Below are 56,275 nucleotides of genomic sequence, written 5' to 3' on the forward strand. Positions count from 1 at the left end.
GCGAGTCGGCCTGCCGAAGGCCCTTGCGCAGTCCGAAGCCGGCTCTCGCGGACCCCAAACCGTTCGATGGCACTAGTTCCACTCACTCCTTGCTGCGGAACGTGTTCTGCAGACCTTCCTTAGGCGTGGGTTGGAGCAAGCGCGCCGCGACTGCGCTGCGACCTTCACAGTGGTCCTCCAAGCAGTCGAGACCTCTGGCCATGTGTCCGCGCAGGCACTGGCGGCTTGGGAGCAAGCGCGGGCGCGCCGCCAGCGCGTCGACGACGAGATCCAGCGGTACTTGGAGGCGCGGCAGGGCCCCTAAATGCGTTTAGGCACGGCTGATGCCAGCCAAGCGCGTCCTGCTTTGCGACGCCCTGCCATGACCATCAAAGACCGCCGCGCAGCGCTCGAGGAGCCATACCTTCGATGGCGCTGCGAACGCAACCGGCTGCTCGACGCCGCCGCATTCATCGACGACGACACTGCGTATCAGCTGCGGCTGAGCACGTTCCTGAGTGCCATGCGCAACATGCACCTCGCGCTTGAAGAGTTCATGGCGCTCTCCAGGCATGAGCGACGATCCAGCGACGTGCAGTGACGCCGCGTGGGTCTGGGTGAGGAACTTCTGCCGGCACCAGCTCCGATGCGAGAGGCGCTGAGCAGATCGGTAGCCGCAGATATCACGCCCGGTCACCACGGGAATGAACGGCGGGCACGCCTCGCGGCCGCCGAACACATCAAGTGCGACAAGGGGTCTTAACGATGCGGCTTCCTGCATACCGAAGCGCAGGCTCGGGAATGCGCCACCCAGGCGCTGCCGCGCATCACCTGAGTGACGGCAAGCCCGCCGAGAGCGTGAGGTTGGCTGACCCCCGTGACGGACCGCCCCCGTTGCAACGCGGCGCTTGGGCAGAGGATCGACTCGCATCGGTGCCACGCCCGGGCAGGGCACTTAGAACACCTGAGCTTGGGGGCCCGCCGTCGCCGTCTCAGCGCACCCTTGTAACCGGCGCGGTCCTCTGCGGCAATAAATGGCGTGAGACGGATGCGCTGCGAACTCGTTGCTGCGTGCAACGCACTTGCGTTACACTGCCCGGATGAAGACTGCCTTGATCCCGCAGGTTCGAGTGGAGCCCGAACTCCGGGCGGAGCTCGAGTCCGTCCTGAAGGCGGACGAGACGCTCAGCGAGTTCGTCGAGGATGCGGTTCGCGCGGCGGTGGAACGTCGCCGCGTGGACCTTGCGTTCCATTCGCGAGTCGAGGTGGCTTGGCAAGCGTTCCGCGACGGGGCCGCCGCGATCCCAGGGGAGCAGGTTTTCGAGAAACTCCAGAGTCGCCTGGACGCTCGACGTGAGCAGTTGCGAAAGAAATGACGTACGCGGTGAGGTTCACCGCCTCCGCGGAAGCCGATCTGCTGCGTCTGTTCGAGTTTCTGCTGGCACGCGCGAATTCCCTTGAGAACCTCGAACACGCGCAGGATGTGATTGACCGCCTGAGAGAGAGCATCCTGTCGCACCTGGGCCGTTCGCCCTGGAGCTACCGCAAGGCGGGTCATGGCCGGAGTTCCACGCGGCGTGAGCTCATCGTCCCGTCCGCTGCGGCGGGTTACGTCGTCTTATACGAAATCGACAGCGCTTCGAGCGTCCTGATTCTCGCGGTGCGGCATCAGCGGGAAGACGACTACCAGTAAGCGTTCTGCGTCCTCTGCGCGGTTCCGGCCGAGCGTGCTCTTGCCGCGCCATTGCGTTCGGCCTCGCGATGTTTATCACCTAACCGGGCCGCGCCTCGCGCATACGAGCTTCCAGCGTCGTGCCGGCCCGCGTCCACGATGGCGCGTGTTCCGCTGAGGCCAGCCTGATCGTGCAATCCCGGTCCGCAGGCATCGCGACCTCGCCGCGCTGACGGAGCAGGGCGACTCGCCACACGACCACACGACCTCCATACCGAGCGAGTTCGTTCGCCGACCATATGCCACCGGTACTGGTCCGCCGGTCGCGTTTTCCGAGGCGGTATGAATTCAAGGCGGCCCTTCCCGTGCCGGAGGATCGCGGGCTTGGTGTCCGTCGCGGGTACACGACCGACGCCCGCTTGACGACCGGGCCAGCGCGTCGCGCGCAACGCTGCGCATTGCTTCCTCCCGCGCCGGCCAGATCGTCACCTCCGGCACCCGCCACGCCCGCAGCCGGGCCGCCTTCTTGAAGTGCTCGCGCCGGCTCGTCCGCCGCGCCAGTCGCTCTCGCTTGGTGTCACGTCGGCCGCAGAGTCGCCGGCGCTCGGGATCATGGGCGGGCTCCTGCGCGCGGCCGCTCTGCGCCAGGGGACCTGTCACAGCGTCCGCTCCTGCTGCGGGCCCTCTGTGTTGTTCCAGCCGTTCGCGCCGGGCTGACCCACCGCGCTTCCCCAGCTGCGCCCCCGTCCCGTTGTGAGGGGGACTGGTGGGGGATCTTCAATGCGGTGGCCCGGGTAGCCGGCTCATCGCTTCGGCTGCTTCTTAACCCCACCCATCCCCCACCCCTTCCCGTGAGGGACGGGGCCGTGCCCACCCTCCGCCCGCCCGTGGGCGGGAACGAGAGGTTTCCAAGCGAAGGTGGATCGTTTGAAGAGTCGGGCACCGGGTCTGGCTCGCGCCGCCTTCGTTCGAGGAGATCAGCATGGCATTCGTCAGAGTCGAACAGAGAAACGCCCGCCTGGCTTCGGCCATCCGGCTCGAGCAGGTCAATGGCCGCGAGGGCCTCGTGGCCCGGGGCACCGTGACCGTGATCAGCAACGTGCGGCGCGGCAACGAGCCCGAGGAGGCAACCGCCATCCCGTGGACGCTCTGGGGCAAGCAGGCCGAGAACGCGGCCGAGTACCTCGGCAAGGGCTCGCGCGTGAACGTCGTCGGGCGCCTGCGCAACAACAACTACACCGACGCCAGCGGGATCACCGTCTACGGCTACGGCTTTACCTGCGAGGAGATCGACTATCTCGACAGCAAGGCCGAGGCAGAGGCGCGGCGCGCCCGGCAGGCCAAGGCGGCCCCCCAGACGCCAACCGGGCAGGGTACGCCCGCCGGCGACGACGACATCCCCTTCTAACCGCCAAAGCGGGCGAGGGGTCTCGCCCGCTCATCAAGGAGCCTTTCATGAACACCACACCCACGCTCGCGACACGCTTCGCTCGCAGCACCCACGTCGTGCGGAGCGAGCAGCCGCTTCCCGAAGACACCATGCGGCGTGCCGCACCGTCGATCTTCGCTGAGGGTAAGCACTCGAGCCGGTCCGAGCGCTACACGTACATCCCGACAATAGACGTGCTGCGGGGCCTGCGCAAGGAGGGCTTCGAGCCCTTCATGGTTGCGCAGAGTAAGAGCCGGGTCGAGGGCAAGACTGAGTTCACCAAGCACCTGATCCGGATGCGCCACGCCGGGCAGGTCAGCAGCCGGCCGGAGGCGAACGAGGTGATCCTCATCAACAGCCATGACGGCGCGAGTGCGTACCAGATGCTGGCTGGCGCGTTCCGCTTCGTGTGCTGCAACGGGCTGGTGGTCGGCAGCGTTACGAACGACATCCGAATTCCGCACAAGGGGAACATCCAGCACGACGTCATCGAGGGCGCATTCCGTGTGCTCAACGACTTCGAGGCGGTGGACGCCTCGATCGAGGGCATGAAGGCGCTCGAGCTGAGCTCCGAGGAAGAGCGCGCTTATGCCGCCGCGGCGCTGACGCTGCGATTCGGTGAGCGGAGCGAAGGACAGCCGCCCGCGCCGGTGACGCCCGACCAGTTGCTCGAAGCACGGCGGCCCGAGGACGTGGGCCACAGCGTATGGTCGGTGTTCCAGCGCACGCAGGAAAACACGATGCGAGGCGGGCAGACAGGGCGGAGCGCCGCAGGACGACGGCTGCAGACGCGCGCAGTTGGCAGCATCGATCGCAGCGTGAACCTGAACCGGGCGCTGTGGGTGCTGGCTGAGGAAATGCGCAAGCTCAAAGGCTGATCAAGTGGGGTGCCGGACTGCGACTTGAGTGCGGCACCCCCGAAATACAACCGCCGCTCGCCGGCGCTGCCGGCTCGCCCGGCCAGGCGCGCAGCCATCGAGGCTGCGGGGCCTGGCTGCTGTCATTCGGGTGCTCGGCGCGGCGCTCGTCCGAGCCAACATCGGCTCGAGTTACCGGGGATACGGGTCCCCTTGATGGCACCACAGCGCGCGATTCAGGTCCCGGCTCCGCCGGTTCGGCACGCATGCGCGACGAGCGCCCACGTGCTGGCAGAGGCTGCCGCCGCCGTGGCCGCGTGCGTCAGCCAGCGTATCCACGGTCGGGCCGCTTGTTGCTCCAGCCGCAGCAGCGGAGCGGCTGCCTGTCGCAAGGCCGGCTCGAGCTCAGAAAGGAACAGCTCCTTCGCGGCAGCATTCATCGCTTGCACCTGGACTTCGGCTGTGCGCTTTGCGGCTTCGTCGGTGCGCGCCAGGATGTACTTCACGGTCTGGATCTTGGCCTTCTCGGCGAGCGCGATGATGTGGCTGTCGAAGGCGGCAAGTTGTGCGAGGAGGGACGCCTGCGCCGCGGTCATGTTGTCGGTGGACTCGGTGAGCGCCGGTCGCAGCGCCTCGACGCGGTCAAGCAAGCGCGCCACATCACCAACAAGGTCGGCGAGCAGTGCTTCGCGCAGGGTCGCCGGATGGTTCATGGCGTCGCCTGCGCCTGGGTCTGCTTCGTAGAAGGGGCGCCCTGATCCTGTTCGAGCCCAAGCGCGGCGAAGCACGCATCGAGCTCAGGCAGAACTCCGACAGCGAGGCGGCGCGTCGCGAGGCGCTGCGCCAGGGCTAGCCGCTCGGTGCTGTCTGCCGAGGCGGCGATCTGCGCCTTGTAGTCCGTCGGGTCGGCGGCCATTGCCGAGAGATCACTGCTGGACCCAGCGACGCGAGCGTAGATCTCGTTGATGCCGAGCCAGCAGTTGAGGCGTGCCTCTGCCACCGGTCGCGCCTCGACAAAGGACAGCACGGGCTTGAAGGTGCGCTCGATCTCAGCGGGGTCCTCGACCATGTTGAAGACGATCTGAACCTTGCCGGCGGGAACCCCCAGGCGCGCCAGCTCCGCGAGTGTGGCAATGGTGTCTTGCTGCTGCTTGCGCGCGGCCACGGTGGGAACGATGAAGACGTCGAAGTCCTGATGGCTTCCGCGATAGCGACGCATCAGCGCCAGCAGGTCTTCGACGTTGCTGGCGCCCACGTCGACCACGACGTCCGCCGCCACCTGCAGGAACTCCTGCAGCTCCGCGAACTGGCGTCCCCGAATCACGTGGTCCTCGTCGTCGTCGGCGTTGATGCTTTCAATGGAGACGAGCTTGGCCCCGCGCAACCTCGGGAGGAGGAGGTGGCGTGCGATGGTGGTCTTGCCGACATTGCCGGAGAAGCTGATGACTGCAATCTTCATCGGGTGTCCTTTCCTTCAAGCAGGGGATTGCCGATGTGCCTCTTCATGAATGCTTCGGCGATCTCCTTTCCACTGCGCGGGTCGCTGAGGTAGGAGGTGGGAGAGAGCGGTTGATCTGCCACGAGAACGGGAGCGGCCCTCGTCGCAGGGGACGAGGAGCGCGACGCCAATGCATGCTCTCTCTGCGCCGGGGCGCCAGGTGACGTCCGCGCTGCTTCGCGCTTGAGGGTGGTCCGGCTTACCTCGAACCCCGCTCCAAGAAAGGCCAGGCGAATCGCCTCGAAGCTATACCCGGCTGCCCGCAGCCGATGGATCTCGGCGGTGAACGCGAGCGTCTTTCGATTGGCGCGCCCCGGCGGCAGCTTCGGCGTGATGTCAGCCGACAGCGAGTGCGTGGATGGGGGAAGGTCTGTGGGCTCGTTCATGGCTTGCCGCGATCCGGATGTGGTCCGCTTCTGGTCCGCTTGTGGTCCACATCTGGACCGCTTACGGTCCGGATGCGGTCCGGATGCGGTCCGGATGCGGTCCGGATGCGGTCCAGGTGGTCCGGATGTGGTCCGGATATGGTCCGCTTCTGGTCCGCATGCGCTGATTACACGAGGACCGGCGCCCGCACAGACTGCTGAAATCCGAGTGGAATCTGGCGATCTACGAAGCCGACTTGGGCTGAAGATTCATTCAGAGGTGAGTGCAGGATAGGCGCTAGTGGCGCCGGTTGTCGGACACGCTCACGCATGTCGGGAGACTCGGTATGGAACCCTCGTCACGAGACCGGATCACGGTCGATCTTCGTGGGCTCAGGGCCGCGCTTCTGGAGCGCGCCAAGGCCGAAGGTCAGTCGCCATCAGAGGTCGTTCGCCAGGTGATCGCGACTGCCTTGGGGCGCGGAGAGGTGGGCGACGCCGCGGTGCTCGCGCTGCTTGAGGGTCGCGCTGGCGGCGCTCGCGCGCGGGTGTCCCTTCGCATGAGTTGCGAAGAAGCAGCGCTCCTGCGGGCGCGCGCCAGGTGGGCAGGGGTGCCGGCTGGTGAGTACGTGGCAACGCTTATCGCTGAAGTGCCTGCAGCGGGCGCCGCAACAAACCGCAGCGAGCAACGTGCCGCTTTGATGGCTTCCACGGCCGAGCTCGCCACGCTCGGCCGGAGCGCTAGCCAATTCAGCGCCTTGTTCCGGCGCGACAGCGTACCGTCGCTACAGCAGTACAGCGCACTACTCGAGGGACTGCTTGCGGAGGTTCGACGCCATCTGGTGCTCGCGTCAGCCGCGCTTGCCGAGTTGGATCCCCTGCTGAGCAACCGCGCGGCACAGCCGCGAGCCACAAACTGACCTGAAGGAGATCTCATGGCCCAGCCGCCCAACATCGACGGTGTTCTCGTCCAGTGGGGTGACCGGCTCTTCTTTCGCGGGAACAGGACGGTCCGCACACGCCAGGAGCCGCGTCTCAAAGGGGACCCCCGCCAGGGCGCTGCGGCGATCCGCCAGCGTATCGAAGCAACCGCTCTCCGACGCGCGCCTCAGGTGATGGTCAAGGTCACCGGAGGAGGGCGCGGCATGCGGGCCATCGCCGCGCACGTGCGCTACATCAGCAAGAACGGGCGCTTGGAGATGGAGGACGAGCGGGGCGAGGAGATGCGGGGGAAGGGCGCCCTGCGCGAGATCGGCGACGACTGGCGCTTTGGCGGCTCGTACATCCCCGACGTTGCTGAGCGACGCGAGGCCTACAACATCATGCTGTCGATGCCTGGCGGGACCGACCCGCTTAGCGTGCAGTGGGCGGCGCGCGAGTTCGCACGTGTGGAACTGGCCGACCACAAGTACGTGATGGTGCTCCACGACCACCAAGCCAACCCGCACGTCCACATCAGCGTGCGCGCCGAGTCCAAGCACGGCAAGCGCCTGAACCCGCGCAAGGCCGACCTGCACCGCTGGCGCGAGACCTTTGCCGAAAAGCTTCGGGAGCGAGGCATCGATGCGGAGGCGACGCGACAGGCGACGCGAGGGCACAGCCGGAACTATGAGCCGATCTGGCGTGTCAAAGCGGGCGAGGACGGACGCCTGCGAACGCACAAAGCAGCGTCGAAGTCGAGGGGTCCGGCCAAGGACACGCGTGCTGAGGCGCTAAGGGCTTGGATGCAGATCGGGCGGGCGCTGGTGCAGACGAGAGAGCCGCGTAACCTCAGTGTGGCTGCATCGATCAAATCGTTCTTGCAGGACGCACCGGCCTGGTCGACCGGGGAGCACGACGCGCCCACACCGGTGCCTCCTGCAGCAGAGCGCGCGCGTAGCCCGGTGCAGGACGGATCCGTCGAACGAGGTAGACCTTGAGGTGCCCTCGCTCGATCGTTACCGCCCCCGAGTTCGGGGGACTCGTGATTCGCCAGGCGACATGCTTGTCGGGGACTCGGCTCGTGATTTCGGCGTCCCACTACTCCTCGTTGCCTTCCTTGCCGCTATTCCGAGCGCGCCAGTGCAGGTCGGTATCGTGCGACTGCCGCACTTCCAACCCATGTTCTGGTCGGCCCGCGCCACGGCGACAGCCGCGCCCGTTGCGCGATCGTGCTCTACGAGGCCGCCGCTGCGTATGACATGCTTCTAACGAGGCACGGGATACGACCGTGGCCAGCTTCTTGACGGAAGCAAGGCATTCTTGCTGTAGGAGATAGCCTCACGCGCTATCACAGCTGAAATCAAGTGACTTATTCACTCCAGAATGCTTGCACCACAGATCTGATTGGCGGAGTCATGGCCTTGATCGACATGGGTGAATGGATCGACCGCTACGGCGATGCAGTGATCGAAAGCGGATTCGGAGCTGACGATGAGCGAAGGGAGCAGGACTTAGCGGCCCCAAAGCCAGCGCCGCAGTTGGTTCATCCTTTCCTGCCGGCCGGCGCGCCTATCGCCCGGAAGACTCGCTGCCCCCGCCGGGCAGCCGTCTGCAGCAAGGCATGGATCTGGTCGCAAGGTAGAGAGGGCGCCGAGTTCGTGATGGTGACGCATGGTGTTGGGGGCATGACGGCCTTGGCAGCGCGGCGCGGGCGGGCTGTCTCAGCGAGCTGAGCTGTCAGGCCAATTTCTCCGAGTGCTGTCGCATGATCCGAGTGAACGAGCCTCCACCAGACGACTTTCTTCGCTGTCGCAGACGTGCAGTCCGTCCCCTGCGCAGCAGATAGTGCCTGTTGGTGCAGTGGCTAGAGCCACCAGGCGCGGCTTCATCGGTGCTGAAGGTCCATGAGCCTGGCAGGTGGCCCCGATCATCCGCGTTCAAGGTGATCGGCGTTGGGCGCCGATCGCTAACCCTGCACCGCGCGCTCGTCGTCCGACGAAGAAGATCCACGCCGCTTGCGCGCTGCGCGCGCCGTGCTGACGAAAGCGGCCGCGCTACCGGCGAGCGATCACGAGCGGTTGCACATCGGTGCCGTTGGCTGCGTGCTGATTGACGACCACAAAGGTGGGGCGGCGCTGTTCGGAGCGGGCGCTGCAATAGATACCGCGCGGCCTGCTCGCGCTCGCCATGGCGTGTGGCATCGACTACCTGGGCGGTGAAGGGGAATCGGATGCGCGCGTGTCGAGAGCGTGCTCCCAGCATGGAACCGCGAGGCGGCGCGATATCCGAGCCTGCGCGCGATGCACGCGTTCAGCCTTGTCGAATGCGGCGAGGATGAGCGCGCCGAGGAGGCTGCGCTGACCGCGGACGCGCTCGACCCGGACGATGCGCGCGCTCACCACGCGATGGTGCATGTGTTCGGGATGACCGACCGGCCGGAAGCCGGCTTGCGCTGGATGCATGAGCACGAGACGCACTGGAGCGGGTAGACCGTGGTGGCCACCCACTACTGGTGGCACATGGCGCTGTTCCACCTGGCGCGCGGCGAGGCCTCGCTGGCGCTCGACCTGTATGACCTTGCCTCGGTTCCACGTACAGCCGAGTGCGATAACTTAGGCTGACGGAGGACGAAGATGGCAGACGTGACGGACAGGCGGGGGCGTCGGCAGTACGACCAGGTGTTCCAGGTCGAGGCGGTACGGCTGGCTGACTCCGTCGACATCAGCGCGGCGGCCGCTCGGCTGGGCGTTCCCAAGGCAACGTTAGGCAACTGGGCCCGGCGACGGCGAACGCTCGCACAGCCTGCTGGGGCAGAAGTGACCATCAGCCGAACCCCGCTCGTGGCGAGCCAGGTTAAGCGGCCGGCCAGTGAAACTGGAGGCGGAAAGCGCACGCCTTTGACGCGAGCTCGCGAGCCAGAAGCTCGACAACGAGATTCGTCGAAAAGCAGCGGCGTACTTCGCGAGGGAGTCGCGGTGAAGTACGCCTGGATCGAAGAGCACGGCGACTCTTACCCGGTGGCGCGGCTGTGCCGCTTGCTCGGCGTGTCTCGCAGCGGCTATCTGCAGTGGAAGGTACGCCCGCCGAGCGCTCGAGCGCTCGCGAACGCGGAGCTCGACGCGCAGGTCGCCGCCGTGCATGGCGAAAGCAGCCGCACGTACGGTCGGCCACGCATCCAGCGTGCCCTGCAAGCACGCGGTGTTTGCGCCGGACACGAACGGATCCGCCGCAGCCTGCAGCGCCAGGGGCTGCGCTGCGTGTACCGGCGTCCGTACCGGGTGACGACCGACTCGGATCACGCGCATCCGGTGGCCCCCAACATGCTCGAGCGTCGCTTCGATGGCTGGAGACCGGACGCGGCCTGGGTTGCCGATATCACCTACGTTCCCACCGCCGAGGGCTGGCGAACGCAACCGGTTCATCGCGCCCAACTTCGTGGCCGATCGGGTCGAGAAGATGAAAGCGGGCATCCGGGCCGAGGTCGAGCACCCGTTCCGCGTGCTCAAGCGGCAGTTAGGCTTCACCATGGTGCGCTACCGACGCCTCGGGAAGAACACGGCGCAGATCTTTTCGCTGTTCGCGCTGGGGAACCTGTGGATGGCGCGTCGGCAGTTGATGGCCGCGCAAGGATGAGTGCGCCCGCGAAGTCCGCAGCGGGCTTTCACGGCAGCCAGAGCAGTTCCCAAGCGGTCGGGGCGAGCCGGAACGCGGGCCCCGGCGCCGCACTGTCATCGTGGCATCCCAATCTGCACGGCCCGTTCACGTTGTGCAGACCTTCCTTAGCCGCGCGGTGAACGCCGCGGCCCCGCTCATTCCTTAGCACCGCCAGCTCGGCGCCCAGCGGCAGCGACGGCAGGTCTACCAACTGCATCGCTCGGCAGCGGGACCGCATGGCCGTGGTGGTGGCAGGGCTTGGCATCATTCGCGCGAGAGCCAGACAGTGTCTCTATGCGCGTCCTTCGGGTCGAGCGACTCTTGGCGTGAAATCAGCGTGGCTTGGGCCAGCTGCAGCTCGACATCGGACGCAGCGAGCTGTGGCCTCATCTGGGCGTGCGTGGACGACCAGGAACTTAAGGCTACGCTGATCAAGTCCGTGTTCGCGACGACGCATGCATGATCTCGGCATGAAGCAACAGACTCTGGCGATTGCGGCCGATGAGAGCGCTCCGAACGAGCAGTTCCGAAGACCGACCTAGCGCGACACCTTTCTTGCGACGAAGGAGCAGATCGTGCTGTGGGCCGAGCTGTGTGCGGTGATTGAGTTCCACTATCCAAAGGCAGGCAACGGCCGTCCTCCGGTCGGACTGGAGCGCATGTTGCGGATGTACTTCGTGCAGCACTGGTTCAACCTTGCCGACGCCGCCTGCGAGGACGCCTTTTTTGACAGCACAGCCCTGCGCCGCTTCGTCTGCATCGACCTGGGTCTTGCTGGTCGCAAGCGCGTTCGAATAGTCGAACTGCACCGCAGGCCGATGATCCTTCCGTCGCAACGCTTCGCGACGCGCCGGATGCTCGACGAGTCATTCCCGTCGGCCGGCGCCACCCCCATGGTGTGCGTCGAGTCGGATTCGATCGCAGCGATGCTGTCGACGGCTGCTCAATCCGGCTTGGCGACCATCGTGTCTCGGCACGCCGTGCGACCGAAGCGGCCGAGACCATCCTGCGTCTTGCCTGCATGCGCCAGGGCGTTGCGCATGAAGTGCACCCGGCAGCGCTGCAGGTCGCCTTCAGGACTTTGCTGGCCGCCGCCTTAATGCCGTCGTGGGAATCGCTGATAACGAGCTTGACACCGCGCAGGCCGCGCCGGTTCAGGCTCCTTAGGAACTCGGTCCAGAACGGCTCCGCCTCCGAGGCGCCGATCTTGTCCCGAGCACCTCGCGCTGGCCATCGGTGTTCACGCCCACCGCCACTATCACGGCAACGCTCACGATGCGGCCGGCCTCCTTGATAGTAGTGTTAACACGTCTTAGACAAACTCACGCTCTGCGCTTTTGCAGCTGCGTCAAGACCGTCGCTAACTCCCCCGATCGCGTCTGACAAGCGAGCTGCAGCGACCAGCAGACGGTGCACCATCACGGTTACGCGGCGCGAATCGAAGCGGTCCGCCGGCCCCGACAAGACCAAGGCGCCTTCGCAACGTTGCCCGGGACCGAACACGGGCACCGCAAGGCCCGCGCCGTCTTCTTCGATCTCCCGGTGAGCGACGCAGAAGAGACTCTTGCGAATGGCCGCCTCCTGGTTTGCGTCGAACGGAATGCCGTGAAACGTGCAAAGCACCTTTCCGGCAGCCCCGCGCAGTAACGGCCGCACATCCCCCACTCGTAGGTGATCACGAATGTTGCGGGGTGAGTCAACTCTGTAGGCGCATACGCGAACGTCGCCTTCCCTGACGTTAAACGAACTGCTCTCGCCGGTATCGGCGGTGAGTTGGTGCAGGACGGGCTCGATGAGCTCCCGTGCCAGAGCTTGATGCTGGTACAGCGAGGCGAGCGGCAGCACCGCCGGCCCAGGGTAGTAAGCCCCATCCGGTCCACGCCGCACAAATGAGCGACGCTGCAACGTGCCCAAGAGACGGAGCGAAGTGCTCTTGTACATCCCTGTCCTACGTGAGATCTCCGTCAGCGTGAGTGTCGGCGTCGAGACACTGAAGCATTGGAGTACGTCGAGTGCCCGTTCCACCGCTGCAACTGTCGGCTCCTTTCGGGCGACTGGCGGTTCTGAGCTCGTGTGGCGCGGCTGCTTGTTGTCAGAAAGAGAGTTCATGTGTCCTTGTCTCGGGTTAACCCTTGTCTCAGCGTGACCGATTGCGTTAAAAATACGGTACTGCACTATAGAACCCCGGTTCTATCACACAGAACCGGACGGCTTGCGCACAACAACCTAGGGGTTTTATGACTTTGTCCTCTACGCACGACATCGCGACTCAGGTCGTGATCATCGGTGCCGGTCCCGGTGGCTTGGCGCTAGCTGCGGATCTCAGCTCGCGGGGAATCCGCTCGGTCCTCATCGAATCACGCACTGAGCCGACGCTCCACCCCCGCGCTACCTTGCTCGGCGCCCGTTCAATGGAGCTGTATCGCCGCTTCGGGATCGCCAACCAGATCCTCGCTGCCGGGTTGCCCACTGATCAGCGTTACGAGGTGATCTACGCCACCAGGCTCTCTGGCCATGTGCTGGCGGCATACAGCTCGCCGTCGCCCGATGAGTACTTGAAGGCGCACGAGGCAATGACGAGTTCGCTGCGCGATGCCGCTTGGTCGCCGTACTTCAAGGTGCAGATCGGGCAGCACGCCCTCGAACCGATCGTGCGCGATCTGGTCGCCTCGCAGGGCCAATGCACACTGATGTACGGCTGGCAGTTCGATTCATTCGAACAGGACGATGAGGGCGTGCGGTGCGAGATCACTTGCGTTAGCTCGGGCGAAAAGCGCGTCGTCCGGGGCGCCTACCTGGCGGGCTGCGACGGCGGCGGAAGCCGGGTGCGTGCCCAGTTAGGGATACGGTACGTGGGGCGCGGGGCCATGCGGCGCAACGTGAGCTATCTGTTCCGCAGCCCTGACTTTCTAAAACACGCCGCGGTGGGCCGGGCCAACCTGTACTTCATGTTCCTACCGGGCAACTTCGGTGTCTTCACCAACATCGACGGCGGCAACACATGGAACTATCAGCACTACGTTCTGGACCCTAACGAAGACCGTGACGCGATAGATGCGCCTGCCGAGATCAGGCGCGCGATGGGTCACGACTTTCCTTTCGAGATACTGGGCGTCATGCGTTGGCATCACCATCAATCTGTCGCGGAGCGTTACCGCGACGGCCGAGTGTTCCTCTGCGGCGACTCTGCGCACCTGTTTTGCCCGACGGGCGGCGTGGGCATGAACACCGCCATCGGTGACGCCTTCGACCTTGGCTGGAAGCTGACTGCCTCGCTGCAAGGCTGGGGTGGCGACGAGCTCCTGGAAAGCTACGAGTGGGAGCGCCGGCCGATCGGCTGGCGCAATACGGTAGCTGCAGCCAACAACGCGGACCGAATCGACGCCTTGATGAAGGTGACGCCGGACTCCGTGGAGGATGAGAGCGAACTCGGCCAGCGCACCCGCGAGCGCCTTGGCAAGCAGGTGGCGGACTTTTCGCGAGTGATCAGCTCGATGGGCCTTCATCTCGGCTACCGCTACGTGGAGTCGCCGGTGATCATCCACGATGGCTCGGCAGAGCCGCCTGATGACTACCGCGTCGTGGTGCAGTCCACGTGGCCGGGTTGCCGGGCGCCGCACGCCTGGCTTGCACCCCAGATTTCTACGCTCGACTGGTACGACGGCCAGGGTTTCACCCTCGTGTGCAGCGGCCCCGGGATCGATGTGGCGCCACTGCAGGCAGCTGCGAAGGACGCTGGGGTACCGCTGAAGGTCGTTAGTGTCGAGAATCCGTCGGTCGCGGCACTTTATGAACGCCCACTGGTGTTGGTTCGTCCCGATGGACACGTTTGCTGGCGCGGAGCCGCCTTGCCGAGCGACTTGAGTTCGCTCTGGGAAGTCGCCACCGGCCGTCGAACCAAACCGGCAAGCACGCGAGTCGAATCCGCCGCGCACGCTGCGTAACCTGCCCGAGATAACGAAATGGAAGCAATAACGGATCCCAACACGGCTGACGCGCTCGAGGCGCTGTATCCACGGCTCGCAGCTGAGACCTTTACAGCTGGCTGGCACAGCCGGGTCCCCGCCGTCTGGCCTGAGCCACGCACGGAGTTCTCGCCTCGCCTATGGTCGCACGCGCGCGGCAAGGCGCTGCTGGACGAAGCAGGCGAGTTGGTTAGCCCGCAGCAGGCTGAGCGCCGCAACCTGGTGATGTTCAATCCCACGGAAGGCAATGACTACTTCGCCACGCCTACCATGATGGCGGCGTATCAAATGATCAAGGGAGGCGAATACGCGCGCAACCATCGGCACACCCCCAATGCGCTGCGCGTCGTGATCGATGCGATCGACGGCGACGTATTCACGGTGGTTGACGGAGTCGCGCTTCCGATGAACCGGGGTGACATCCTGCTAACCCCCTGCTGGGCGTGGCATTCCCACTTCAACCGCGGCACACAGAAGGCACTGTGGCTCGACGTTCTCGACGTGCCATTGGTGCACCGGTTGCAGCCGATGTTCTTCGAGCGCGGCGATGCCTTCGAACAGGATATCAAGGAGCAGCACAGTAATCACCCCTTCCGCATCGAAACGGCCAAGGTTGCTCAGCAGATAGCCTCGACGAAACCCGGCAACGCGTGGGCTTCGCGGCGCCTCGAGACGCCTTCCATGAAGACGATCACGCTGACACTACATACCAGCGGCAGCGGGGGGCGGAGCGGCTGGATCCAGTCCGTGGAAAATCGCATCTATACCGTCCTCGAGGGCAGCGGGCAGTCTGAATTTGTCAGCGAAACCAGCAGCGAGGTCCTTCAGTGGGCTCGGGGAGATGTCTTCGTCGCGCCGATGTGGTCGCGCCACTCTCATTCGGTCACGGGCACTTCTCAGTTGCTGGAGATTTCGGATCGCGCCACGTACGAGGCACTTGGCTTTTGGCGTGAAGCACAACCACAGTAGGGATTCTCATGGAGACACTCATGCAACTTTCGCTTCGCATCTCTCGCGGCGCTATCCTCGGCCTGCTCGCCATCTGGTCGGCAACGGTTTTCGCTCAGGGGTACCCTGACAAGATCATCAAGTTGGTCGTTCCGTTCCCCGCCGCGGGCGGCACCGACATCGTGGCTAGAACCCTTGCCGGCAGCCTTACCGAGTCACTGGGCCAGACCGTCATCGTAGAGAACAGGGCCGGCGGCAACACCGTGGTCGGTACACAATACGTAGCCTCGGCCGCGGCCGATGGGTACACGTTGCTCTTCACCTCCAGCAGCCACACTGCCAACCCCTCGCTGATGAAGACTCTGCCCTACGACACACTCAAGGATTTTCAGCCAGTGTGCATGGCGGCATTCCACCCGTTCGTCATGTTGGCAGACCCGAACGCCCCTTTTAAGACGGTGCGCGAGCTCATCACCTATGCCAAGACGAATCCCGGAAAGTTGAATTATGCGTCGCCCGGAATCGGCACCTCGCAGCATGTCGCCATGGAGGAGTTCAAGCGCCTGGCGGGCATCGACATGACGCACATCATCTACAAGGGAAGCCAAGACATGGCGACGGACTTGGTGACGGGCCGCGTCAGCGTGATGTTCAACGGTATCTCCCCGACCCTAAGCTTTGTGCGCAGCGGAAAGATGAGAGCGTTGGCAGTCGACAGCATGAAGCGGGTCGCGTTGATGCCTGATGTGCCCACCGTGGATGAAGCGGGAGTGCCGGGCTTTACCAACACCACTTGGTCGGGTCTTCTGGCCCCCGCGCGGACGCCGAAGCCCGTAGTGGACAGGCTCAACGCGGCGTGCAACACCGCGTTGCAGTCATCTGACGTTACTGGCCGCCTCACCAGCATGGGACTACAGCCGGCCGGGGGGCCCTCAGCGAAGTTCCAGGAATTCCTGGTCCAGGACATGAACCGGTGGGCCCAATTGGTTAAGCAGTCCGGCGCGAAGATCGAGTGATCGCGGCAGGCGCGTAGCCGCCTCGCCCGCAATTCGCTGCCGGGCTCGCTAAGAGCACCCACGGCCGGACTCTCGGTCACGAACTATCTTGAGAGAACCTCCAAGATGAAAATCGCTCGCTTCAACGAGGGCCGCATCGGAGTCGTACAAAACGACCAAGTGGTCGACCTTACCGAAACCCTCAAGGTCGACCCGGCTGAATGGCCGCCCGTAGGCATGCTACGCGTCATTCGGGACTTTGATTCTCTGCGCGCTGTAATCGAGGAGCGGCTCCAAGCAGACCGCGGTGTGCCCTTGTCTTCCGTACGGCTGCAGACACCCATTGAGTGGCCCAACAAGCTTCTTGCCTATCCGGTCAACTACCACGACCACGCGACAGAGATGGCCTCAGTCGGATTCGCGAATATCAAAGGGTTTTTCTTGAAGGCGAACTCCTCCCTTGTCGGACCGGCCGATTGCATTGTGCTGCCGGATCTTCCAGACCGCCGCATCGACCATGAGTGCGAGTTGGGGGTCATCATTGGCAAGGGTGGCCGTCAAATTCCTGAGGACAAGGCCATCGAGCATGTCTTTGGCTACAGCTGCCTGATTGACGTGACGGTGCGTGGTCAAGAGGAGCGCGTCATGCGCAAGTCGTTCGACACGTTCACCGTGGTAGGTCCATGGATCGCCACGGTAGACGAGGTGGGCGATGCCCGCGACATCGGTCTCAGGTTGTGGGTCAACGGTGAGCTGCGGCAGGATGCGAGAACTCGCGACCTAATCGTCAACATCCCGCAAATGGTGGCGCTAGCCTCATCAGCGGCAACGTTGCACCCAGGTGACATCATTGCCACCGGCACGCCTGCGGGCGTCGGGCCGATCCTGCCTGGCGATGAGGTGGTCATCGAAGTGGAACGCGTGGGGCGGATGCAGATTCGGGTGATGCGCGGAGCGTACGGGCGCAATTTTGTGTTCGACAAGACGTACAACCCGGTGGTGGATCAACCTGCATGAGCAGGCTGGTCAGCGGCGTCGCGGCATGCCTGCACGGGTGCGAACAACGGCCCGCATCGAATCTTGGAAGAGCATCATGGGCAGGCGCTACCCGGCAGCATTAATCCGGTGGGCACCCGCAAGGCGCTGGTGTTCCATGCGCGCGACCTTCCCTTGGAACGAGCGCAGTGGGACGCCATCTTTCTGGCGGCGGTGGGGAGCGCGAACCGCTTCGGTCTCAATGGCGTGGGTTGGCGGGGTATCGTCGCTGTCAAAGGTCTGCGTGATCGGACCGCCCACAGCTCCGGGGCCGACGTCGACTACACCTTGGCGCGGGTGCAGGTTCAAGATGCGCGCGTCGACTACAGCGGCAACTGCGGCAATATGTCTTCGGCCATAGGCCCTTTCGCGGTCGACGAGGGTCTGGTTCGGACGCCCGGCGACGGCGAAGCGACCGTGCGCATCCACAATACCAACACCTGCAAGATCATCCACTCAACTTTCTCTGTGCGACAGGGAAGGAGCGCTGAGGCGCGCACCCTGGCCATTCCTGGCGTCGACGGCACCGGCGCTCCCGTTCGCCTCGACTTCATCAGCCGGGGGGCGCCTCGACCAGAAACTTGCTGCCCTCGGAAGGCCCACACAGTTGCTGAGGTGCCGGGGCGCAACGCGGTGCAAGCTTCTCTAGTGGACGCCTCCAACGAATATGTATTCGTCTCGGCCACCGACATCGGCCTGGTCGGCACGACTCGCCGGACGTGCTGGGCGAGCGCCTAAAGGTACTGAAGCTAATTAAGGAACTGCGGCTGGCGGGCTCGGTGGCAATGGGCATTGCCTCGACGCTGTTGCGGCAGCAGCCATTCGCATGTTTCTGTTGATTGCCGTCGTCAGCGGCCCGCAGGAGTCCCGCACGCTCGATCGCGAAACCATCTCCCCTCGCGGAGCCGACCTCGTAGTGCGCATGATCTCCAATGGCCAGCCACATCGTGCGCTTCCGCTAACCGGCGCCCTCTATCAGCCGTGGCAATGCAGATCGAAGGCACCGTGGCGTAAGCGTCCGGCGATCCCGTCTTGAACTGGGCTGACGCGGCGGCAAGGATGGTGTCCACCAAGGAGGTTAGGTGGACACCAACGAAGACGCCAAGCCGGTCGTGCGCCGGCGCCATAGCAGGGAGCTGAAGAGCCAAGTCTTGGCCCAGTGTGCGGCGCCCGGTGCGTCGGTGGCGAAGGTGGCGATGGCTCACGGCGTGAACGCCAATCTCGTGCACAAGTGGAGGCGGCAATCTGAGGCCCTCGGCAACTCCGAGGTCGCAGCCTTCGTCCCGGTGGCGGTGGCACCACCCAGCATGGCGAGCGAGGCGCCGCAATTCGTCGATCTCGAGCTGCAGCGAGGTCCGATCAACGTGCGCGTTCGCTGGCCAATGCCCGCTGCACCGTCATGCGCAGCCTGGTTTCGCGAGATCCTGCGTTGATCCGGGTCGACGCTCTGGCTGGCGGTCCAGCCGCTGGACATGCGCGCCGGCACCGAGGCGGCGCTGGCGCGCGTTGTGACGGTGTTCGGGCAGCGCGCCCACACCATGCTTACCTGTTCGCCAACCGTCGCGCTAACCGAATGAAGGTGCTCGTGCACGACGGCATCGGCGTGTGGCTGGCCGCCAGGCGGCTGAACAGTGGCAAGTTCGTCTGGCCCAACGATCTGGGTGGCACGCTGACGCTGAGCCGGGCGCAGTTCGATGCGCTCGTGCTCGGCCTGCCTTGGCAGCGCGTCGGTGAGGCTGGCGTGATCACCGTGCTGTAGCCGCACGTCTATTGCTGCATCTGCCGATGGCGGCGATGTGAAGCCCAGGCACGATCACGATCCGTGATCGCCGACGACCTCGAGACGCTCGATCCGGAGCAACTGCGCCAGGCGCTACGCGCGTCGCGCGCCGAGGCGGCGTTCAAGCAGGGCGTGATCGACAAGCTCACTCACGAGAACGCGCTGCTCAAGAGGCTGAAGTTCGCCGCGAAGTCGGAGGCCTACAACGCCGAGCAGAAGAGCTTGCTCGAGGAGACGCTGGACAGCGACCTCGCCGCGGTGGCTGCCGAGATCGAGGCGATGCAACCAGCCGGCGGCGCCTCGGCTGAGAAGGCGCAGCCCAAGCGCGAGAAGCTGCCTGCCAACCTGCCACGCCACGAGATCCGCCACGAGCCCGAAGACACCCGCTGCGGCTGCGGCGAGCCGATGCAGCGCATCGGCGAGGACGTGGCCGAGAAGCTGGACTACCAGCCCGGCGTGTTCACCGTGGAGCGCCACATCCGTGGCAAGTGGGTATGCAAGTGCTGCGAGACGATAGTCCAGGCGCCGGTGCCTCCGCACGTCATCGACAAGGGCATGCCGACGGCTGGGCTGCTGGCGCGGGTACTGGTCGCCAAGTACCTCGACCCACCTGCCGCTCTATCGGCAGGAGGCGATCTTCGAGCGCGCCGGGCACCTGATCGCTCGCTCGACGCTCGCGCAGTGGGTCGGCGAGTGTGGCGTGCAGCTGCAGCCGCTGGTGGATGCACTGACCCGGGAACTGCTATGCCAGGACGTGCTGCACGCCGACGAAACGCCCGTTGCGATGCTCAAGCCCGGCCACGCAAGACGCACCGCGCCTACCTGTGGAGCTACTGCACCACATCGTTCAACCCGATCAAGGCCGTCGTCTTCGACTTCGCCGACAGCCGCGGTGGCCAGCACGTGCGCAGCTTCCTCGGCCTGCCGGGAAGCGCAGAGAAACCGGGCTGGCGAGGCAAGCTCGTGACCGACGACTTCAGCGGCTACAAGGCATGCTTCGAGCTCGGGGTGACGGAGGTTGGGTGCATGGCGCACGCCCGGCGCAAGTTCCACGAGCTCTGGGCCAACCACGGCAGCCAAGTCGGCGAGCAGGCGCTGAAGTTCTTCGGCGCGCTCTACGACGTCGAGCGCGAGTTGGCCGCGAGCGACCCGCAGCAACGGCAGGCGATCCGACAACGACGATCAAGACCCATGATCGACTCTCTGCACCAGTGGTTGGTCCAGCAGCGGCAGAAGGTGCCCGACGGGTCAGCAACCGCCAAGGCCATCGACTACAGCCTCAACCGCTGGGCTGTGCTGGTGCGCTACGTCGACGACGGCGCACTGCCGATCGACAACAACTGGCGGCGGCAGCACGCTCACCAGCAAGGTCGCGATCGTCTCCAGGTCCGCGCAGCCGGACTGCGATGTCGACTATCTGTTCGCGCAGGTCGGCGTAGGGCAGAAGTCGGTCGACACGCGTCCGAACTGCGGGAACATGCTGTCCGGGGTCGCGCCGTTCGCGATCGAGCAGGGCCTCGTCGCCGCGAAGGACGGCCAGACCACGGTGCGGGTCTTCAACGTCAACACGCGCTCGCGCATCGACGTGACGGTGCTGACGCCGGGTCGCCGCGTGACGTACGACGGGCAGACCGGGATCGACGGCGTCGCCGGCACCGCCGCGCCGATCCGCCTCGACTTCCTCGATGCCTGGGGCTCGGTGACCGGCGCCCTCTTTCCCACCGGTCGCCGCATCGACGTGATCGACGGCATCGAGGTGAGCTGCATCGACGCCGCGATGCCGCTGGTGATCGTGCGGGCGCGCGACCTCGGCCTCACGGGGCGCGAGCTGCCGTCGGACCTCGACGCGAACCGCGCGCTGATGGAGCGCGTCGAGGCGCTGCGCCGCCCCGCCGGGCTCGCGATGGGCCTCGGCGACGTCTCGGAGAGCGTGATCCCGAAGCCGGTGATCGCGAGCGACGGCGACGGCCCCGACAGCATCACCTCGCGCTACTTCACGCCGCGCCGCTGCCATGCGTCGCACGCCGTCACCGGCGCGATCGGTGTCGCGACCGCGTACGCGCTGCCCGGAACCGTCGCAAGCGACGCGCGCTGCGCGAGCGGCGAGCGCCGCATCGCGGTGCTGCACCCGCAAGGCCGCATCGAGGTCGACGTGAGCGTCGCCGGCAGCGACGACGAGGTGCGCATCGAGCGTGCGGCGCTGGTCCGCACGGCGCGCAAGATCATGCAGGGCGACCTGCACATCCCCGAGTACGTCTTTTCCAACCCCGTCTCAGGAGACAAGCCCATGAAGCCCGTGCAGGCCCTCATCGCCGCGGCCTTGACCGCCACCACCCTCGCGGCCGCGCCGCTCGCTCACGCCTATCCCACCAAGGTGATCACGCTGGTGGTGCCGACGGCCGCGGGCGGCGCCAACGACGCGATGGCCCGGACGATCGCGCAGAAGCTCGGGCCGCTGCTTGGTCAGACCATCATCATCGACAACCGCGCCGGCGCGAACGGGTCGATCGCGAGCGAGTTCGTCGCCCGGGCGCAGCCGGACGGCCACACGCTGATGCTCGGCTACATCGCGACGCACGCGATGAACCCGGCGCTGCAGAAGCTGCGCTACGACGCCGTCGCCGACTTCGAGCCGATCGGCCTGGTGGCGACCTCGCCGACGCTGCTGGTGACGAATCCGGGCGTGCCGATCAAGGACGTGAGGGATCTCGTCGCCCAGCTCAAGGCCAAGCCCGACAAGTTCGCCTACGCGTCGGCCGGCAACGGCACCGCGCCGCACTACGCGGCCGAGCTCTTCAAGCTCAGCGCCGGCGTCTCGATGACGGGTGTGCCGTACAAGGGCTCGGCGCCCGCGGTCAGCGACACCATCGGCGGGCAGACGCAGCTGATGTTCCCGAGCCTCTTCACCGCGTTGCCGTACGTGAAGAGCGGCCGGCTCAAGCCGCTGGCCGTCGCCGGCGCCAAGCGCTCGGCGCTGCTGCCGAACGTGCCGACGATGAAGGAGGCCGGCGTCGACGGCGTCGAGGTCGAGCAGTGGTACGGCATCTTCGCACCGGCCAAGACGCCGAAGCCCATCATCGAGCAGCTCAACAAGGCGCTGAACCAGGTGCTGGCCGACAAGGACATCGAGCGGCGCATCGAGGAGCACGGCGCCGACGTGCAGACCAGCACGCCGGCCGAGCTGGGCGCGCTCGTCAAGGCCGAGATCGCCAAGTGGAAGAGCGTCGTGGCGCGTGCCAAGCTGACCGCCGAGTGATCCGGCCATGCGACACAGCACCATAAATGCCCGGGCGCGGCCGCGATCGTGCCGTGCGCTCGCGCTGGCCGCCACCCTGCCGCTCGGGGCGGCGGTCGAGGCCCAGAGCAGCGTCACGATCGGTGGCATCGCCGATGCGGCGGCACGCCACGTCCGCAACACCGGCGGTGGATCGATGAAGTCGCTGGCAAGCGGCAGCAACGGCACCAGCCGCATCATCATCCGCGGCGCCGAGGACCTCGGTGACGGCCTCTCGGCGGGCTTTCACCTCGAGCATGGGCTCCTGCTCGACAGCGGCAGCCAGGCCTCGACCAGTCAGTTCTGGGATCGTCGCTCGACGATCGGCCTTACCGGCAGGACCTGGGGCGAGGTACGCATGGGCCGCGACTTCGTTCCGAGCTACGTCAACTGGAGCCGCTACGACCCGTTCTCGTACGTCGGCGTCGCCGGGTCGAACAACCTCGTGTCGGCAGGGCCGGCCGGGCCGATCCGGTCCGCGTTCTCGACCTCGCCCAACACCACCGTGCGATCGAGCAATGCGGTGCAGTGGCTGCTGCCGTCCGGCTGGGCCGGGCTCGACGGCGGCTTGATGCTGGCGGCCGGCGAGGGCGGTATCGCCGCCAACGGCCTGCACAAGGTGAGCGCGGCGCGGCTGGGTTGGGGAAACCGGCGCTTCGGCGTCTCGGTGGCGATCACGCGCAGCGAGAATAACCTGACGGCGGGCGGCACGTTTCGCGATCGCGTCGTCGGTGGCCAGGCCGACCTCGGCTTCGTGCGCCTGAGCGCGGCATACCGGATCTTCGACGTCGCGGCGGCCGAGCAGCGCAACCTGCTGGTCGGTGCGATCGTGCCGCTCGGCCAGGGCGAGCTGAAGCTGTCATGGAATCGCGCCGACCTCGCCGGCCGCGTCGGCAACGCGTCGATCGCCGCCAACGATGCCGAGCAGTTCGGCATCGGCTACGTGTACTTTCTCAGCAAGCGCACGGCCTTGTACGGCACCGCCGCGCGCATCGACAACAAGGGTGCCGCGACCTTCGTGGTGCCGGCAGGCCCGGCGATCGCCCCGGGCGGCAAGTCGACCGGCGTCGAAGCCGGCATCCGCCACTCGTTCTGACGCACTGGAGACGTTGATGAGCACCAACCTGACCGACTGGATCGGGCGCAGCGAAACGCTGCGCGACGTGATCGCCGCCGCGCCGGTGCGCGGCCTCAATGCCACGCTCGACCATGCGCCGATGGAGGTCGAGCCGGGAACGCCGTTGCCGCCGCTCTGGCACTGGCTGTACTTCCTGCCGCAGCACCGGCAGAGCGAAATCGGACCCGACGGGCACGCCCGGCGCGGCGGCTTCCTGCCACCGGTCGCGCTGCCGCGCCGCATGTGGGCGGGCAGTCAGTTCGAGTTCCGCTCGCCCGTGCGCGTGGGCGACGCGGTGGAGCGCGCCTCGACGATCGCCGACGTGGCGACCAAGCAGGGCCGCACCGGTTCGCTCGTCTTCGTCAAGGTGCGCCACGAGGTGCGTTGCAACGGCGCCGAGGACTGCGCGATCGTCGAGTTCCACGACATCGTCTATCGCGACGCCCGGCAGCCCGGCGACGTCGAGCCGCCGCCGACCGCCGCCGAGCCTGGCGACTGGCAGCGCGAGATCGTGCCCGACGACGTGCTGCTGTTCCGCTACAGCGCGCTCACGTTCAACGGCCATCGCATCCACTACGACCGCAAGTACGTGACCGAGGTCGAGGGCTACCCCGGGCTCGTCGTGCACGGCCCGCTGATCGCGACGCTGCTGATGGACCTCGTGCGTCGCGAGGCCCCTGGCGCCGAGGTCGCATCGTTCCGCTTCAAGGCGGTGCGGCCGACGTTCGATCCGCATCCGTTCAGGGTGCACGGCCGCCGCAGCGGCAACGAGGTGCGCCTCTGGGCCAGCGACCACGACGGCTGGCTGACCATGGACGCCGTCGCAACCCTGAAGGACTGATCCCGATGAGACCGTTGCAAGGCATCACCGTCGTCACCCTCGAGCACGCGATCGCGGCGCCGTTCTGCACCCGACAGCTCGCCGACCTCGGCGCGCGCGTCATCAAGATCGAGCGCCCCGGCGTCGGCGACTTCGCGCGCGGCTACGACCAGCGCGTCAAGGGGCTGGCGTCGCACTTCGTCTGGACCAATCGCAGCAAGGAGAGCCTGAGCCTCGACGTCAAGCACCCGAAGGCGGCCGAGCTCCTGAGGCAGCTGATCGTCGAGAAGGCCGACGTCGTCGTGCAGAACCTCGCCCCGGGCGCGGCGGCGCGGCTCGGCGTGTCGTTCGACGCGCTGAGGGAGCGCCGGCCCGACCTGATCGTCTGCGACATCTCGGGCTACGGCGACGACCCGGCAAACCCGGGCCCTTACCGCGACAAGAAGGCGTACGACCTCCTGATCCAGAGCGAATCGGGGTTCGTCTCGATCACCGGAACGCCCGACGAGCCGTGCAAGGCGGGCCTCTCGATCGCCGACATCGCCGCCGGCATGTACGCCTACACCAACATCCTCGCCGCGCTGCTGCAGCGCGCCATCGACGGCAAGGGCCGCCGCATCGACATCTCGATGCTCGAGGCGATGGGTGAGTGGATGGGCTACGCCATGTACTACGCGTTCGACGGCGCACCGCCGCCGCCCCGAGCCGGCGCCGCCCACGCGACGATCTACCCGTACGGTCCGTTCCCGACCGGCGACGGCAGGACCGTGATGCTGGGCCTGCAAAACGAGCGCGAGTGGCAGCAGTTCTGCGCCAAGGTGCTGCGGCAGCCCGAACTCGCGAACGACGCGCGCTTCACCGGCAACGCGAAGCGCGTCACGCATCGCGATGCGCTGCGCGCGCTGATCGTCGAAGCGTTCGCGCCGCTCTCGGCCGAGCAGGTGCTCGAGCGCATCGACGACGCGCAGATTGCCAACGCGCAGGTCAACGACATGGCCGGACTGTGGGCGCATGCGCAGCTGAAGGCGCGCGAGCGCTGGCGCGAGGTCGACTCGCCGGTCGGGCCGGTGCCGGCGCTGCTGCCGCCCGGATCGTGGGACGACGGCGAGCCGGTGCTCGACCCGGTTCCCGCGCTCGGCCAGCATACGGATCGCATCCTCGCCGAGCTCGGCGTCGATGCGGCCGGCGTCGCCGCCTTGCGCGCCGCCGAGGCGATATGAAGGCACCGCGCAGCTATCTGTTCGTGCCCGGCGATCGGCCCGACCGTTTCGCGAACGCGCTCGCGAGCGCCGCCGATGCGGTGGTCGTCGACCTCGAGGACGCCGTGCCGGCCGCCGCCAAACCGGCGGCTCGCGAGGCGGTCGCCGGCTTGCTCGCCGACGAGCGCAGCCGCGATCGCATCGTCGTTCGCATCAACGACGAAGCGACGCCGTGGTTCGACGCCGACTTGGCGCTCGTTGCAGAGCACGACGCCGGCGTCGTGATGCTGCCGAAGGCGGAACGCGTCGCGACGATCGCGCGCATCCGCTCCAACGCTCCGAGTGCGGTCGTTCTGCCGCTCGTCGAGACCGCGCGCGGCGTGCTCGCCGCCGACGCGCTCGCCGCCGCCGAAGGCGTGCAGCGGCTCGTGTTCGGCACCGTCGACTACGCCCTCGACATGGACCTGCAAGGCGAGCTCGCCGCATCGCTTGGACTCGACTATCCGGCCGCACGGCTGGCGCTCGCGTCGCGCGCGGCCGGATTGCTGCCGCCGGTCGCCGGCGTCACCGTCGCGATCGCCGACGAGGCCCAGCTTCGCGCCGATGTCGAGCGGGCGCGCGCGCACGGCTTCGCCGCCAAGCTCTGCATCCACCCGAAGCAGGTCGCCGCCGTGCACGCGCTCCTCGCGCCGAGTGCCGACGAGCTCGCGTGGGCCGAGCGCGTGCTCGCCGCGGCCGATGCGGCCTTCGGCGCCGCCGTGCAGCTCGACGGCCGCATGGTCGACAAACCCGTCATCGAACGCGCCCGTCGCATCGTGCAGCGCGCGCACTAACCCGAACAACCCCGTCAGCGAAGAGAAACCATGGCCGCTTCCATCATCGACTCAACGATCTTTCAGGGCATCTTCACGACCGACGCGATGCGTCACGTGTGGAGCGACGAGAACCGGACCGCCAAGTACGTCGAGATCGAGCGCGCGCTCGCGATCGTGCAGGCGCGCCTGGGCATCATCCCGCAGGAGGCGGCCGACGAGATCGTCAGCCACTGCCGCATGGAAGAGATCGACATGGCCCGGCTGCGGGAGCAGACCGAGCGCATCGGCTACCCGATCCTGGGCGTGGTCACGCAGCTCAACCAGCTCTGCCGCGACAAGCTCGGCGAGTTCGTCCATTGGGGCGCGACCACGCAGGACATCACCGACACCGCCACCGTGCTGCAGATCCGCGAGGCGCTCGAGCTCGTCGACGGCGAGCTCGCGGCGATCGCCGCAGCGATGGCCAAGCTCGCGAAGGAGCATCGCCTGACGCCGATGATCGGCCGCAGCAACCTGCAGCAGGCGATCCCGGTGACCTTCGGCTACAAGGTGGCGGGCCTGCTGTCGGCGATCCTGCGCCATCGGGAGCGCCTCGCGCAGCTGAAGGAGCGGGTGCTGGTCGGCGAGTTCGCCGGCGCCGCCGGCACGCTCGCATCGCTGGAGAAGGGCGCGATGGAAACGCAGGCGGGTCTGTGCGCCGAGCTCGCCCTCGGGCAGCCCACGATCGCCTGGCACACGATCCGCGACAACATCGCCGAGACCGGCGCGCTGCTCGGACTCATCGGCGGCACGCTCGGCAAGCTCAGCATGGACGTCAAGCTGATGATGCAGACCGAGGTCGGCGAGGTGTTCGAGCCGTACCACCACGGCCGCGGCTCGAGCAGCACGATGCCGCAAAAGCGCAACCCGATCGCGAGCTGCTACATCCACGCGGCGATCAGCGTGGTGCGCCAGCACGCTGCTGCGCTGATGGACGCGATGGTCGCCGACCACGAGCGCTCGACCGGCCCGTGGGAGATCGAGTGGATCGTGCTGCCGGAGGCGTTCTGCCTGATCGCCGGCGCGCTGAAGCAGTCGCGCGCGATCGTCGAGGGGCTCGAGGTCGATGCGGCGGCGATGCGGCGCAACATCGCGCTGACCGGTGGCCTCGTCATGAGCGAGGCGGTGATGATGGGCCTCGGTCCCTACATCGGCCGGGAGTACGCGCACGATCTCGTTTACGACCTCTGCCGCGAGTCGCTGGCGACGAAGCAGCCGCTGATCGACCTCCTCGCCAAGCACCCCGAGATCGAGCCGCACGTGCCGCGCGCCGAGCTCGAGCGCATGCTGGCGCCGGCCAACTACCTCGGCCAGTCGGGCGTGATGGTCGACCGCGTGCTCGACAAGATGGCGCAGGGCGGCCGCGCGTCGGCTTAAGGGCGGCTCGACAACAGTCGCTTCCACCACGGCGGCGGCTCGGGCGGGGCCGCCGCAGCGTGCGCAGCGCCACCGAACGTGGCCGCCGCCTTCTCGTACAAGGGCCGCAACACCTCGGTGGCTTGCGAGGGCGTTCCCGCCTCGGCCGCGCCGCGCGACCACGCATCGAGCGCCGCCAGTGCGCGCGCAGGTGGATGCTCGGTCGCGGTGCCGCGGTCGAAGTCGATCCAGGTGACGAGGCCCGGCACGTCCGCGGGCAGGATCTCGGCCGGGTGGCCGAGCATTTGCAGCGCGTTCGACGCGTTCGCCTCGGCACGCGCCCAGTCCTGCCGCGCCGCGAAGCAGAAGGCGGCGCTCATGCGCACGTACGGCACCCATTGCGGGTCGACCGCGCCGGCCACCATCGTCAGCAGTTCGGTGGCACGCGCGAAGTCGCCGCGGTCGCGCAGCGCGAACGCGAGGTTCACGTCGACCGCCGGGTCGAGCGCGTAGAGCTCGTGGGCGCGTTGCAGCGTCGCGAGCGCGTCATCGGTCAGCCCGAGCCCGGGTCGTCGCTGCGCGGCGAGCCCGGCGACCAAGGCCGAGGCTCGCGCGGCGCGGTCGATCAGCGACGCGAGCTCGGCGATCACCGGCGTTGGCGCGGCCACCTCGTCGAGCGCGCGGCGCGCCTCCTCGGGCTGGCCGCGGCGCAAGGCGGTGTGCACGGCGAGGATGGCGGCGTCCGGCTCGCCCGGAAACGCGTGGCGGAAGTCGGCGAGCACGCTCGCCGCCGCGAGCGCCCGGCCGGCATCGAGCATGCACGTGGCACGCCGCAGCGCGTAGGTGCTGAGGTTGGGCTCGATCGCGACCGCGTGCTCGATGCGGGCGAGCGCCTCCCCGCGCTGGCGGGCGCGCCCGTGCAGTTCGGCCGCGAGCGCCAGCGCGGCCGTGTGATCAGGATGCCTGGCGAGGAAGCCTTCGACTCGCTCGAGCGCCGCGTCGATCTGCCCGGCCTCGGCCACGTCGGCTGCACCGTCCAGCAGCCGGGCATCGGCGTCGGCGAGCCCGAACGCGTGCTCGTGCAGTTCGAGCACGCCGCCGGCGAGGTCGAGCGCGCGCATCGGCGCGACCGGACAGGGTTGGCCGTTGCGGAAAAAGCCCGTGCGCAGCGCGGTGGTTCCGCGCGCCTTCAGGCGGCTCGCAGCGGCCGCCGCATCGGGTTCATGCCGGTAGCTCTGCCGGATCTGCACCAGATGCAGCGCGAGGCCCGACCGCACGTTGCGCAGGGGGTGCATGTAGCCCTGTTCGCCGGCGCGGAACAGCTCGCCGACCACGTAGTCGGCGCCTCCGAGCGTGAGCGTCTTGCCGCTGAAGTGGTCAGGCCGATGCCGCTTCAGGTCGAGTGCTTCCACGCGTGGGTTCCTCGGGCGTATGGACGGGGCTTGGCGCCGGCGCTGCTCGCGACGCTGGTCTTGTCGGACGGGGCGTGCAACTTCCCGCCCGTCGCCGCATCGTGGCGCGCGACCGCCGATCGCAAACGCCAGCCGGGGCGATCTTCGCGGATGCTGCGGCGACTCGATGCAGCTGTCTCGTCAGGACGACGGAGGCGCCGAGGCTGTCCGAGGCGGTTGCGCCGCGAGCCGACAATCGCGGCATGGACGTCGCGCTCGCTTTGCCGCCCGCTCGCGCCGCCGCAGGCGGCGCGGCGCTGCGGTGCGAGGACGCGGAAAGCGCGTCAGTGCCTCGCGACGTGAACGCGGCAGCGGGCCGGTCGGCGCCGCACGAGCGCCGCGGATCCGACGAGGACGCCGTGTCCGGTGAGCCCGCGCCGGCAGCCGCCCCCACGCGCTATACCGTCTCCGTCCGCACCCTCTGTGACTTCACGGCCAAGCGCGGCGATCTCGACCGCCGCTTCAGCCCGTCGGCGACGGCCATCGAAGGCATGAACGGCCAGGCCGCGGTGGTGGCGCGCCGCGGCTCGGGCTACGACAGCGAGATCGTGCTCGAAGCCGAGTGCGGCGAGCTGCGGGTCCGCGGTCGCGCCGACGGCTACGACCGCGTCCGCGGCACGGTCGAGGAGATCAAGACGATCCGCGGCGAGCCGGCGCAGATCCCCGAGAACCGGCGTGCCCTGCACTGGGCGCAGCTCGAGTCCTACGCGGCGATGCTGTGCCGGCGCGAAGGCTACCCGCGCATCGAGCTCGCGCTCGTCTACGTCGATGCGGTGACGCAGCACGAGACGGTGCTGCGGCGCTCCTGTACGGCGGCCGAGCTCGAGGCGGCGTTCGAGGCGCGCTGCGCCGCGTACGTCGGCTGGGCGCGGCAGGAGGCACGCCACCGCAGCACGCGCGACGCCGCGCTCGGGGCGCTCGCGTTCCCGCTCGGCGAGTTCAGGGCCGGCCAGCGGCGCCTCGCCGAGACGGTCTATCGCGCCGCGCTGAACGGCCGCTGCCTGCTCGCGCAGGCGCCCACCGGCATCGGCAAGACCCTCGGCACGTTGTTCCCGCTGCTGCGCGCGATGCCGCGGCAGAAGCTCGACAAGATCGCCTATCTCACGTGCAAGAGCACCGGCCGTGGTCCGGCGCTCGAGGCGCTCGCGCGCCTGCGCGCCCCCGCCGCCGAGGGTGCGATCCGCGTCGTCGCCATGGTCGCCCGCGACGAGGCGTGCGAGCACCGCGACAAGGCCTGCCACGGCGACTCGTGTCCGCTCGCGAACGGCTTCTACGACCGCCTGCCGGCGGCCCGTGCCGCGGCGGTCGCCGAGGGCTGGCTCGACCCGCAAACGCAGCGCCGCATCGCGCTCGAGCACCAGGTCTGCCCGTATCACCTGGGCCAGGAGCTGGTGCGCTGGGCCGACGTGGTGGTCGGCGACGTCAACCACGCCTTCGACCCGAACGGCCACCTGCTCGCGCAGGCGAGCGCGCTCGAGTGGAAGGTCGCGCTGCTGGTGGACGAGGCGCACAACCTGGTCGAACGCGCGCGCCGCATGTACAGCGCGTCGCTCGGCGCCGCCGAGGTACGCGCGGCCGCGCGGGTGGCTCCGGTCGGGCTGCGGTCGCGCTTCGCACGGCTGGTGCGCGCGTTCGAGGGCGTCACCGCGAACGAGGCCGAGGCGTACCGGGTGCACGACGAGGTGCCGGAGGCGATCGGCGACGCGCTGCAGGCGCTGCTGACCGCGCTCGGCGAGCACCTGCAGAGCGAGCCGCTCGCGACCGGACGCTGCTCGAGTTCTACCTGGCGGCGATCGCGTTCCAGCGCCTCGTGGAGCGCTTCGGCAATCACTCGATCGTGGACGTCGAGCGGGCGCCCGGCGCGGCGGCGGTCGATGCCGATCGGGCGGAGCGGATCGGACTCCCGCGGTCGGGTGCGCGCGGCGTCGACGCGGGACGACCGTTCCTGGCGCGGCCTCACGATGCGCATGCCGACGCGGCGAGCGAGCTGCCCTTCGCGAACGCGCCGGAGTCGAGCGCGCCGGTCATCAGCATCCGCAACGTCGTGCCGGGCGCCTTCCTGCGCGCGCGCCTGGCCGCATGTCACGCCGTCACGCTGTTCTCGGCAACCCTCGGCTCCGAGCGCTACCAGCGCGACATGCTCGGTCTGCCGGAGAGCACGCTGTGGCTCGACATCGAGTCGCCGTTCGAGGCATCGAACCTCTCGGTGCGGATCGCGGACCGGCTGTCGACGCGTTATCCGCACCGCGCGGCGTCGCTCGACGGCATCGTCGACCTCATCGCGGCGCAGTGCGCCGGCCAGCCCGGCAACTACCTCGCGTTCTTCAGCAGCTTCGACTATCTCGATCAGGCTGCCGCGCGCCTCGCGCTGCGCCACCCCGAGCTGCCGCAGTGGCGGCAGTCGCGCTCGATGCTCGCCATCGAGCGCAAGCACTTCCTCGAGCGCTTCAGGGCCGACGGCCGCGGCGTCGGCTTTGCAGTGCTCGGCGGCTCGTTCGCCGAAGGCGTCGACCTGCCCGGCACGCGCCTGATCGGCGCGTTCATCGCCACGCTCGGGCTGCCGCCGGTGTCGCCGATCCACGAGCAGTTTCGCGCCCGCCTCGACGCGCTGTTCGGCAGCGGGCACGGTTACGCGGACTTGGTGCCCGGACTGCAGAAGGTCGTGCAGGCCGCCGGTCGCGTGATCCGCTCGCCCGACGATCGTGGCTGGCTGTGGCTGATGGACGGCCGCTATCGCCGCCCCGAGGTGCTCGCGCTGCTGCCGGCGTGGTGGCGCATCGATCGGTCCGCCGTGGCGCGCGTCGCCTGAGCGCCAGGCGGCGTCGCGGGCGCTGCTGAGCGACACTGCCGCTCTGCCCGCCGTCGCGGCGGTTCGCCGCGGGGCTCCCCTCCGACCCAGCCCCGCACCGTTCATGTTCGACGCGGCGTCATCCCTCGCACTGGCTCGCCGCCGCCTCGCGCGCGCGATCCGCGCGCTGCGCAACCGGGTGCGCGGCACGTCGCGGCAGACCCGTGCCGACGTCGCACCCGACTTCTGGAGCAACCTGCGCGACGAGCTCGCGGCCGGCGGGCGCTGGCTCGACCGCGTCGTGGTGCTGGTCTACGCGAGCCTCACCGGCCTCAGCGTGGTCGGCTTCACGCTGCTGACCGAGCGTGCGAACGCCGCGTTCGAGGCGATGCGCCAAGCGGGCGCCTGGGGTGCCTGGCTGCCGGTGCTGTGGACGCCGGGGCTGACCGTGCTGCTGCTCTGGTGGACCCGGCGCTTCGCGCCCGGTGCGCACGGGTCGGGCATTCCGCAGGTGATGCGCGCGCTCGACGAGGCGATCGAGCCGGCGCAGCGCTCGTGGCTGGTGTCGACGCGCCTTTCGCTGCAGAAGATCGCGCTGGTCACCGGCGGCATGCTGGCCGGGCTCTCGATCGGCCGCGAGGGGCCCACGGTGCAGGTGGGCGCCGGCATCATGGCCGGCGCGCGTCGCTGGCTCTCGCGCCGCTCGACGATCGACGTCAACGACCTCATGGTCGCCGGCGCGGCCGCGGGCATCGCGGCCGCGTTCAACACGCCGCTCGGCGGCATCGTGTTCGCGTTCGAGCAGCTGTCGCGGCGCCATCACCTGTCCAACAGCAGCCTCGTGATCTCGAGCATCGTGCTGGCCGGGCTCGTGTCGGTGGCGGTGTTCGGCAACGTCACCTACTTCGGCCAGCTCCGCGTGCAGACGCTCTCGTGGGACCTGCTCGGACCGGGGCTCGTGGTCGCGCTGGTGGCGGGGCTCGCGGGCGGCCTCTTCTCGCGCCTCGTCGTCGCCTCGGCGCGCGGGCTGCCCGACCGCGTGAGCCGCTGGCGCGCGGCGCATCCGCTGCGCTTCGCCGCCGCCTGCGCCGCGGGCGTCGCGATGATCGGCGTCGTCACCGACGGGGCGACCGCCGGCGCCGGATACGCGCCGACGCGCGCCATGCTCGAAGGCACCCAGGAGCTGCCGGGCGTCTTCACGGTGCTGAAGTTCTGCGCGACCTGGCTGTCGGCGTGGACCGGCGTGCCAGCGGGCCTGTTCGCGCCGTCGCTCACGATCGGCGCGGGCATCGGCCACGACGTCGCGCTCTTCACCGGTGTCGCCCCCGAGGCCGCCATCCCGCTGATCGCGCTGGGCATGGTCGGCTTCCTCGCCGCGACCACGCAGGGGCCGGTCACGGCGTTCATCATCGTGATGGAGATGGTGTCGGGCCATTCGATGGTGCTCAGCCTGATGGCGTGCGCGCTGCTCGCGAGCGCGGTCTCGCGCCTGTTGACGGCGCCGATGTACCTGGAGCTCGGCGCGCTGATCAGCTTGCCGGCGCCGTCCGGCGCGCCGTCACCGGCGCCTCGCTGAGCATCGCCAGCGGCCGGCGAGGGCGGTGTCTTCACCGAGGCGCCGAGCTCACGAGCCGGCGTACGCTGGCCCCCGCTGGACAGCGCGACGCCCATGCGGGCCAGGGAAGCGAGCACGCCTTTCATGAGCGACTGCATCACCGCCGCGAGCAGCGTCGCGCCGTCCTCGCCTTCGAAGGTGACCGTGGTGGTGGCGCCGTGGTCGCTTTCCTCGTTGGTCCAGACGATCCGGGCGTCCGGAACGCGTGATGAGCGAGCGCTACCCCACCGAAGAATCGTGCGACCAGGCGATCGACATGTGCGAGTCGACGGCCGAGAGCTTCCGCCAGCTCGACGCGGTGCTTGCGGCGCGGCCGCGGCAAGCGGCTTGAGTACGCGACGCGGCCGCCGCACGTTCGGTATCGTGCCGTCCATCTGGCAAGCAGCAACGCCGACCCATGGCGTGGCTAGCATCGACGTTCCGCAACTGCCGGCGCGACTCATGACGATGCCAACCAGTTGGTTCACCGCTGCCGCGCTGGCGTTGCTGGGCGCCTCGGCGTCGGCTGCTCCGAGCCTTCAAGCGGCCACCGTCGGCGATCCGACCGGCTTCGATCAGCCGGTGCCTGCGGCGACGCTGCAGATCCCGGCCGACTGGCGCACCCAGGGCGGGGTGGTGTGGAACCACGCCACCAGTTGCTCGACCAACAAGGTGCGTTTCGAGTGGCGCTCGCGTTCGCGCGACGACCTCGAAGGCTTCGAGCTGATGCCCGGTTATGGCTGGCAGCTGCGTGGCGCGGCGATCCAGACCAACCCGTGCCCGGTGCAGCCGTTCCGCAGCGCCCAGGAGTTCCTCACCGCCGTGGTGCAGGCGCGCCGCGCCGGCGCGCGCATCCTGCAGTACCGCGACCGGCCCGACGTCGTCGCGCGTCGCGAGCAGCAGCCGCACACCGGGCAGGGCCGGCGCCGGTTCGACGCCGGACAGGTGCTCGTCGCGTACGAAAGCGGCGGCGTCGAGTTCCGCGAGGTGATCGGCACCTCGGTGCTGTTCACGCAGCTCGGCAACAGCGTGATGGGTGGCGTCGACGTGGTGTACGCCCTGCGTGCGCCCGCCGGCAGGCTCGACTTCGACCTCGCCGACCAGCTCGAGCGTTCGTTCCGCTTCAACCCCGAGTGGCTGCGCGCGATGAACGGTGCCGTCGCCAACGCGGAGCGCCGCTTCTCGGGCGCACAACGCCAGGCGATCGACAGCTGGCACGCCCGCGAGATGGCACGCATCAATGCCGAAGGCGCGGCCGACCGCGCGGCGATCCGTGCCGCGGCAAGCCGCGACGTCGCGGCGATCCGCAGCGCGACTGCCGCCAACACCGCGGCCACCAACGACAACATCCACCGCCGCACGCTCGAAGGCATCGGCGAATACAACACCTACCGCACCCCCGACGGCGGCACCGCGCGTTCGAGCATCCATGGCGGCAACCGGGTGCTGCAAGGTGCGGGCGGTGCGGTGTTCAGCACCGACGATCCGTACTTCAACCCGGCCGGCAGCCGCGAGCTGCAACGGGTGCGCTGATCGTGGGCCGCCGCGCCGCCGCGCTGTCGAGGCGCTGCCTTGCGGCGTTCGGCGCCGCTGCGCAGGATCGCTTCCCAGGAACGCTGCCGCGCGCGGATGCGCGGGCAGCGGCTCCGCAATCGACCACGTCACCCAGCATGCCGCCGCCGAGCCCGCGTCAGCCGGACGCTGCGCGCAGCAGCAGCGCTGCGCCCGGCAACTACGACGAGGGGCAGGACTTCGGCGTGCGCCCGACCCCGCAGTTGCGCCCCAGCGACCAGCTCCACGCGCCGACGCCAACCGCGATACCCGGCGGTAAGGTGGTCGGCACGCGCCAGCTCGCGGCCTGGCTGCAGGGCGCCGAAGCACCGCTGCTGCTGCACGCGATCGGCAGCCCGGTGCACCTGCCCAAGGCCGTGGCCGCCGCGCCGGCGTCGCAGGGCGGCAGCTTCGACGATGCGGTGCAGCGCGAGTACGGCGCGTTTCTCGAGCAGAGCACGCGGGGCGACCGCGGACGTCTCATCGTCACCTACTGCCAGGGCGTGCAGTGCTGGGGCTCGTACAACGCGGCGCTGCGCGCGATCAGGCTCGGCTACACCAACGTGCACTGGTACCGCGGCGGCATGGAAGCGTGGCAGGCGGCGGGCTTGCCGCTCGGCGCCGCGACGCGGCGTTCGGCAGGGCCGGGACCGCCGCCGCGGTGAACGCGCTGCCCGGACGGCGCCTCGCCGTCAGCCCACCCGCCGCTCCAGCCCCCGCGCACACGCCGCCGCGCTCGCCCAGGCCCACTGGAAGTTGTAGCCGCCGAGCCAGCCGGTCACGTCGGCCACTTCGCCGATGAAGGCGAGGCCCGGCACCAGCTTGCTCCGCATGGTGCGCGAGTCGAGCTGGCGGGTGTCGACACCGCCCGAGGTGACCTCGGCCTTGCGGTAGCCCTCGGTGCCGTCGGGCACGAGTTCGAGGTGCTGCAGGCGGCGCGCCTCGCTCGCGAGGTCGCGATCGCGCCAGTCGGCGAGCGGGCGTTCGACGTGGGCGACGCCCGCGAGCAGCACCTCGGCAACGCGTCGCGGCAGGCGCTCGGCCAACACGCTCGCGAGCTTGCGGCGCGGCTCGTCCTGCTTCACCCGGCGCAACAAGGCCGCCAGGTCCTCGCCCGGCAGCAGGTCGATCGCGAGCGGCACCCCCGGGCGCCAGAACGTCGAGATCTGCAGCGCCGCCGGGCCGCTGAGGCCGCGGTGCGTGAACAGCAGGTCCTCGACGAAGCGGGCTTGGCCAGCGTCGGACTCGACGTGCACGTCGGCGGGAACCGCGACGCCCGCCAGGCCCGCATACGGTGCCCAGGCGTCGCCCTTGACGGTCAGTGGCACCAGCGCCGGGCGCGTGTCGACGATGCGGTGCCCGAACTGGCGCGCCAGCCGGTAGCCGATGTCGCTGGCGCCGATCTGCGGGATGGAGAGCCCGCCGGTGGCGACCACCGGCTGCGGGGCGGCGATGCTGCCGCGCTCGCTGTCGACCACGAAGCCGCCACTTTCGTGGCGTACGGCCTCGACGCGGCACGGCTGCCAGAGCTCGACGCCGCCGCGCCGGCATTCCTCGGCGAGCATGTCGATGATCTGCTGGCTCGAGCGGTCGCAGAACAGCTGCCCCTTGTGCTTCTCGTGCCAGGCGATGCGGTGGCGCTCGACCAGCGCGATGAAGTCCTGCGGCGTGTAGCGGGCGAGGGCCGAGCGGCAGAAGTCGGGGTTGGCCGAGGCGAAGTTCGCCGCGGAGACGTCGCGGTTCGTGAAGTTGCAGCGCCCGCCTCCGGAGATGCGGATCTTCTCGGCGAGCTTGGCCGCATGGTCGAGCAGCAGCACCGCGAGGCCGCGCTGGCCGGCCAGCGCGGCCGCGTGCAGGCCGGCCGCACCGGCTCCGATGACGACGGCGTCGAAGGTCAGCATCGCGCGGGGGACACAGGGCGCGAGGCAGGGTTGGGGTCGCGCTGCGCCAAAGCGCAGGCAAGGGAGCAAAGCGGGACCGGCATGCGCCGATGGTGCCAGCTCGCTCGGCCGGCAGCGTCGGGGCGCGCCGTACCGGTCGACGACGCAAGCCGTCCGCCGAGTCCGCTGCTCAGCTGTCGATTCGCGCGGCTTCCAGCGCGACCGTTTCGTGCCGCCTGGTGACGGAACCGCCTGCTCGGCGAGCCCTCGGCCGCATGCGTGCCAGGTGCAGCACCGTCAGCAGCCGTTCCGGCGGCGTGCGGCGGCGACCACCCTGTCGTGGCTGCCGGGACGGCCGGCGCTCAGGCGATGTGCTCGCGCACCGGCTGCGCCTGCATCGCGGCCAGCGCGCCGCGCAGGCACGCGACCTGCGCGAGCAGCGGCGGTGGTGCGGGCTTCTCGCCGCTCACCACCGACTGGATGTAGAGCGCGGTGGTCGGTGCGTCGATGCTGCGCGGCAGCAGCGGCATTTGCAGGAGCACGCCTTCCTGCGGCGCAACGCCGAGCTCCGGGCGCGGCTCGCCGCCGACGAACACGTCGATGCGCGGCGCGCGGCGCGGGTCGGCGACCGGCTCGCCCTCGGTGCCGCGCATCAGCGCGGCGTCGGCGCCGGCCTGCTGCAGGTAGTCGCGGAGCAGGTGCCCGTACTCGGGATGCGTGAAGTTGACGACGCGCAGGCTGCGCCCGGGTACACCGGGCGCGAGCAGCTTGCCGATGGTGTGCGCCGAGTTGCGCAGGCCCAGCACGCGGCGCACGTCGAGCAGGCGGGCGAGCGGCGGGCACAGGTGCTCGGTACGGATGAATGCCGGCTCGTGACGGGCCCAGGCGTCGTCGACCTGCGTGGCGTCGCTCGCGATCGGCAGTCCCAGGTCGCGGAACACTGCCGCCGTGGTCACGCGGCCGGCGTCTTCGGCGAGGCCGTGGACCAGCACCCGAATGCCTTCCTGCGCCAGCAGCAGGGCGAGCAGGGCGGTCAGGTTGGGCAGCTTGCGGGCACCGTTGTACGACGGCAGCACGATCGTCGGCTGCGAGGTGTCGATCGCGATGCAGCGCGCGTGCGTCGCGTCGAGAAAGCCCGCGAGCTCGTCGGCGCTCTCGCCCTTGATACGCATCGCGATCGCGAAGGCGCCGATCTCGAGGTCGCTGACGGTGCCGTCGAGCACGCGCTCCATCAGGTCGCGTGCCTGCGCCCGATCGAGCGAACGCGCACCTTCCTTGCCGCGACCGATTTCCCGTATGTAGTTGGCGATGCTCATGCTGGTCTCCGCAGCCAGCTTCGCAAATTCCGGGCCCGGACGGGCGATCGCGCGATGAGAGAGCGCGAGGGCGCCCTCTTAGAGCAGCGCGTTGACCGCCTGCCACTCGGCGTCGGTGAGCGGCGTGATCGAGAGCCGGTTGCCGCGCTTGAGGACGATCATCGACGCGAGCTCCGGCGTCTCGCGCATCTCGGCGAGCGTGAGCACGCGGGTCTTCCTGACGAGCTTCACGTCGACGTGATACCAGCGGGGATGTTCCGGCGTCGACTTGGCGTCGTGGTACTTGCTCGCGGGGTCGAACTGGCTCGCGTCCGGATAGGCCTCGCTCGCCACCTTCGCGAGGCCATAGACGCCGGGCACCGCGCACGACGAGTGGTAGAACAGCACGCCGTCGCCCACGCGCATGTCGTTGCGCATGAAGTTGCGGGCCTGGAAGTTGCGCACGCCGACCCAGGGAACGGTCTGATCGGGAGCGGCTGCGAGGTCGTCGATCGAGCACTCGTCGGGCTCGCTCTTCATCAGCCAGTGGCGCATCGGCAGGTGCGTTCGAAAGAGGGTGTCCGCCGCGGGACCGTGAGCCGCATTCCTGAACCCAGGGAGTTCAGGTGGGCGAGGTCAGCCTGGCTTCGGGTTCATCTGACGCGAGACGATCACACCAACCAGGCGATGTTCCAAGCCCTTGCTCTTTCGAGCATCGGTTCAAGGAAATATAAAGCTCACGCGAGCGCGACGGACCGGAGCGATTCTACGCAGCGGGGTCCCGCGGCACGTAGGACGGCGCCTCGCCGACCCGTCGCCGCGTGCGGTCTTGCTTGCGATCTCTACAGAAGCTGACCGTCGGCGCCGAGCGCGGCGTCGATGCGCCGCATCAGGCCGGCGACGTCGGTGCTCGCGCCGGCGCCCGTGCCGTCGCCGTCCGCTGCACTCGGTGCTGGCTGAGGCGCCGGCACCGGGGCCGCCGCCGAGCCGCGTTCGGCGAGCGCGAACGCGAGGTTGAGCGCGGCGAGCACGGCGATGCGCTCGCGCGCCTTGACCTTGCCGCCGTCCCGGATGGCACTCATCTCGCGATCGACGGTGCCGACCGCCTCGAGCAGCGAGGCCTCGCCGCCGTCGGGGCAGCCGAGCAGATAGCTCTGCCCCATGATCGTGACTTCCACCTGCTTCACGGCGTTTCCCGCTGGGCGGCCGATGCATCGGCCGCTGGCGTGTCGCGCGGCAGCCGCTCGAGCAGCACGTCGATGCGCGCGCGCGCCGCGTTCAGGCGCGAGCGCAGGTTGTCGCGTTCGCCGGTGAGGGCGGCCACCTGCTCGCGCAGCAGCGCATTGGTGCGCGACAGCTCGTCGTGACGCAGCAGCAGCCGCTCGACGCGCTCGGCGAGTTCATCGATCTGGGACATCGGCACGCGGGCGTTGAGGGGTGGCCGATTGTAGGTGGCGCCCCGGCGCCGCCTGCAGTTGCCGGGTTGGTGCCCGTGACGGTGTTCATGCGCCACCGTCGAACGCGAAGCACGAGGAGCGTCGCCGCGGCTTCGCGGCCGACGAGCTCGCCACGGTGCTGCGCGGACCGGCGTCGAGCGTCCACGGCGCCGCCGCGGGCGGCGGCTGGGTTCGACACCTGACTGCCCCGCTGGGACGCGGCTTCGGCACACGAAGCAGGACACGATTTCTCGGTGCGGGGCGCGACCTGCTGAGTTGCTGCACGATCGGCCTCGCCGCGGCCCGTGGGAAGGCGTTTGCCGGCGGCGGGGCCACCGCAGCACGCGTCAGCCCGCCGGCACCTCCACCGGCCGCCGCCGCGTGCCGCGCAGCTCGCGCGGCGCCGAGTCGCAAAAGCGCGCCACCGCGCACTGTTCGCAGAGCGGGCGCCGTGCCTGGCAGACGTAGCGGCCGTGCAGGATGAGCCAGTGGTGCGCGTGCAGCCGGTACTCGATCGGCACCCGCGCGAGGAGGCCCATCTCGACGTCGAGCGGCGTCGCACCCGGCGCGAGCCCGGTGCGGTTGCTGACCCGAAAGATGTGCGTGTCGACCGCGATCGTCGGCTCGCCGAACGCGACGTTGAGCACCACGTTCGCGGTCTTGCGGCCGACCCCCGGCAGCGCCTCGAGCGCCTCCCGCGAGCGCGGTACCTTTCCGCCGTGCTGCTCGACGAGCAGGCGGCAGGTCTCGAGCAGGTTCTTCGCCTTGGTGCGGAAGAGCCCGATCGTCTTGATGTGGTCCATCACCCGGTCGAGGCCGACCGCGAGCATGCGCGCCGGCGTCGGCGCGATCGGGAACAGGTCGCGCGTCACCTTGTTGACGCTGCGGTCGGTCGCCTGCGCCGACAGCAGCACCGCCGCGAGCAGCTCGAACACGCTCGTGTATTCGAGCTCGGACGTCGGGTGCGGGTTGGCCGCCTGCAGGGTGGCGAAGAACGGGGCGATGTCGGCGCGTTTCATCGGCGTCGATTGTCGCGGCTGAGCGTCTGTCGCCTGCGACGGCCGCCCTCGTCACGACGGTGGCCGCTCGCGGCATGACCGCCGCCGTGTCAGGTTCTTCGCGCGCGGCGGGCCGCTTCGAGCGCGGCGGCGACGAGGGCGCGCTTGCGCTCGGCACCGAGCTCGAGGGCCGCTGTCGTGCCGGTACGGGCCGCGTCGGCCACGGTGTCCGCCGCCTCGAGCGCCGGGTCGTCGACCGGCACGTCACCGCCGCGCCGCCGGTGCGCCGCATAGCGGGCGCGTGCCTGGTCGGCCTGCGCCGAGCTCCATGCTGCCCACCCGGTTGTCGCCGTCACCGGCTCGAGGCCGATGCAGTCGACCGGGCACACCGGGACGCAGAGCTCGCAGCCGGTGCAGTCGGTGTCGACCACGGTGTGCATCTGCTTGGCGGCGCCAACGATCGCGTCGACCGGGCACGCCCTGAGGCAGAGCGCGCAGCCGATGCACCACGACTCGTCGATGACCGCGAGCAGACGCGGGCCCTCGACGCCGTGGGTCGGGTCGAGCGGCAAGGGGTCGACGCGCAGGTGCCGAGCCAGCCGCGCGACGCCCTCCGCGCCGCCCGGCGGACAGCGGTTGAACGGTGCCTTGCCGCGCGCAATCGCCTCGGCGTAGCTGCGGCAGTCGGGGTAGCCGCAGCGCGTGCACTGCGTCTGGGGAAGCAGGGCGTCGATCGCGTCGACGGCGGCGGGCGACGGCGCGTCGGCGGCGGTGACATCGAGCCGCGTGTCCACGTTCGCGGCGGACGTGGCGCCGCCGGCCGATGTGCGCATGGCGCCTCCTGCATCCGGCGCGCCGGCGCGCTGGCCGGGGCTCATCGGCGGCTGCGGGCGCTCAGGCCGCGCCGCGTCGCGTGCCGCGCACGCGCTTGGCCGGCGCTGCCGCCGCGGGCTGGTCGCCGGCCTTCGCGGGCTTGGCGCTGCTCGACGAATCCACCGATGGGGTGGACTCGACGGCGGCGAGCCCTGGGTTCGGCGATGCATCGACCGCTGCGGCCGAGGTCGGCAGCAGGCCATCCGGCGCGGTCGCCGGGCCGGCTTCGCGCAGCCCGTCGGGCACCTGCGGCGGCGGGGTGTAGCCGTCGGCGCTCGAGCGCACCTTGCGGGCGCGCCCGGGCACGCCGGCGGTGCCGCCGCCCGGCACCAGCGTCGCCGTCTCGGCCGCGGCCGACGGATGGTGGTTGGCAATGAAGTCGCGGATCTGCGGGTAGACCTTCTCGCGCCATCGCCGACCCGAGAAGATGCCGTAGTGACCCGCCCCCGCGGCGTCGTAGCTGAAGCGGCGCGATTCCGGAATCGACGTGCACAGCGAGTGCGCCGAGTGGGTCTGGCCGGCGCCCGAGATGTCGTCGAGCTCGCCTTCGATCGTCAGCAGCGCGCTCGTGGTGATGTCCTGCGGGCGCACGCGCTGGCCGCGCACGTCCCAGGTGCCGTTGACGAGCGCGAAGTCCTGGAACACGGTCTTGATCGTGTCGAGGTAGTACTCGGCCGGCATGTCGAGCACGGCGTTGTACTCGTCGTAGAAGCCGCGGTGGAAGTCGGCGCTGTCGTCGTCGCCGCGCACCAGGTCGAGGAAGTAGTCGTAGTGCGACTTCAGGTGGCGATCCGGGTTCATCGCGATGAAGCCGGCGTGCTGCAGGAAGCCCGGGTACACGCGGCGTCCATCGCCGGGGTAGTTGACCGGCACCCGGTGGATCACGTTGTTCTCGAACCAGGCCAGGCTCTTGTTGGTGGCGAGGTTGTTGACCGCGGTCGGGCTCTTGCGGGCGTCGATCGGGCCGCCCATCATCGTCATGGTCGGGGGCGTCGGCTCGCCAGCGGTCGCCATCAGCGAGATCGCCGCCAGCACCGGCACCGTGGGCTGGCAGACCGAGATCACGTTGACGTCGGGGCCGATGAAGCGGATGAACTCCTGCACGTACTCGACGTAGTCGTCGAGGTGGAACGGCCCCGCCTCGACCGGCACCATGCGCGCGTCGGTCCAGTCGGTGACGAACACCTTGTGGTCCTTCAGCAGCTCGCGCACCGTCTCGCGCAGCAGCGTCGCGTGGTGGCCGGAGAGCGGTGCCACCACCAGCACCGTCGGCTGGTTCTTGAGGATCGTCAGGGTCTCGGGGTCGTCGCTGAAGCGCTTGAAGCGGAGCAGCCGGCAGAACGGCTTCTCGAGCGCGACCTGCTCGTGCACCGCGATATCGGCGTCGCCGCGGCGGATGGTGCGGATGCCGAACTCGGGCTTTTCATAGTCCTTGGCGAGCCGGTGCACCAGCTCGAAGCTGGCCGACACACGATGCGCGAGCGGCGTGTGCGCGAACGGCGAGAGCGGGTGGTTGTAGAGCTTCGACGACGCGCTGGCGAATTCCGAGAACGGACTCAGCAACGCGCGCTGCGCTTCGTACAGCTGATACAGCATGGGCAGTCCTGTTCAGTCGGTTGCGCACCCGGGAGGGCGCGGAACGCAGGGATCATGAGGTTTGGTGCGGCGCAACATTGTAGAAACAGCAAGCGCCGTGCCGCTCGACCGTCGGTCGATGCGCGGCAGCCCAAGTGGGGCTGCTCAAGCCACCTTCACCATCGCCGCCACCACGGCGTCGATGTTGCCTTCATTAAGGGCGGCGACGCAGATGCGCCCCGAGTCGACGCCGTAGACGCCGAACTCGTCGCGCAGGCGTTGCATTTGCGCGGCGTTCAGCCCCGAGTAGCTGAACATGCCGCGCTGGCGCGTGATGAAGCTCGTGTCCATCGTGCTGCCGGCCGCCTGCAGGCGCTCGGCGAGCATGGCGCGCATCTTCTTGATGCGGCCGCGCATGCCGGCGAGCTCGTCCTCCCAGAGCGCACGCAGTTCGGGGCTGGTGAGCACGTTGGTGACGATCTGCGCACCGTGGGTCGGCGGGTTCGAGTAATTGGTGCGCACCACGCGCTTGAGCTGGCTCAGCACGCGGCCGGCTTCTTCCTTCGATTCGCAGACGACGCTGAGCGCGCCGACGCGCTCGCCGTAGAGCGAAAAGCTCTTCGAGAAGCTCGTCGAGACGAAGAAGCCCACGCCCGCCTCGAGGAAGCGATGCACCGCGGCCCCGTCCTCGGCGATGCCGTCGCCGAAGCCCTGGTACGCCATGTCGATGAACGCCACCAGATTGCGAGACTGCACCGCCGCCACGACACGGTCCCAGTCGGCGGGCAGGAGGTCGCAGCCGGTCGGGTTGTGGCAGCACGCGTGCAGCACGACGATGGTGCCGGGGGCGGCCTGCTCGAGGGCGCCGACCATGCCGTCGACGTCGACGCCGCGCGTCGCCGGGTCGTAGTAGGGATAGCTCGAAACGACGAAGCCGGCCGACTCGAAGAGGGCGCGGTGGTTCTCCCAGCTCGGCGAGCTGATCAGCACCTTCGCCTCGGGGTTCATGCGGTGCAGCAGGTCGGCGCCGATCTTGAGCGCGCCGGTGCCGCCGAGCGCCTGCACGGTGGCGATGCGGCCGTCGCGCACCGCCGCGCTGTCGCCGAACACCAGCTTCTGCACCGCGGCGTCGTACGCGGCGATGCCGTCGATCGGCAGGTAGTTGCGCGCCTTGGGCGCCTCGGCCATCGCCTGCTCGGCCTGCTGCACGCAGCGCAGCAGCGGCAGCTTGCCGTTCTCGTCGAAGTAGACGCCGACGCCGAGGTTGACCTTGGCCGGGTTGGGGTCGGCGTTGAACTGTTCGTTGAGCCCCAGGATGGGGTCGCGCGGGGCGAGTTCGACGGCGGCAAAGAGCGAGGACATGGAACGATCCCTTGTGGATGGGGTGGAGCGGCGCCACATGCGGGGTCTGCCGGGCGCGGCGGGCGGCGCGGTGAAGCCAGGGTCGGCCCCCGTGGCGGCGTTTCGGCTACCCTGCCGGGTTGGCTGCGCAAAGCCGAGTCCTCGATTTTAGGTTGCTCATGTCCGAACTGTCCGAACTCGCCCCTGCCGACACCCCGAGCGCCGAGCGCGCGGGCGAATTCGTCACGTACCCCGGTTCGCCGTTCCAGCTCTGGAAACCCTACGAGCCGGCGGGGGACCAGCCCGAGGCGATCGCCCAGCTCGTCGAGGGCGTGCAGGACGGCCTCAGCTTCCAGACCCTGCTCGGCGTGACCGGCTCGGGCAAGACCTTCACGATGGCCAACGTCATCGCGCAGATCGGCCGGCCGGCGATCGTGTTCGCGCCGAACAAGACGCTCGCCGCGCAGCTGTACAGCGAGTTCCGCGAGTTCTTCCCGAAGAACGCCGTCGAGTACTTCGTCAGCTACTACGACTACTACCAGCCCGAGGCGTACGTCCCGCAGCGCGACCTCTTCATCGAGAAGGACTCGGCGATCAACGAGCACATCGAGCAGATGCGGCTCTCGGCGACCAAGAGCGTGCTGGAGCGGCGCGACGTCGTGATCGTGGCGTCGGTGAGCGCGATCTACGGCATCGGCGCGCCCGAGGACTACACCGAGATGCGGATGATCGTGCGGGTCGGCGACAAGCTCGGCCAGCGCGACGCGATCGCCCACCTGATCCGCATGCAGTACACGCGCAACGAGGTCGACTTCTCGCGCGGCACGTTCCGCGTGCGCGGCGACACGATCGACGTGTTCCCGGCCGAGCACAGCGAGCTCGCGATCCGCATCGAGCTGTTCGACGACGAGGTCGAGTCGCTGCAGCTGTTCGACCCGCTCACCGGTCGCATCCGGCAGAAGATCCCGCGCTTCGTCATCTACCCGGCGACGCACTACGCGACCCCACGTGGCCGCATCGTGTCGGCGATCGACACCATCAAGGAAGAGCTGCGCGAGCGCCTGGCCGAGCTGGTCGGCGCCGGCAAGCTCGTCGAGGCGCAGCGCCTCGAGCAGCGCACCCGCTTCGACCTCGAGATGCTGCAGGAGATCGGCCACTGCAAGGGCATCGAGAACTACACCCGGCATCTGTCGCAGTCGGCGCCGGGGCAGCCGCCGGCGACGCTGGTGGACTACTTGCCGAAGGACGCGCTGATGTTCCTCGACGAGAGCCACGTCATGATCGGCCAGCTCGGCGCCATGTACAACGGCGACCGCAACCGCAAGATGACGCTGGTCGACTACGGGTTCCGGCTGCCTTCGGCGCTCGACAACCGGCCGCTCAAGTTCGAGGAGTTCGAGGCCAAGATGCGGCAGGCGATCTTCGTCTCCGCCACGCCCGCCGACTACGAGAAGCAGCACGCCGGTCAGGTGGTCGAGCAGCTCGTCCGCCCCACCGGCCTCATCGACCCCGTGGTCGAAGTGCGCCCGGCCAAGAACCAGGTCGACGACGTGCTGCAGGAGATCCACGACCGCGTCGCGATCAACGAGCGCGTGCTGATCACGACGCTCACCAAGCGCATGGCCGAGCAGCTGACGGACTACCTCTCGGACAACGGGGTCAAGGTGCGCTACCTGCACAGCGACATCGAGACCGTGGAGCGGGTCGAGATCCTGCGCGACCTGCGCCTCGGAACCTTCGACGTGCTGGTCGGCATCAACCTGCTGCGCGAGGGCCTGGACATCCCCGAGGTGTCGCTGGTGGCGATCCTCGACGCCGACAAGGAAGGGTTCCTGCGCTCGGAACGCAGCCTGATCCAGACCATCGGCCGGGCGGCGCGCAACCTCAACGGCATGGCCATTCTCTACGCCGACCAGGTCACCGATTCGATGCGGCGCGCGCTCGACGAGACCGAGCGACGCCGCACCAAGCAGATCGCGCACAACCTGGCCGAAGGCATTACGCCGCGCAGCGTGAACAAGCGCATCAAGGAGATGATCGACGGCGTCTACAGCGCGCGCGGCGCCAAGGACGACCTGCGCTCGGCGACGCACGCGGCCGCGGTCGAGCAGATGAACGAGAAGGACCTCGGCAAGCGCATCAAGCAGCTCGAGCGCGAGATGCTCGAGCACGCCAAGAACCTCGAGTTCGAGAAGGCGGCGCGCACCCGCGACCAGCTCGCGCTGCTGCGCGAGCAGGCGTTCGGCGCGCCCGGCAGCGACAACGTGGTGGCGATCCAGCGCGGCGTCGGCGCCGGCTGAGGTCGGAGCGCTTGGAGCGCCCGGCGCTCGCGCCGGTGCAGGCTGCGCCCGGCGCTTCGGCCGAGGAGCGGCTGGCCCGCCGCAGTCCGCCCGGCGACGGCCGACGTGAATCGCGCCGCTGCCGCGGCTGGCGCTTGATCCTTGCGCGACCGCCCCGACATGCATCGAACGGCGTCGCGGAGGGTCTCGCCGGCAGCGATCCGCGAACGCGAAGCTTTGTAAATGCGGCGCGACCCTTCTGCCGACAGGGAACTTCCGGCGGCAATCTCTACCAAAACACTCGGCTTCGGGTATACTCGACTAAATCGGTCGGGATTGCTCCGGAGCCGGCCGCCAACGAGCGGTGCCGGGCTTCGGCCTTTCCGATTCTGAAGAGGAGTTGTTATGCGTTTGACCACCAAGGGCCGTTTTGCGGTCACCGCGATGATCGATCTGGCGCTTCGTGAGCATTCCGGCCCTGTGGCGCTGGCGGCGATCAGCGCACGCCAACAGATCTCGCTGTCGTACCTCGAGCAGCTGTTCGGCAAGCTGCGCCGCCACGAGCTCGTCGAGAGCACCCGGGGCCCGGGCGGCGGGTACTCGCTCGGCCGCCGGTCCGAGGACATCACTGTCGCCGACATCATCGTCGCGGTCGACGAGCCGATCGACGCGACCGGGTGCGCCGGCAAGGAAAACTGCATGGGCGACGACGCCGGCCGCTGCATGACGCACGACCTCTGGGCGAGCCTCAACTCGAAGATGATCGAGTTCCTCGACTCGGTGTCGCTGAAGAAGCTCGTCGACGACCAGCTCGCCAAGGGCGTGTCGATCGAGGAGCAGCCGGTCAAGCGTGCGATCTCGACGCAGCCGGTCGTCAAGCCGATCAAGGTGACGGCACCGAATTCGGTGTTCGCCCTCGGCGCCAGCTTCTCGAAGTAACGAAATCGGCGGCCTGCGGGCCGCCGCTCGCGCTCGCTGTTCGATTCGACGTTTCCGCTTTCCCGATGGACACCACCCCGCATTTCCCGATCTACCTCGACTACGGCGCGACCACGCCGGTCGATCAGCGTGTAGTCGACGCGATGATTCCGTGGCTGCGCGAGCACTTCGGCAACCCCGCGTCGCGCAGCCATGCCTGGGGTTGGGAGGCCGAGGCCGCGGTCGAGAAGGCGCGGGAGCAGGTCGCGTCGCTGATCGGCGCCGACCCGCGCGAGATCGTCTGGACCTCGGGCGCCACCGAGTCGAACAACCTCGCGCTCAAGGGCGCGGCGCAGTTCTACAAGACGCGCGGCAAGCACCTGATCACGGTCAAGACCGAGCACAAGGCGGTGCTCGACCCGATGCGGGAGCTCGAGCGGCAGGGCTTCGACGTGACCTACCTCGATGTCGAGCCGGACGGCTTGCTCGACCTCGAGAAGCTCAAGGCGGCGCTGCGCCCGGACACGATCCTCGTCTCGGTGATGTTCGTCAACAACGAGATCGGCGTGATCCAGGACATTCCGACCATCGGTGCGCTGTGCCGCGAGCGCGGGATCATATTCCACGTCGACGCCGCGCAGGCGACCGGCAAGATCGCGATTGATCTCAGGACGCTGCCGGTCGACCTGATGAGCCTGGCGTCGCACAAGACGTACGGTCCGAAGGGCATCGGCGCGCTCTACGTGCGGCGCAAGCCCCGGGTTCGCATCGAGGCGCAGATGCACGGTGGCGGACACGAGCGCGGCATGCGCTCGGGAACGCTCCCCACGCACCAGATCGTCGGCATGGGCGAGGCGTATCGCATCGCGCAGGAAGAGATGGGCAGCGAGGTCGACCGCGTGTGGATGCTGCACCGGCGCCTGGTCGAGGGCCTCTCGGACATCGAGCAGGTCTTCCTCAACGGCCACCCCGAGAAGCGCGTTCCGCACAACGTGAACATGTCGTTCAACTACGTCGAGGGCGAGTCGCTGATCATGGGCGTCAAGGGCATCGCGGTCTCGTCGGGTTCGGCGTGCACGTCGGCGAGCCTCGAGCCGAGCTACGTGCTGCGCGCACTCGGCCGCAGCGACGAACTCGCGCATTCGAGCCTGCGCATGACGATCGGCCGCTTCACGACCGCCGAGGACATCGACTACGTCGTCTCCACGCTGAAGACGCAGGTCGCCAAGCTGCGCGATCTGTCGCCGCTCTGGGACATGTACAAGGAAGGCATCGATCTCAGCACCATCCAGTGGGCAGCGCACTGATGAACACGCTTTCCACGCTCGCCGGATCGGCTGCCACGGCGGCAGCGCGCGGCCGCATCGTGCGGCGCGCCCGGGCGGGCCACGCCACTCAGGAGATTTGACATGGCATACAGCGAAAAAGTCGTCGAGCATTACGAGAATCCGCGCAACGTCGGCTCGTTCGAGAAGGGCGACGAGACGGTCGGCACCGGCATGGTCGGCGCGCCGGCGTGCGGCGACGTGATGAAGCTGCAGATCAAGGTGAATCCGGCCACGGGGCTGATCGAGGACGCCAAGTTCAAGACCTACGGCTGCGGCTCGGCCATCGCGTCGAGCTCGCTGGTCACCGAGTGGGTCAAGGGCAAGTCGCTCGACGAGGCGCTCTCGATCAAGAACACGCAGATCGCGCAGGAGCTGGCGCTGCCGCCGGTCAAGATCCACTGCTCGATCCTCGCCGAGGACGCGATCAAGGCGGCGGTCGACGACTACCGGGCCAAGAAGGCGGAGCCCGCGGCGCACTGACATGGCGGTAACGTTGACCGAAGCGGCTGCCCGGCATGTCGCGCGCTATCTCGGCCGCCGCGGCAAGGGCGTCGGCGTGCGCCTGGGCGTGAAGACCACCGGCTGCTCGGGTCTGGCCTACAAGCTCGAGTACGCCGACGAGGCCGCGCCCGAGGACGTGGTGTTCGAGGAGCACGGCGTTAAGGTGCTGGTCGATCCCAAGAGCCTGCCGTATCTGGATGGAACCCAGCTCGACTTCGTCCGCGAAGGGCTGAACGAGGGCTTCAAGTTCCACAACCCGCGCGAAAAGGATCGCTGCGGCTGCGGCGAGTCGTTCCGCGTCTAGCCGCCCGGCGCAGTGCCGCCGCCGGCACGACGAGTGCTGGCATCGATGACGAGTTCGGGTCCGTGCAGCCGCGTACGCGTGCAGCCGACCCGCGCGCTGCTGCGTGCTCCACGTCCCTACCGTACGCGGCGACTTCCGAAGCGCCCTGCGCGACAACCGATGAACCTGGACAGCGACGATTTCGAGCTCTTCGGCGTGCCCAAGCGCTTCGCGCAGGACCGCGAGGTGCTCGACCGGCGCCGCCGCGAGCTGCAGGCGCAGGTCCATCCCGACCGCTTCGCGCGCGCGGGCGCCGCCGGGCAGCGCGTCGCCACGCAATGGGCGGTGCGCGTCAACGAGGCGTACACGCGCCTTTCGGACCCGGTGCGCCGCGCAAGCTACCTCTGCGAGCTGAACGGCGCGCCGGTCGACGCCGAGCGCAACACCGCGATGCCGCCCGACTTCCTGGTGCGCCAGCTCGAGTGGCGCGAAGCGCTCGACGACGCCGACACGCGCGAGGCGATCGACGCGATCGCGCGTGAGGTCGCCGCCGAGCGCGCCGATCTGCTGGCGCGCATCGGCGCCGCGCTCGACACCGCGCACGACTATCCGGCGGCGAGCCGCTCGGTGCGCGCGCTGATGTTCGTCGACCGCTTCGCCGACGACGTGCAGCGACGCGCCGACCGCATCGAGGCCTGACGTGGCACTGCTCCAGATTTCCGAGCCGGGCGCGAGCCCCGACCCGCACCAACGTCGCCACGTGGTCGGCATCGACCTCGGCACCACGCATTCGCTGGTCGCCGCGGTGCGTCACGGGATTGCCGAGTGCCTGCCGGACGAGGCGGGCCGCGTGATCCTGCCGTCGGCGGTGCGCTATCTGCCGGGCGGCCGCACGTTGATCGGCCATGCCGCGCTCGCCGACGCGGCGGCCGACCCTCGCAACACCATCGTGTCGGTCAAGCGGATGATGGGCCGCGGCCTCGCCGACATCGGGGGCGGCAGCGCTCTTCCGTACGAGTTCGTCGACGCCCCCGGCATGCTGCAGCTGCGCACCGTGGCGGGCGTCAAGTCGCCGATCGAGGTCTCGGCCGAGATCCTCGCGACGCTGCGCCAGCGCGCCGAGGACACCTTCGACGATGAGCTGTTCGGCGCGGTGATCACGGTGCCGGCGTACTTCGACGACGCGCAGCGCCAGGCCACCAAGGACGCCGCCCAGCTGGCTGGCATCCACGTGCTGCGCCTGATCAGCGAGCCCACCGCCGCGGCGGTCGCGTACGGCCTCGACAACGCCTCGAAGGGCCTCTACGTCGTCTACGACCTCGGTGGCGGCACCTTCGACGTCTCGCTGTTGCGCCTGACGGAAGGCGTGTTCGAGGTCGTGGCGACCGGCGGCGACTCGGCCCTCGGCGGTGACGACATCGACGCTGCGCTCGCGGCCTGGGCGCTCGAGCGCGCCGGCCTTGCCGCCGAGCAGCCTGCCGACCGGCGTGCCGTGCTGGTCGCCGCGCGTCACGCGAAGGAAAAGCTGACGGGCGCCGAGCACGCCACGGTGGCATGCCCGCTCGCCAGCGGAGACCTTTCGGTTCACCTGTCGCGTGCCGACCTCGAGGCCGTCGCGCGGCCGTTCATCGAGCGCACGATCGCTGCGGCGCGCCAGGTGCTGCGCGACGCGCGCGTCGGCGTCGACGCGATCGACGGCGTGGTGCTGGTCGGCGGCTCGACGCGCATGCCGGCGGTGCAGCACGCGGTTGCGCGCTTCTTCGGCAAGCCGCCGCTCGTCAACCTCGACCCGGATCAGGTGGTCGCCCTCGGCGCGGCGATCCAGGCCGAGTCGTTGGCGGGCAACGCGGGTGCCGAGGAGCTGCTGCTGCTCGACGTGATCCCGCTCTCGCTCGGGCTCGAGACGATGGGGGGGCTCGTCGAACGCATCATCCCGCGCAACAGCACGATTCCGACCGCGCGCGCGCAGGACTTCACCACTTACCAGGACGGTCAGACCGCGCTCGCGGTGCACGTCGTGCAGGGCGAGCGCGAACTCGTCAGCGACTGCCGCTCGCTCGCGCGCTTCGAGCTGCGCGGCATTCCGCCGATGCCGGCGGGGGCCGCGCGCATCCGCGTCAGCTTCGAGGTCGACGCCGACGGGCTGCTCAGCGTCACGGCACGCGAGCAGACGTCGGGCGTCGAGGCGTCCGTGACCGTCAAGCCGAGCTATGGCCTGTCGGACGACGAGATCGCGCGCATGCTGAGCGAGAGCTTCAGCACCGCCGAATCCGACATGCTCGAGCGGAGCCTGCGCGAAGCGCGCGTCGATGCCGACCGCATGGTGCTGGCGACGCGCTCGGCGCTCGAGGCCGACGCCGACCTGCTGAGCGACGCCGAGCGGGCCCCGATCGACGCGCTCGTCGAGCGGGTGCGCGCCGCCAGCGCCTCGGACGACCGCGATGCCATCAACGCCGCGGTCGACGTGCTTGCCGAAGGCACCGAGGCCTTCGCCGCGGCGCGCATGAACCGCGGCATCCAGCGCGCGCTCGCCGGGCGCCGCATCGAGGACGTCTGACGATGCCGGTGATCAAGGTTCTTCCACACGCCGAGTACTGCCCCGAGGGCACGACGATCTCGGCGCCGGCCGGCACGTCGATCTGCGAGGCGCTGCTCGAGAACGACATCCCGATCGAGCACGCCTGCGAGCTGAGCTGCGCGTGCACCACCTGCCACGTCGTCGTGCGCGAGGGCTACGAATCGCTCGGCGAACTCGACGAGAGCGAGGAAGACCTGCTCGATCGCGCATGGGGGCTCGAGCCGACCTCGCGCCTGTCGTGCCAGGCCATCCTGGCGCAGCGCGACGTCACGATCGAGATCCCGAAGTACACGATCAACCACGCGCGCGAGAAGAACTGAAGTGAACTCGCGCAGCAAGTCGACAGCGGCCGAGCCCGTCCGATGAAGGTGCTCGGGATCGAGTCGTCGTGTGACGAGACCGGCGTCGCGCTGGTCGAGGCTGCGGAGTCCGGCACGCCACGCCTGCTCGCGCAGGCGCTGCACACGCAGATCGACATGCACCAGGCCTACGGCGGCGTGGTGCCCGAGCTGGCGTCGCGCGACCACATTCGGCGCGTGGTCCCGCTCGCCCGTCAGGTGCTCGGCGAGGCCGGCGCGACGCTCGCCGATGTCGACGTGGTCGCGTTCACGCGCGGGCCGGGGCTCGCGGGCGCGTTGCTGGTCGGCGCCGGCGTCGCCTGCTCGCTGGCGGCCGCGCTCGGCCGGCCGGCATACGGCGTGCACCACCTCGAAGGCCACCTGCTGTCGCCCTTTCTCTCGAGCGATCCGCCCGCGTTCCCGTTCGTCGCGCTGCTCGTCTCGGGCGGCCACACGCAGCTGCTGCGCGTCGACGGCGTCGGCCGCTACGCGCTGCTCGGCGAGACCATCGACGACGCGGCCGGCGAGGCGTTCGACAAGTCCGCCCAGCTGCTCGGCCTCGGCTACCCCGGCGGGCCGGCGCTGGCGCGCCTCGCGACCTTCGGCGACCCCACCGTGTTCACGCTGCCGCGCCCGTTGCTGCACAGCGCCAACCTCGACTTCTCGTTCGCCGGGCTCAAGACCGCGGTACGCCAGCAGGCGCTCAAGCTCGGTCCCAACGTGTGCGAGCAGGATCGCGCCCACCTTGCCGCGGCGACCGAGCGCGCGATCGTCGACGTGCTGGTGCACAAGTCGATCGCCGCGCTGCGCCGGACCGGCCTCGACCGGCTCGTCGTCGCGGGCGGTGTGAGCGCCAATCTCACGCTGCGCGAACTGCTCGGCGCTGCCGCCGCGAGGCGCGGCGTCCGCGTGCACTACCCGGAACCGGCGCTCTGCACCGACAACGGCGCGATGATCGCGCTCGCCGCGGCGATGCGACTCCAGCACGAGCCGCTCGGCGCCGGTGACGGCTACGCCTTCGACGTGAAACCGCGCTGGCCGCTCGCCACCGAGCCGGTCGCTGCCTGAGGAGTCAGTCGCTTTGCATGCCGCCATCGAACAACTGCCCGGATCGCTGATCCGCGAGGTCGCCGATGCCGCTCGGGGCCGGCCCGACGTGCTGGCGTTCTGGTTCGGCGAGAGCGACGAACCGACGCCCGGCTTCATCCGCGACGCCGCGGTCCGTTCGCTCGATGCCGGCGAGACCTTCTACGCGCACAACCTCGGGCTCGCCGAGCTGCGCGAGGCGATCGCCGGCTACACCAGCAGCCTGCACCGGCCGGTCGGCGCCGAGCGGATCGCGGTCACCTCGTCGGGCGTGAACGCGCTGATGCTGGCGATGCAGGCGCTCGTCGGCGCGGGGGACGAGGTCGCCGCGGTGGTGCCGGTGTGGCCCAACCTCACCGCGCAGCCGGCGATCCTCGGTGCCAGCGTCGTGCGAATCTCTCTCGATGCCGTCGACGGCTGGCGCCTCGACCTCGACCGCCTGCGTCGCACGGTCACCACGCGCACCCGCGCTCTCGTGGTCAACGCGCCGAACAATCCGACCGGCTGGACCCTCGGCCGCGACGAGCAGCGCGCCATCCTCGAGCACTGCCGGGCGACCGGTACCTGGATCCTCGCCGACGAGGTGTACGAGCGGCTGTACTTCGGCCGGGGCGAGGCGGGCGCCGACGCTGGCGACGGCTCGGCGGCGGGCGAGGGCGGCCGCGACGAAGGTGCGCCCCTTTCGGCCCCGAGCTTTCTCGACATCGCGGAGCCCGAGGATCGCCTGATCGTGGCGCACAGCTTCTCCAAGAGCTTCCTGATGACCGGCTGGCGGCTCGGCTGGTTGGTCGCGCCGGCCCAGCTGGTGCCCGCGCTCGGCAAGCTGATCGAGTTCAACACCTCCTGCGCGCCGGTCTTCGTGCAGCGCGCCGGCTTGGCCGCGCTCGCGGAGGCGGACCGCTTCGTGCCGGGTCTCGTCGAGCACCTCAGGCGCTGCCGCGACACGCTGCTGCCGCGCCTCGCTGCACTGCCGGGAATCAGCGCCGCCACGCCGGCCGGCGGCATGTACGCCTTCTTCCGCATCGACGGCTCCGACGACTCGCTCGCGCTTGCCAAGCGTCTGGTCGCCGAAGCCAGGCTCGGCCTCGCACCGGGCCGCGCGTTCGGCCCGGAGGGCGAGGGCTGGCTGCGCTGGTGCTTCGCCTCGCGCGACCCGCAGCGGCTGGTCGACGGGGTCGACCGCCTCGCGGCTTTCCTGCAGAGCCGCTAGCGTTCTATAATCGCGGGCTTGTCGGCTCTCGGGCCGGCATGTCACGCACGGCGCGGGTCGGTTTCACCCGCGTTCGCAAGTCAACACCGGAAACCGACGCAAGGCCAGCGAAGTCGTGGCCGGGCTCGGTTCCACCTCGAGGAAACGAGATGCCCGCCACCACCGAACGCAAGGCCGAGATCGTCCAGGCGCACGCCCGCAGTGCCGCCGACACCGGCTCCACCGAAGTCCAGGTCGCCCTGCTGACCGACCGCATCAACGAGCTCACGCCGCACTTCAAGACCCACTTGAAGGACCACCACGGCCGCCGCGGCCTGCTGAAGATGGTCAACCGCCGCAAGAGCCTGCTCGCCTACCTGCGGGCCAAGGACGCCGATCGCTACACCGCGCTGATCCAGAAGCTGGGTCTGCGGAAGTAAGGTCATCACGCGCGCGACACCGGCCCGGGCCACGCCCGGGCCCTGCTTGCGCACAAGGAACCGGGCCGCCTGGCGAGGCCGTGTCATTCCAGAGACGTTCAGCGCGCTGAGCGGCCCTGGAATGGCATGTCGCCGCGGGGTTCTTCGTTCCGGGTCCGAGCGCCACCCGTAAGGCGCCGACACCAACCGGAGATGCACCAAATGAGCATGTTCAACAAAGTCACCAAGACCTTCCAGTGGGGCCGGCACACGGTCACGCTCGAGACCGGCGAGATCGCTCGTCAGGCGAGCGGCGCCGTCATCGTGAGCGTTGAGGACACCGTCGTCCTCGCCACCGTGGTCGCTGCCAAGAACCCGAAGCCGGGTCAGGACTTCTTCCCGCTCACCGTCGACTACATCGAGAAGACCTACGCCGCCGGCAAGATTCCGGGCAGCTTCTTTAAGCGCGAAGGCCGCCCGAGCGAGCTCGAGACGCTGACCTCGCGCCTCATCGACCGGCCGCTTCGCCCGCTGTTCCCCGAAGGCTTCTACAACGAGGTCCAGGTCGTCATCCACGTGCTGTCGCTGAACCCCGAGGTGTCGGCCGACATCCCGGCGATGATCGGTGCGAGCGCGGCACTGGCGATCTCGGGCATTCCGTTCAACGGCCCGATCGGCGCCGCACGCGTCGGCTACGTCGACGGCCAGTACGTGCTGAACCCCGGCAAGACCGAGCTGCTCGACTCGAAGATGGACCTCATCGTCGCCGGCACCGAAGCCGCGGTGCTGATGGTCGAGAGCGAGGCCCAGCAGCTCAGCGAGGAGATCATGCTCGGCGGCGTCGTGTTCGGCCACG

At 68.9% G+C, this 56,275-nt stretch carries 52 protein-coding genes, 1 other RNA gene and 8 pseudogenes (1 of these 61 cut by a window edge); 44 read left to right on the forward strand and 17 right to left on the reverse strand.

The annotated features are described in order from the left end of the window. The first annotated feature begins 361 nt into the window (after window positions 1–361). The 5 genes from HQN59_RS20100 (at window position 362) to HQN59_RS20120 (ending at window position 3,958) form a co-directional block, all read left to right on the forward strand. Window positions 362–580, forward strand: a complete 219-nt coding sequence (locus tag HQN59_RS20100; protein WP_176070918.1) for a hypothetical protein — start codon at window positions 362–364, stop codon at window positions 578–580. A gap of 499 nt (window positions 581–1,079) precedes the next feature. Then, entirely contained in the window at window positions 1,080–1,355 is a 276-nt protein-coding gene (locus HQN59_RS20105) for a YlcI/YnfO family protein (protein ID WP_176070919.1), read from the forward strand. Further along, the gene (locus HQN59_RS20110) at window positions 1,352–1,672 is read left to right on the forward strand and encodes a type II toxin-antitoxin system RelE/ParE family toxin (protein ID WP_176070920.1); all 321 of its coding nucleotides are present in this window, start codon (window positions 1,352–1,354) and stop codon (window positions 1,670–1,672) included. The genes HQN59_RS20105 and HQN59_RS20110 overlap by 4 nt, the downstream gene beginning before the upstream one ends. 961 nt (window positions 1,673–2,633) lie before the next feature. Beyond that, window positions 2,634–3,059: a single-stranded DNA-binding protein gene (locus HQN59_RS20115; protein ID WP_176070921.1), complete on the forward strand. Its 426-nt coding sequence runs from the start codon at window positions 2,634–2,636 to the stop codon at window positions 3,057–3,059. Between the two features lie 47 nt (window positions 3,060–3,106). Further along, window positions 3,107–3,958 (forward strand): DUF932 domain-containing protein, encoded by an 852-nt coding sequence (locus tag HQN59_RS20120; RefSeq protein WP_176070922.1) that lies wholly within the window; start codon window positions 3,107–3,109, stop codon window positions 3,956–3,958. A gap of 215 nt (window positions 3,959–4,173) precedes the next feature. Here the strand turns inward: HQN59_RS20120 and HQN59_RS20125 are convergent, their stop codons facing one another. From HQN59_RS20125 to HQN59_RS20135, 3 genes are read right to left on the reverse strand one after another with little or no spacing between them, the layout of a single operon-like run. Further along, window positions 4,174–4,650: a hypothetical protein gene (locus HQN59_RS20125; protein ID WP_176070923.1), complete on the reverse strand. Its 477-nt coding sequence runs from the start codon at window positions 4,648–4,650 to the stop codon at window positions 4,174–4,176. After that, a complete protein-coding gene (gene stbB, locus HQN59_RS20130) occupies window positions 4,647–5,396 on the reverse strand; it encodes a StbB family protein (RefSeq protein ID WP_176070924.1) in 750 nt (249 codons plus the stop codon). Before stbB ends, HQN59_RS20125 begins: the two co-directional genes overlap by 4 nt. Next, window positions 5,393–5,821, reverse strand: coding sequence for a hypothetical protein (locus HQN59_RS20135; protein ID WP_176070925.1), 429 nt, complete (start codon window positions 5,819–5,821; stop codon window positions 5,393–5,395). Before HQN59_RS20135 ends, stbB begins: the two co-directional genes overlap by 4 nt. Window positions 5,822–6,147: 326 nt before the next feature. Here HQN59_RS20135 and HQN59_RS20140 point away from each other — a divergent pair, with 326 nt between their 5' ends. The 8 genes and pseudogenes from HQN59_RS20140 to HQN59_RS26280 form a co-directional block, all read left to right on the forward strand. Then, window positions 6,148–6,720, forward strand: a complete 573-nt coding sequence (locus HQN59_RS20140) for a hypothetical protein (protein WP_176070926.1) — start codon at window positions 6,148–6,150, stop codon at window positions 6,718–6,720. Window positions 6,721–6,735: 15 nt separating this feature from the next. Next, on the forward strand, window positions 6,736–7,719 hold the full coding sequence (locus HQN59_RS20145) for a relaxase/mobilization nuclease domain-containing protein (RefSeq protein WP_246295058.1): 984 nt from the start codon (window positions 6,736–6,738) through the stop codon (window positions 7,717–7,719). A 1,302-nt stretch (window positions 7,720–9,021) separates the two neighbouring features. Beyond that, the gene (locus HQN59_RS20150) at window positions 9,022–9,210 is read left to right on the forward strand and encodes a hypothetical protein (RefSeq protein WP_176070927.1); all 189 of its coding nucleotides are present in this window, start codon (window positions 9,022–9,024) and stop codon (window positions 9,208–9,210) included. 6 nt (window positions 9,211–9,216) lie between these two features. Continuing rightward, complete coding sequence (locus HQN59_RS26595; protein WP_259372758.1) at window positions 9,217–9,342, forward strand: hypothetical protein; 126 nt, start codon at window positions 9,217–9,219, stop codon at window positions 9,340–9,342. A 12-nt stretch (window positions 9,343–9,354) separates the two neighbouring features. Continuing rightward, window positions 9,355–10,065 (forward strand): annotated as a pseudogene (locus HQN59_RS20155) (IS3 family transposase); the annotation flags it as partial. A gap of 100 nt (window positions 10,066–10,165) precedes the next feature. After that, window positions 10,166–10,354, forward strand: a pseudogene (locus HQN59_RS20160) (transposase); the annotation flags it as partial. Between the two features lie 491 nt (window positions 10,355–10,845). Continuing rightward, window positions 10,846–11,145, forward strand: a pseudogene (locus HQN59_RS20165) (transposase); the annotation flags it as partial. Window positions 11,146–11,178: 33 nt separating this feature from the next. Beyond that, window positions 11,179–11,334, forward strand: a pseudogene (locus HQN59_RS26280) (LysR substrate-binding domain-containing protein); the annotation flags it as partial. 47 nt (window positions 11,335–11,381) lie between these two features. On the opposite strand, the pseudogene HQN59_RS26285 reads toward HQN59_RS26280, so the two are convergent. The 3 genes and pseudogenes from HQN59_RS26285 to HQN59_RS27100 all read right to left on the reverse strand — a co-directional run. After that, window positions 11,382–11,670, reverse strand: a pseudogene (locus HQN59_RS26285) (transposase); the annotation flags it as partial. Between the two features lie 7 nt (window positions 11,671–11,677). Next, entirely contained in the window at window positions 11,678–12,220 is a 543-nt protein-coding gene (locus HQN59_RS20180; protein WP_342451268.1) for an IclR family transcriptional regulator, read from the reverse strand. A 45-nt stretch (window positions 12,221–12,265) separates the two neighbouring features. Further along, window positions 12,266–12,484, reverse strand: a pseudogene (locus tag HQN59_RS27100) (helix-turn-helix domain-containing protein); the annotation flags it as partial. 128 nt (window positions 12,485–12,612) lie between these two features. Here HQN59_RS27100 and HQN59_RS20185 point away from each other — a divergent pair. The 14 genes and pseudogenes from HQN59_RS20185 to HQN59_RS20250 all read left to right on the forward strand — a co-directional run bounded on the left by HQN59_RS20185 (window position 12,613) and on the right by HQN59_RS20250 (window position 27,739). Beyond that, the gene (locus HQN59_RS20185) at window positions 12,613–14,319 is read left to right on the forward strand and encodes an FAD-dependent monooxygenase (protein WP_246295059.1); all 1,707 of its coding nucleotides are present in this window, start codon (window positions 12,613–12,615) and stop codon (window positions 14,317–14,319) included. 18 nt (window positions 14,320–14,337) lie between these two features. Next, entirely contained in the window at window positions 14,338–15,309 is a 972-nt protein-coding gene (locus tag HQN59_RS20190; protein WP_176070931.1) for a cupin domain-containing protein, read from the forward strand. 20 nt (window positions 15,310–15,329) lie between these two features. Then, complete coding sequence (locus HQN59_RS20195; RefSeq protein ID WP_176070932.1) at window positions 15,330–16,304, forward strand: tripartite tricarboxylate transporter substrate binding protein; 975 nt, start codon at window positions 15,330–15,332, stop codon at window positions 16,302–16,304. A 105-nt stretch (window positions 16,305–16,409) separates the two neighbouring features. Then, window positions 16,410–17,300: a fumarylacetoacetate hydrolase family protein gene (locus tag HQN59_RS20200; RefSeq protein ID WP_176070933.1), complete on the forward strand. Its 891-nt coding sequence runs from the start codon at window positions 16,410–16,412 to the stop codon at window positions 17,298–17,300. Window positions 17,301–17,363: 63 nt separating this feature from the next. Next, window positions 17,364–18,056: a PrpF domain-containing protein gene (locus tag HQN59_RS20205; protein WP_176070934.1), complete on the forward strand. Its 693-nt coding sequence runs from the start codon at window positions 17,364–17,366 to the stop codon at window positions 18,054–18,056. Between the two features lie 344 nt (window positions 18,057–18,400). Then, a complete protein-coding gene (gene tnpA / locus HQN59_RS20210) occupies window positions 18,401–18,751 on the forward strand; it encodes an IS66-like element accessory protein TnpA (RefSeq protein WP_176070935.1) in 351 nt (116 codons plus the stop codon). Continuing rightward, window positions 18,718–19,077: an IS66 family insertion sequence element accessory protein TnpB gene (gene tnpB / locus HQN59_RS26600; RefSeq protein ID WP_259372759.1), complete on the forward strand. Its 360-nt coding sequence runs from the start codon at window positions 18,718–18,720 to the stop codon at window positions 19,075–19,077. The genes tnpA and tnpB overlap by 34 nt, the downstream gene beginning before the upstream one ends. A 63-nt stretch (window positions 19,078–19,140) precedes the next feature. Further along, window positions 19,141–20,547: pseudogene (gene tnpC / locus HQN59_RS20220) on the forward strand (IS66 family transposase); the annotation flags it as partial. Then, window positions 20,474–22,354 carry a tripartite tricarboxylate transporter substrate-binding protein gene (locus HQN59_RS26885; protein ID WP_342451267.1) on the forward strand — a complete coding sequence of 627 codons (1,881 nt, stop codon included), beginning with the start codon at window positions 20,474–20,476 and terminating at the stop codon, window positions 22,352–22,354. The pseudogene tnpC and the gene HQN59_RS26885, both read left to right, overlap by 74 nt. Before the next feature lie 7 nt (window positions 22,355–22,361). After that, complete coding sequence (locus tag HQN59_RS20230; RefSeq protein WP_176070937.1) at window positions 22,362–23,468, forward strand: porin; 1,107 nt, start codon at window positions 22,362–22,364, stop codon at window positions 23,466–23,468. 16 nt (window positions 23,469–23,484) lie between these two features. Continuing rightward, the gene (locus HQN59_RS20235) at window positions 23,485–24,330 is read left to right on the forward strand and encodes an HTD2 family dehydratase (protein WP_176070938.1); all 846 of its coding nucleotides are present in this window, start codon (window positions 23,485–23,487) and stop codon (window positions 24,328–24,330) included. A 5-nt stretch (window positions 24,331–24,335) separates the two neighbouring features. Next, a complete protein-coding gene (locus HQN59_RS20240) occupies window positions 24,336–25,529 on the forward strand; it encodes a CaiB/BaiF CoA transferase family protein (RefSeq protein WP_176070939.1) in 1,194 nt (397 codons plus the stop codon). After that, window positions 25,526–26,341: an HpcH/HpaI aldolase/citrate lyase family protein gene (locus tag HQN59_RS20245; RefSeq protein ID WP_176070940.1), complete on the forward strand. Its 816-nt coding sequence runs from the start codon at window positions 25,526–25,528 to the stop codon at window positions 26,339–26,341. The genes HQN59_RS20240 and HQN59_RS20245 overlap by 4 nt, the downstream gene beginning before the upstream one ends. Window positions 26,342–26,371: 30 nt before the next feature. Continuing rightward, on the forward strand, window positions 26,372–27,739 hold the full coding sequence (locus HQN59_RS20250) for a class-II fumarase/aspartase family protein (RefSeq protein WP_176070941.1): 1,368 nt from the start codon (window positions 26,372–26,374) through the stop codon (window positions 27,737–27,739). Here HQN59_RS20250 and HQN59_RS20255 read toward each other — a convergent pair. Next, window positions 27,736–29,130 (reverse strand): tetratricopeptide repeat protein, encoded by a 1,395-nt coding sequence (locus tag HQN59_RS20255; protein ID WP_176070942.1) that lies wholly within the window; start codon window positions 29,128–29,130, stop codon window positions 27,736–27,738. The genes HQN59_RS20250 and HQN59_RS20255 overlap by 4 nt on opposite strands. Before the next feature lie 752 nt (window positions 29,131–29,882). Between HQN59_RS20255 and HQN59_RS26290 the strand changes: the two are divergent. From HQN59_RS26290 to HQN59_RS20275, 5 genes and pseudogenes are all read left to right on the forward strand, one after another. Further along, a pseudogene (locus HQN59_RS26290) lies at window positions 29,883–31,978 on the forward strand (ATP-dependent DNA helicase). Window positions 31,979–32,081: 103 nt separating this feature from the next. Continuing rightward, entirely contained in the window at window positions 32,082–33,533 is a 1,452-nt protein-coding gene (locus HQN59_RS20265; RefSeq protein ID WP_176070943.1) for a chloride channel protein, read from the forward strand. 247 nt (window positions 33,534–33,780) lie between these two features. After that, window positions 33,781–33,903 (forward strand): SRPBCC family protein, encoded by a 123-nt coding sequence (locus HQN59_RS26605; RefSeq protein WP_259372760.1) that lies wholly within the window; start codon window positions 33,781–33,783, stop codon window positions 33,901–33,903. 110 nt (window positions 33,904–34,013) lie between these two features. Further along, window positions 34,014–35,084: a hypothetical protein gene (locus HQN59_RS20270; protein ID WP_176070944.1), complete on the forward strand. Its 1,071-nt coding sequence runs from the start codon at window positions 34,014–34,016 to the stop codon at window positions 35,082–35,084. 137 nt (window positions 35,085–35,221) lie between these two features. Beyond that, a complete protein-coding gene (locus tag HQN59_RS20275) occupies window positions 35,222–35,767 on the forward strand; it encodes a rhodanese-like domain-containing protein (protein WP_176070945.1) in 546 nt (181 codons plus the stop codon). Window positions 35,768–35,794: 27 nt separating this feature from the next. Here the strand turns inward: HQN59_RS20275 and HQN59_RS20280 are convergent, their stop codons facing one another. The 10 genes from HQN59_RS20280 to HQN59_RS20325 form a co-directional block, all read right to left on the reverse strand. Next, the gene (locus HQN59_RS20280) at window positions 35,795–37,003 is read right to left on the reverse strand and encodes a BaiN/RdsA family NAD(P)/FAD-dependent oxidoreductase (RefSeq protein ID WP_176070946.1); all 1,209 of its coding nucleotides are present in this window, start codon (window positions 37,001–37,003) and stop codon (window positions 35,795–35,797) included. Between the two features lie 341 nt (window positions 37,004–37,344). Then, complete coding sequence (gene ybiB, locus HQN59_RS20285; RefSeq protein ID WP_176070947.1) at window positions 37,345–38,298, reverse strand: DNA-binding protein YbiB; 954 nt, start codon at window positions 38,296–38,298, stop codon at window positions 37,345–37,347. A 78-nt stretch (window positions 38,299–38,376) separates the two neighbouring features. Beyond that, on the reverse strand, window positions 38,377–38,832 hold the full coding sequence (locus HQN59_RS20290; protein ID WP_176070948.1) for an EVE domain-containing protein: 456 nt from the start codon (window positions 38,830–38,832) through the stop codon (window positions 38,377–38,379). Window positions 38,833–38,853: 21 nt separating this feature from the next. Then, a non-coding RNA gene (gene ssrS, locus HQN59_RS20295) (6S RNA) lies at window positions 38,854–39,035 on the reverse strand. Window positions 39,036–39,119: 84 nt separating this feature from the next. Next, entirely contained in the window at window positions 39,120–39,464 is a 345-nt protein-coding gene (locus tag HQN59_RS20300) for a cell division protein ZapA (protein ID WP_176070949.1), read from the reverse strand. Further along, on the reverse strand, window positions 39,461–39,694 hold the full coding sequence (locus HQN59_RS20305) for a DUF904 domain-containing protein (protein WP_176070950.1): 234 nt from the start codon (window positions 39,692–39,694) through the stop codon (window positions 39,461–39,463). The genes HQN59_RS20300 and HQN59_RS20305 overlap by 4 nt, the downstream gene beginning before the upstream one ends. A 366-nt stretch (window positions 39,695–40,060) precedes the next feature. After that, window positions 40,061–40,732, reverse strand: a complete 672-nt coding sequence (gene nth, locus HQN59_RS20310) for an endonuclease III (protein ID WP_176070951.1) — start codon at window positions 40,730–40,732, stop codon at window positions 40,061–40,063. A gap of 89 nt (window positions 40,733–40,821) precedes the next feature. Further along, a complete protein-coding gene (gene rsxB, locus HQN59_RS20315) occupies window positions 40,822–41,544 on the reverse strand; it encodes an electron transport complex subunit RsxB (protein ID WP_176070952.1) in 723 nt (240 codons plus the stop codon). Window positions 41,545–41,605: 61 nt separating this feature from the next. Next, complete coding sequence (locus HQN59_RS20320) at window positions 41,606–43,180, reverse strand: polyhydroxyalkanoate depolymerase (protein ID WP_176070953.1); 1,575 nt, start codon at window positions 43,178–43,180, stop codon at window positions 41,606–41,608. 144 nt (window positions 43,181–43,324) lie between these two features. Continuing rightward, a complete protein-coding gene (locus HQN59_RS20325; protein ID WP_176070954.1) occupies window positions 43,325–44,521 on the reverse strand; it encodes an amino acid aminotransferase in 1,197 nt (398 codons plus the stop codon). A gap of 158 nt (window positions 44,522–44,679) precedes the next feature. Between HQN59_RS20325 and uvrB the strand changes: the two genes are divergently transcribed. The 12 genes from uvrB to pnp all read left to right on the forward strand — a co-directional run. Then, entirely contained in the window at window positions 44,680–46,800 is a 2,121-nt protein-coding gene (gene uvrB / locus HQN59_RS20330; RefSeq protein ID WP_176070955.1) for an excinuclease ABC subunit UvrB, read from the forward strand. A gap of 384 nt (window positions 46,801–47,184) precedes the next feature. Continuing rightward, on the forward strand, window positions 47,185–47,718 hold the full coding sequence (locus tag HQN59_RS20335) for a Fe-S cluster assembly transcription factor (RefSeq protein WP_176070956.1): 534 nt from the start codon (window positions 47,185–47,187) through the stop codon (window positions 47,716–47,718). A gap of 65 nt (window positions 47,719–47,783) precedes the next feature. Then, window positions 47,784–49,004 (forward strand): IscS subfamily cysteine desulfurase, encoded by a 1,221-nt coding sequence (locus tag HQN59_RS20340; RefSeq protein ID WP_176070957.1) that lies wholly within the window; start codon window positions 47,784–47,786, stop codon window positions 49,002–49,004. 102 nt (window positions 49,005–49,106) lie between these two features. Next, the gene (gene iscU / locus HQN59_RS20345) at window positions 49,107–49,505 is read left to right on the forward strand and encodes a Fe-S cluster assembly scaffold IscU (protein ID WP_176070958.1); all 399 of its coding nucleotides are present in this window, start codon (window positions 49,107–49,109) and stop codon (window positions 49,503–49,505) included. A 1-nt stretch (window position 49,506) separates the two neighbouring features. Beyond that, window positions 49,507–49,830: an iron-sulfur cluster assembly protein IscA gene (gene iscA / locus HQN59_RS20350; RefSeq protein ID WP_176070959.1), complete on the forward strand. Its 324-nt coding sequence runs from the start codon at window positions 49,507–49,509 to the stop codon at window positions 49,828–49,830. 159 nt (window positions 49,831–49,989) lie between these two features. Further along, the gene (gene hscB / locus HQN59_RS20355; protein ID WP_176070960.1) at window positions 49,990–50,508 is read left to right on the forward strand and encodes a Fe-S protein assembly co-chaperone HscB; all 519 of its coding nucleotides are present in this window, start codon (window positions 49,990–49,992) and stop codon (window positions 50,506–50,508) included. Between the two features lies 1 nt (window position 50,509). Next, entirely contained in the window at window positions 50,510–52,366 is a 1,857-nt protein-coding gene (gene hscA, locus HQN59_RS20360; protein WP_176070961.1) for a Fe-S protein assembly chaperone HscA, read from the forward strand. A gap of 2 nt (window positions 52,367–52,368) precedes the next feature. Further along, window positions 52,369–52,707 carry an ISC system 2Fe-2S type ferredoxin gene (gene fdx, locus HQN59_RS20365; RefSeq protein WP_176070962.1) on the forward strand — a complete coding sequence of 113 codons (339 nt, stop codon included), beginning with the start codon at window positions 52,369–52,371 and terminating at the stop codon, window positions 52,705–52,707. Between the two features lie 42 nt (window positions 52,708–52,749). Beyond that, window positions 52,750–53,793 carry a tRNA (adenosine(37)-N6)-threonylcarbamoyltransferase complex transferase subunit TsaD gene (gene tsaD / locus HQN59_RS20370; RefSeq protein ID WP_176070963.1) on the forward strand — a complete coding sequence of 348 codons (1,044 nt, stop codon included), beginning with the start codon at window positions 52,750–52,752 and terminating at the stop codon, window positions 53,791–53,793. 13 nt (window positions 53,794–53,806) lie between these two features. Next, window positions 53,807–55,021 (forward strand): pyridoxal phosphate-dependent aminotransferase, encoded by a 1,215-nt coding sequence (locus HQN59_RS20375; RefSeq protein ID WP_176070964.1) that lies wholly within the window; start codon window positions 53,807–53,809, stop codon window positions 55,019–55,021. Window positions 55,022–55,170: 149 nt separating this feature from the next. Then, complete coding sequence (rpsO, locus tag HQN59_RS20380) at window positions 55,171–55,440, forward strand: 30S ribosomal protein S15 (RefSeq protein WP_176070965.1); 270 nt, start codon at window positions 55,171–55,173, stop codon at window positions 55,438–55,440. A gap of 201 nt (window positions 55,441–55,641) precedes the next feature. Further along, window positions 55,642–56,275, forward strand: partial view of a polyribonucleotide nucleotidyltransferase gene (gene pnp / locus HQN59_RS20385; protein ID WP_176070966.1) — the 5' portion only. 1,496 nt of this gene lie beyond the right edge of the window; 634 of the gene's 2,130 nt are visible here — the first part of the coding sequence; its start codon is at window positions 55,642–55,644; its stop codon lies beyond the right edge, outside the window.

Source organism: Rhizobacter koreensis, from assembly GCF_013366375.1.
Classification (GTDB): domain Bacteria; phylum Pseudomonadota; class Gammaproteobacteria; order Burkholderiales; family Burkholderiaceae_C; genus Schlegelella_A; species Schlegelella_A koreensis.

Coding starts and splice junctions, on each gene's coding strand:
- HQN59_RS20100 (WP_176070918.1), top strand. CDS start 362: ATGACCATCAAAGACCGCCGCGCAGCGCTCGAGGAGCCATACCTTCGA.
- HQN59_RS20105 (WP_176070919.1), top strand. CDS start 1,080: ATGAAGACTGCCTTGATCCCGCAGGTTCGAGTGGAGCCCGAACTCCGG.
- HQN59_RS20110 (WP_176070920.1), top strand. CDS start 1,352: ATGACGTACGCGGTGAGGTTCACCGCCTCCGCGGAAGCCGATCTGCTG.
- HQN59_RS20115 (WP_176070921.1), top strand. CDS start 2,634: ATGGCATTCGTCAGAGTCGAACAGAGAAACGCCCGCCTGGCTTCGGCC.
- HQN59_RS20120 (WP_176070922.1), top strand. CDS start 3,107: ATGAACACCACACCCACGCTCGCGACACGCTTCGCTCGCAGCACCCAC.
- HQN59_RS20125 (WP_176070923.1), bottom strand. CDS start 4,650: ATGAACCATCCGGCGACCCTGCGCGAAGCACTGCTCGCCGACCTTGTT.
- stbB (WP_176070924.1), bottom strand. CDS start 5,396: ATGAAGATTGCAGTCATCAGCTTCTCCGGCAATGTCGGCAAGACCACC.
- HQN59_RS20135 (WP_176070925.1), bottom strand. CDS start 5,821: ATGAACGAGCCCACAGACCTTCCCCCATCCACGCACTCGCTGTCGGCT.
- HQN59_RS20140 (WP_176070926.1), top strand. CDS start 6,148: ATGGAACCCTCGTCACGAGACCGGATCACGGTCGATCTTCGTGGGCTC.
- HQN59_RS20145 (WP_246295058.1), top strand. CDS start 6,736: ATGGCCCAGCCGCCCAACATCGACGGTGTTCTCGTCCAGTGGGGTGAC.
- HQN59_RS20150 (WP_176070927.1), top strand. CDS start 9,022: ATGCACGCGTTCAGCCTTGTCGAATGCGGCGAGGATGAGCGCGCCGAG.
- HQN59_RS20185 (WP_246295059.1), top strand. CDS start 12,613: ATGACTTTGTCCTCTACGCACGACATCGCGACTCAGGTCGTGATCATC.
- HQN59_RS20190 (WP_176070931.1), top strand. CDS start 14,338: ATGGAAGCAATAACGGATCCCAACACGGCTGACGCGCTCGAGGCGCTG.
- HQN59_RS20195 (WP_176070932.1), top strand. CDS start 15,330: ATGCAACTTTCGCTTCGCATCTCTCGCGGCGCTATCCTCGGCCTGCTC.
- HQN59_RS20200 (WP_176070933.1), top strand. CDS start 16,410: ATGAAAATCGCTCGCTTCAACGAGGGCCGCATCGGAGTCGTACAAAAC.
- tnpB (WP_259372759.1), top strand. CDS start 18,718: ATGCGCAGCCTGGTTTCGCGAGATCCTGCGTTGATCCGGGTCGACGCT.
- HQN59_RS20230 (WP_176070937.1), top strand. CDS start 22,362: ATGCGACACAGCACCATAAATGCCCGGGCGCGGCCGCGATCGTGCCGT.
- HQN59_RS20235 (WP_176070938.1), top strand. CDS start 23,485: ATGAGCACCAACCTGACCGACTGGATCGGGCGCAGCGAAACGCTGCGC.
- HQN59_RS20240 (WP_176070939.1), top strand. CDS start 24,336: ATGAGACCGTTGCAAGGCATCACCGTCGTCACCCTCGAGCACGCGATC.
- HQN59_RS20245 (WP_176070940.1), top strand. CDS start 25,526: ATGAAGGCACCGCGCAGCTATCTGTTCGTGCCCGGCGATCGGCCCGAC.
- HQN59_RS20250 (WP_176070941.1), top strand. CDS start 26,372: ATGGCCGCTTCCATCATCGACTCAACGATCTTTCAGGGCATCTTCACG.
- HQN59_RS20265 (WP_176070943.1), top strand. CDS start 32,082: ATGTTCGACGCGGCGTCATCCCTCGCACTGGCTCGCCGCCGCCTCGCG.
- HQN59_RS26605 (WP_259372760.1), top strand. CDS start 33,781: ATGAGCGAGCGCTACCCCACCGAAGAATCGTGCGACCAGGCGATCGAC.
- HQN59_RS20270 (WP_176070944.1), top strand. CDS start 34,014: ATGACGATGCCAACCAGTTGGTTCACCGCTGCCGCGCTGGCGTTGCTG.
- HQN59_RS20275 (WP_176070945.1), top strand. CDS start 35,222: ATGCCGCCGCCGAGCCCGCGTCAGCCGGACGCTGCGCGCAGCAGCAGC.
- HQN59_RS20280 (WP_176070946.1), bottom strand. CDS start 37,003: ATGCTGACCTTCGACGCCGTCGTCATCGGAGCCGGTGCGGCCGGCCTG.
- ybiB (WP_176070947.1), bottom strand. CDS start 38,298: ATGAGCATCGCCAACTACATACGGGAAATCGGTCGCGGCAAGGAAGGT.
- HQN59_RS20290 (WP_176070948.1), bottom strand. CDS start 38,832: ATGCGCCACTGGCTGATGAAGAGCGAGCCCGACGAGTGCTCGATCGAC.
- HQN59_RS20305 (WP_176070950.1), bottom strand. CDS start 39,694: ATGTCCCAGATCGATGAACTCGCCGAGCGCGTCGAGCGGCTGCTGCTG.
- nth (WP_176070951.1), bottom strand. CDS start 40,732: ATGAAACGCGCCGACATCGCCCCGTTCTTCGCCACCCTGCAGGCGGCC.
- rsxB (WP_176070952.1), bottom strand. CDS start 41,544: ATGCGCACATCGGCCGGCGGCGCCACGTCCGCCGCGAACGTGGACACG.
- HQN59_RS20320 (WP_176070953.1), bottom strand. CDS start 43,180: ATGCTGTATCAGCTGTACGAAGCGCAGCGCGCGTTGCTGAGTCCGTTC.
- HQN59_RS20325 (WP_176070954.1), bottom strand. CDS start 44,521: ATGTCCTCGCTCTTTGCCGCCGTCGAACTCGCCCCGCGCGACCCCATC.
- uvrB (WP_176070955.1), top strand. CDS start 44,680: ATGTCCGAACTGTCCGAACTCGCCCCTGCCGACACCCCGAGCGCCGAG.
- HQN59_RS20335 (WP_176070956.1), top strand. CDS start 47,185: ATGCGTTTGACCACCAAGGGCCGTTTTGCGGTCACCGCGATGATCGAT.
- HQN59_RS20340 (WP_176070957.1), top strand. CDS start 47,784: ATGGACACCACCCCGCATTTCCCGATCTACCTCGACTACGGCGCGACC.
- iscU (WP_176070958.1), top strand. CDS start 49,107: ATGGCATACAGCGAAAAAGTCGTCGAGCATTACGAGAATCCGCGCAAC.
- iscA (WP_176070959.1), top strand. CDS start 49,507: ATGGCGGTAACGTTGACCGAAGCGGCTGCCCGGCATGTCGCGCGCTAT.
- hscB (WP_176070960.1), top strand. CDS start 49,990: ATGAACCTGGACAGCGACGATTTCGAGCTCTTCGGCGTGCCCAAGCGC.
- fdx (WP_176070962.1), top strand. CDS start 52,369: ATGCCGGTGATCAAGGTTCTTCCACACGCCGAGTACTGCCCCGAGGGC.
- tsaD (WP_176070963.1), top strand. CDS start 52,750: ATGAAGGTGCTCGGGATCGAGTCGTCGTGTGACGAGACCGGCGTCGCG.
- rpsO (WP_176070965.1), top strand. CDS start 55,171: ATGCCCGCCACCACCGAACGCAAGGCCGAGATCGTCCAGGCGCACGCC.